Origin of the sequence: Streptomyces sp. NRRL F-525 (assembly GCF_000716605.1) — a bacterium.
Lineage (GTDB): Bacteria > Actinomycetota > Actinomycetes > Streptomycetales > Streptomycetaceae > Streptomyces.
In genome coordinates this window covers 113594-168568 of sequence record NZ_JNXE01000031.1, presented here as the reverse complement: position 1 = coordinate 168568, position 54975 = coordinate 113594, and the positions used below count along the sequence as shown (strand labels likewise).

Genomic DNA, 54975 nt, shown 5'->3' with positions numbered 1-54975 from the left:
GAAACGGCAGCTCCGGCCCCTCGCCGTCGTCGAAGTCGAAGGCGACCTCCTCCCCCTCCACGTCCACCTCGCCCTCCGACAGCGCCAGCCCCTCCCGCTCCGCCACCGCGAAGACCGGCACGTCCGCCACCCCGGGCGGCAAGGCCGACGGCGGCGCGGCCACCGCCGCCGTCCCACTGACGGTCACCTCACGGCCGTACGCCTGGGAGAGTCCCTGCAGTCAGACCTACCTGGTCGACGAGGACGCGGCGAAGGTGCCGCCGCCGCCCACCGAGCAGGACGCCCCGAGCTGGGTGAGCGCGCTGGGGGCGGTCTCCGCCGACAGTCAGTACCTCGAACTGACCGTCCAGGGCACCGGGCAGGAGACCGTCGTACTCCAGTCGCTGAACGTGCGCGTCGTGCAGAGCGGGGCGCCGCTCGCCTGGAACGCGTACACCATGGGGTATGTCGGGGTCGGCTGCGGCGGCGGGGTGCCCACGCACTCCTTCGACGTCGGGCTGGACGCGACGCGGCCGGTGGCCACGCCGAAGTCCGGGCAGACCGGGCTGCCGTACAAGGTGAGCGAGAGTGACCCCGAGGTCCTCTACATCACCGCCGGCGCGGCCTCGCACGATGTGCGCTGGTACATGGAGCTGGCCTGGACGAGCGGGACCCGGCACGGGGTGCTGCGCATCGACGACCAGGGGAAACCGTTCCACACCAGCGGGATGAGCGGGCGGCCGCGCTACGGCTATTCGCTCGACGACAGCGAGTGGGTACCGCATCAGGACGACTGACGCGGGCACAAGGCCGAAATCGGTACCCATGAGACGGAAACGGCTCCCGGCGTGCCCGTCCCCGGCAGTACGCTCGTCGTACGGCAGCCCAGGACCCCGGCCCTCTCCGTGCAGTCTCTTTCCGCGCAACAGAGGCCCTGCGCACGTAGGCGAAAGCCACTCTCTTACAGGGGGAGATGGGGCACATGGGTCCGCATCCTGATCTGTTCGACGCACCGGATGAACCAGATGGGCCGGACGAACCACGAGTGGTCCGCGCGCGCGGTGAGCTCGATCTGACGACCGTGCCCGCCTTCGCACAGGAGCTCAAGGAAGCCCGGCACGGCACGGGGCGGCTCTTCCTCGTCGTCGATCTGCTGGACGTGACCTTCATGGACGGCAGTGTTCTGGACCCGTTGTGCACGGCCTGGGAGGAGTGTCGTGAGCGGCTCGGGTGGCTGCGCGTCGTGCACTCCCGGCCGGGGCCGTTGCTCGTGTTCCGGGCCGCCGGTCTGGTCGAGAGGTTTCCGCGGTACGCGAGTGTGCGGGACGCCTGCGAGGGGGTGCTCGCCGACCGCGCGTTGGAGCGCCGGGCCACGTAGGGTACGGCAGACGTCGGTCGGCGCTTCGTCTCGAAGTGTCCCGGCGGCCGGGGAACGGAGCACGGTGATCAGCGACGGCATGGCCGAAGTCCTGCGGTCGCTGCGCCTCGGTGAGGGCGGCGATCCCGCGCAGGCCTGCGCCCGGGCGCTGGGTGCCGAGGGCGTCGCCCTCTCCCTGCTGGTCGGCGCCGACCGCACGGCCGAACCCCTGTGGTGCCATCCCGAACTGAGCGCCCGTTTCGAGGAGCTCCAGTTCACGCTGGGCGAGGGCCCGGGGCCGGACGCGGTCCGCACCGGTTCGCCCGTGCTGGAGCCGGACCTCGACCGGGTGCGCCCCGAGCGGTGGCCCGTGCTGCTGCCGGCCGCGCGCGACCTGGGCGTCCAGGGCGTGTGCGGGTTCCCGCTGGGCTTCGGCGCGATCCGGGTCGGCGTCCTGACCGTGCTGTGCGCCGGGGACAGACGGATCAGCGAGCAGCAGTACGCCGACGCCACCTCCCTCACGGCCGCGCTGACCGGCGCGTTCCTGAACGGGAACGGGCACGCGAAGGGCATCGCCCCCGGCCCGGACGCCATGCCGGACTGGCCGACCGGGCTCAACCGCCCCGTCGTGCACCAGGCCACCGGGATGATCAGCGTCCAGCTGGGCGTGCCCATGCAGGAGGCCCTGTTGCGCCTGCGGGCCCACGCCTATGGCAATGAACGCCCCCTCGGCGAGGTCGCGGCGGACGTGGTCGCCCGCCGGCTCCGCTTCGGGGGCGAATGGGACGACGATAAGAGCGGGCCGTATTCGCCCGACACTGGAAAGGGATGATCGCCATGGCCCGCGAACGACGTCTGGCCGAGATCTTCGTGGAGGTCGCGGACTCCCTGGTCGAGGACTTCGACGTCATCGACCTGCTGCACCGGCTGTCCTCGCGCTGCGTCGAGCTGCTAGACGTGTCGGCGGCCGGGATCCTGCTCGTGGACGCGCACGGCGAGCTGCAGATCATCGCCGCCTCGGACGAGCACACCCGCCTGCTGGAGCTCCTCGCGCTCCAGCACGACCAGGGCCCGTGCGTCGAGTGCTACCGCACCGGCGCCGCCCGCACCAACATCGACCTGACGCGGACCGAGGTGACCGCGGCCTGGCCGCGCTTCGCGGCGCAGGCCCGCGCCACGGGCTACGTCACCACGCACGCCATACCGCTCCGGCTGCGCAGCCGCGTCGTCGGCGCGCTCAACCTCTTCCAGACCACCCCGCACCGCCTGGGCGACGACGACATCGCCCTCGCCCAGGCCCTCGCCGACGTGGCCACCATCGCCGTACTCCAGCAGCGCACGCTGGAGCAGTCGCACGTCGAGAACAGCCAGCTGCAGACCGCGCTCACCAGCCGCATCCTCGTCGAGCAGGTCAAGGGCGTGCTGGCGGAGCGCTGGAACACGTCCGTCGACGACGCCTTCACCGCCTTCCGGTCCTACGCCCGTGCCCGCCATCTGCGCCTGTCGGACCTCGCGGCGCAGATCATCGGGGGCGACTTCGACACCCGGATCATCCCGCCGCCGCAGCCGTCGTAGCCCGGGTCACGCGCGCCGGGCGGCGACCCGGTCCACGGACGGCCAGCGCACGTCGTGGACCCAACCGGCGCGCTCCATCAGGCGGATGACGGCGGCCGACGGGTCGATCTGGCCGCGGTCGACGCCGTGCCGGGCGCTGGTGGGGTCGGCGTGGTGGAGGTTGTGCCAGCTCTCGCCGAAGGAGAGCAGGGCCAGCGGCCACAGGTTGGTGGCGCGGTCGTGGCGCCGGGTGCGGAACGGCCGCTCACCGATCATGTGGCACAGCGAGTTGACGCTCCAGGTGACGTGGTGGAGCAGCGCGATCCGCACAAGTCCCGCCCACAGCAAGCCGGTTACGCCGTACAGCCAGCTGCCGCCGATCGCCCAGCCGAGCCCGAACGGCAGCGCGAGGGTGAGCAGGCACAGCCACGGGAACGCGCGGGAGACGGCCCGGATGTCGGGGTCGGCGACGAGGTCGGGGGCGTAACGCTCGGGCGGTGTCTGCTCGTTGCGGAACAGCCAGCCGACGTGGGCGTCGAACAGTCCGTGCAACTGGCCGCGCAGATGCGTGCCGTAGCGGTACGGCGAGTGCGGGTCGCCGGGCCGGTCGGTGAAGGCGTGGTGGCGGCGGTGGGTGGCGACCCAGCCGATGACATCGCCCTGGAAGCTCATCGACCCGGCCACCGCGAGCGCGATGCGCACGGGCCGGATCGCGCGGTACGAGCCGTGGGTGAGCCCGCGGTGGAAGCCGACCGTGACGCCGAGACCGGTGATCGTGTAGAGGACGGCCGCGAGCACGATGTCGACGGGGTGGATCAGCCGCCCCCACAGCAGCCAGCCGGCCAGGCCGAGCCCCACGAACGGCAGGACGACGATCGCCGCGGTGACGCCGACGTAGATCCGGTCCCCGCTGTCCCGCACCGGCGCCGGGCCCTCGTCGGGCGGGAAGGGGGAGGTGCCGTCGTAGGGCGGGGGTGGCGGGGAGGTGTCCGAGAAAAGTGTGTCACTTTCCCCGAAAGTGACACACTTTTTCGGGACAGGGGGTGGGGTGGAGACGGTCGACATGCTGGACTCCTCGGCCTCGCTGCGGATGGCGCGGCCGGGGTCACGGGCTGCCGGTGGTCCTTCCACGGTACTCCGGAACGCGGCGGCCCGGAGTGCCCGGCCACCGCGTTGACACGAACCGTCGCCGCACGTTGACTGGCAGCACGGCGCAGGGCAGTGGCCGGTGCACGGACGATCCCAATAACGCCTTCGGGCGGGACGGAAGCGACTCCCGATGATGTACGACCAGACACGCGCCCAACAACCCGCGGGCCAGAACCGGGTCCCCTCCGAACGCCGCACCCCGGGCCCGGAGCCGCTGCTCCCGTCGAGCGAGCGGGACAAGGTCCTCCAGCGGCTGCGGCACGCCCTCAACACCTTCGCCGACACCCCGCGCGACGCCCTGACGGAGGCGGAGAGCGCCTACGACGAGGCCACCGCCCAGCTCGTCGCCGCCCTCGCGGCCCGCCGTGAACTCCTCCGCGCCAGCTGGGCCGACGAGGACCCGGAGTCCCCGTCCGACGAACCCCGCAACGCGCTGCGGCAGTACCGCGAGATCACCCAACGGCTGCTCCAGCTCTAGCAGTTGGGCGCGCGGGGAAGGTCGGTGGCCGTCATCCCCGGCCGCCGCTCGCCCGCGTGATCGCCGACTCCACCGCCCCGATCCGCTCGGCCAGCACCCCGAGAGCCGCCACCGCGTGGCTCAAGGGGTCGCTCTCCTCCATGCCTCGCGTCCGCGCGTACGCCGCCTTCAACTCGCCCCAGCGCAGGGCCTGTTCGCCGCTGAGCGTGCCACGCAACTCCCCCAGCTTCAGCAGGTTCGCCTCGGCACCCGTCCCCAGGGTCTGCGCCTCGGCGGTGTAGTGGTCGTCCAACACGGCAGCCAGCTCACGGGAGTTCATCACCGGCTCGACGCGCTGGGCGATGCGGTTCATGGTGCGGTACGACCCCTGCAGCCGGAACGGCGGTTCCGTGCGGGCCGCGTCCGTCATCGCCGCCGATGCCATGTACGCGGAGTTGACCGCCAGTACGGTGTCGCGGGCGGCGAGCAGATGCCCCAACACGGCGACGACACGGCCGAGTTCGGCGGGTTCGCAGGCGTAGGACAACCGGTCCGCGCGGGCGGTCGCGTCGCCCTCCGCCAGCCTGATCAGCAGGTCCAGGTCGGCACGGTCGCGGCCGGCCAGCGGAGCCAGCACCGGGTTGGAGGTCAGCGCGTTCTCCAGGAAACTCAGCGCAAACACCGCCTCCTTGCCGGTCAGCACATCGCCGAGGTTCCAGACGTCGGCACGGTTGGCCAGCATGTCGGGGACCCGGAAACGCCCGCCCGACTCCGTGTAGGGGTTGCCGGTCATGCAGACGGCGAACCGTTTCCCCCGTAGGTCGTATGTACGCGGTACGCCCTCCCACACGCCCTCCACCCGCCGCGTCGCATCGCACAACGGGATGAATTTCTCCAGGAGTTCGGGCGAGGTGTGCTGGATGTCGTCGAGGTGGAGCAGCACGTTGTTGCCCGCCGCGAGCGCGAAGTTGACCTTCTCCACCTCCTGCCGGGCGGTCGCGTTCGGCGCCTCGGCCGGGTCGAGGGAGGTGACACCACGCCCGAGGGCGGGCCCGCTGACCTTGACCAGCACCAGCCCGAGCCGGTCGGCGACGTACTCCATGAGGGTCGTCTTGCCGTACCCCGGCGGCGAGATGAGCAGCAGCAGGCCGCCCGTGTCGGTCCGCCGCCCCTCCCCCGTCGTACCGATCTGCCGGGCCAGGCTGTCGCCGACCAGCGGGAGATACACCTCGTCGACCAGACGCCCCCGCACGAAGGACGACATCACCCGCGGCCGGTACTCGTCGAGCCGCAACCGGGCCCGCTCCGCCGCGACCAAGGCCGTACGGCGCCGCTGGTACGCACGATGACCGGGTACGTCCAACGCCCTGAACTCCCGTGTCCGGGCGAGGAGTTCGTCGACCCTTAGCACCAACGCCCCTGCCTCGATGCGCGGGTGGGTCCCCATCAGCCCCCCGACCGTCTCCGTCAGCCGGGCGTCCGACTCGTACCGCGGCGCGTCCGGGCAGAGTTCGGCCGCCACCGCTTCCGCGAGGTCCCCCGGGTCGGCCTCGGTGCCGGACGCCGTCGTGTACGCCGTCAGCCAGGCCTCCACCAGCTGGCGGCGGGCGGCCGGTTCACCGACGGCGAGCACATCGTCGTCGTAGGCCGAACTCCCCACCGCGCGGCGGAACTTGTCGAGGAGGGTGCGTGCGGCGGCGCTGATCACGAAACCCTCGGGGCCGGTGGTCAGTTCGTCGAAGAGGTACGCGGCGGCGGACTCGCCGGTCCGCTCGGCCAGTTCAGCGAGGAACTCGGCGACGGCCGGGGTCGGTCCGAAGATGTCGCGGACCCGCGCGAGCGACCGCGCCCGGAGCGTCCAGCTAACGCGCTCCTCCGGGCTCGTGCCGTGCGTCCAGAACAGCAACGCCTGTGCCCGGGCGGCTGGTTCGTGCCGCAACAGACCCGCGCCCTCGTACCGGCGGAGCAGCGCGGACAGGATCGCGGTCGCGTCGTGGTCGTGCACGCCACGTTCGTAGCCTTCGTCGTACGACTCCTGCGCGGCCCGGCGGACCAGGGCGGCGAGGTCGGGCTCCTGGGCGAGGGCCTGGGCGCCGTGTTCGTCGAGGAGGCGGGCGGCGAGGTGTTCGGCACGGTAGACCCGCGGTGATTCGGAGGGCAGCGGGCGGTCCCAGAACGCGCGCGTGGCCGCGAACTCCGGGTCCGTGACCGGGGTTCGGTAGTCCGTGCCGGTGAGGGCGAAGGCGAGGCCGTCGCCGGAGGGGACCAGGGTGAGGTCGAGGGGCTCGGTGTTCACGGCGAAACGGTGGCGGCCCAGGCGCAGGGTCCGGCCGCCGTCCGTGTAGAGGTCGGTGCGGTCGCGCAGGGCGCGGGCCGCCTCCTCGCGGGCCGCCGCCAGCCGGCCGGTCAGCTCCTCCGCCCGCACCTGGTCGCCCAGGTCCCGGAGTTGGCCGACGGTGCGGTGGATCTTCGTCACCATCGGGTCGGAGGCGAAGTACGTACTGACCGCGTCGGCGTCGGCGAGCGTGGCCGCCCGCCGGACCACCGTCTCCAGGACCCGGTCCGCCGAGACCGCCAACTGCTCGGCCCTGCGCGCCCGTTCGTCGGCCAGGGTCTGCTTGCGGGCGGAGAAGGTCTCGTAGATCTCGGCGCGTCTGCCGGTCAGTTCGGCGAGGAAGTCGTCGAAGTCCGTGAAGCGCGCTTCCAGGTTCTCCAACTGGACGAGCAGGCGGGCGAGTTGATCGTCACACGCCTCAGGTGTCGCCGCGTCCGCGAGCGCGCCCGTCACCGCCTGCCCCAGCAGCGCGAACTCGGCCGCGAACTCCGCCCGGCCCTCCCGGTCCTGAAGCTCCCTGCGCCGGGCGTCCAGGGTGGCGCGGGCCCGGTTGACCCCGCCCAGCACCTCGGCGATCCGCTCCAGGATCGACGTACGGACCGTGGCGTCACCGATGTCCAGCCCGGCGATGACCTCGGTCACCGTCCGCAGCCCGTCGGTGAGTTCGTCGAGCCGGGCGGCCACCGGTGCCGACTCGGCGACCGTGGCCAGCTCCCCCGCCGTCGCGATCAACTCGCCGATCAGCTCATGGTGCCCGGCGAACGCGTCCTCGCCCGCCAGGAACCCGACCGCCCGCTGCCCGAACGCCCCGAGCTCCGCCTCCGCCCCGGCCGCCGACTCGTCGATCCGCGCGGTGTCCGCGTACCGCATCTCCTTCAGCGTCAGCAAGTGCCCCTGCGCCCGCCGGAGTTCGGTCAGCCCGGCGACCCACCCCGCCGCGTCCCGGGGCGCCTCGCCCCGCAGTCGCCGTACGAGCCCGGTGAGCCGGCCGGTGGCATCGTCGAGGGCGTCGGCCGCGCGGGCGGTGAGCGTCCGGACGGTCTCGAACTCGGCCAGGACCTGTTCCGCCGTGACCCGCACGTCCTCCAACGGGCCGCCCAGATCCCCGAGTTCGGGATCCCCGAGCCAGTGGTACGAGTCCGCCGCCCGGACACACGCGCCGACCAGCGCCTCGCACACCTCCGCCGTGGGCTCCATCCCGGCGACCGCCCCCGCGAGGGACAGACAGTCGGAGATCCCCCGCACGAGATCGGCGTTCCCCACCCGGAACAGCGGCCCGGATCCGACGAGTTGAGCGGCGGCGTACGTGTCCGAGACATACGGAGTTCGCCACACCCGCAAGGGATGAACACGAGCGGCCTCCCCCTCCACACCCGCGCGCAGCACCATCAGCGTGCCGTCCCCGAAGAGCGCCCAGCCCTGACAGGCCAGCGGGTTGGCGACCTCCTTGCGGATCAAGTTGTACGGCAGCAGCAGGCTCCGCCCGGGCACCCGCGCCCGGTACGCGAACAGCACGTCCTCGCCGTTGGGCGAACGCACCACCCGCTCCAACTCCAGCCCGGAGGTGTCCACTTCGAAGGTCTTGCGAGAACCCGTGGCCAGGCAGTACCCGCCCGGGAACACGATCCCCTGCTCCTCGGGAAGCCGCTGACACGACAGCCCGATCCCGTCGAGCCGTACGACGGACTTCGTGAGCGTGTTGAAAACCAGGTACCGGCGGCTCTCCTCCTTGTACGGCCGCACCCGCAGCAGCACCAGCACACCCACCCGCGCATACGCGATCTCCGCGTCGGCCGCCGACTGCAGCGGCTCGTCCACCGGCTCGGAGTAAATCCCCTCCCCCGTCTCGGTGTTGTCCTCCACCTTGACGGTGAGAGTCCCGCCGACCGTGCCGACGTACAGCCCGTCCTGGATCCGGACGTGCGGGTGCCGGCCGGGGACGTGGTCCGCGCGGGTCGTCTCCGTCCACTCGATGTCGTGGGGCGGCGGGAAGACGTGATCGCGTTCGCCGTGCGCGTCCAGGAAGGTCGCCGACCGGCCGTCGTCCGCGAGCGCCCAGCGCAGGACCCGGATGTCGTCGGCCTTCTCGCCGGTGCGGAAGACGGCGAGCAACTTGCCGTCGAGGCACCGGAGTTGGAGGAGGCGGGCCTGGCGGTAGTACCGGTGCAGGGCGGTGAACTCCCGTACGAAGTCCGGGTCGTCGAGGAGTCCGGGTACGGCGTTCTCGGGCAGTCGGCGCAGGTCGTGGCGGTCGTGCAGGGCGAGGACGTCGGCGACCGTCGTCTCCCGGGTGACACCGAGGGCGACCTGGCGGCCGAAGAGGAGCGTGTCTCCTACGGCGACGAGGTCGCGCGGCGCGGCCGGGTGGTCGGTGTCGAGGCGTTCGGTGCCGGTGAGTTCGAGGCGGGTGGAGCCGAACTCCTCGGTGCGGCGGGCGTTGAGCGCCTCCGCGCGGCGGGCGAGTTCGGCGGCCTGTGCGGCGAGGCGGTCGCGCAGGACCTCGTAGGTGCCGGTGTCCAGGCCGGTGGTCATGGGTCCCTCTCAGGATCTCGGGGGAGGTGGGTCCGGAACTGCCGTCCCCTGTGCGGCAGTTCCGGACCGTATGGGGGGTCAGACCTTCGCCGGGTGCCCGTTGAGCGCGGCCAGCGGGGTGTCCGCCAGGCCCAACTCACCGGCCTTGTCGAGCAGTTGCCGTAGCCGACCGGCGTTCGCCGTGTCCGAGGTCATCAGCTTCATCAGCAGCGCGGACACGGTGAGGTTCTGCACGTCGGCCATGGAGACGGAGCCGAGGACGCGGCCGAGGTCGTCGGCGATGTTCGAGGTGCCGTCCAGCCAGGGACGCGCCAAGGCCTGCGCCGTCTGGGAGTTGGCGACGAAACCGTCGACGCTCCGGCCGAACGAGATCGACGAGATCAGCCGGTCGAAGAAGACCGAGTCGCCGCCGACGATGTCGATGTCGGCGTTCTCCAGACCGGTCGCGAGGACCGCGGCCTGCGCCTCCGCGACCTGCCGCTGCACATCGAACCCGGCCAGCCGGATCTCCTTCTCGGCCTGCAGCCGCAGCCGGTACTCCTCGTGGCCGCGCGAGGCGTCGTCGAGGGCGGCCATCGCGGCGGCCTTCTCGGTGAGGCCCTCCGCCTCGGCCTTGAGCTTCTCGCCGATGCCGGTGGCCTCCGCGAGCGCGTTCGCCCGTACGCCCTCGGCCTGCGCGAGCACCTTCGCCTGCGCGCCCTCGGCCTCCGCGAGCGCCTTGGCGCGAGTGCCCTCGGCCTCCGCCCGCAGCCGGGCCTCGGTGCCTTCCGCCTCCGCCCGCAGCCGCGCCCCCGTGGCCTCGGCCTCGGCACGGCCCGCCTTCACGGTGACCTCGGCCTCCTTGTCGCGGACCTGGACCTCGGCGAGTCCGGCAGCCGCCGCCTCCGCCTGGATGCCTTCCGCAAGGCGCAGCTTGGCGCGGGCATCGAGGTCGGCGGACTTCAACCGGGCCTCGGCGAGGGTGAGTTGCTCACCGGCCCGGTGCTTGGCGGCGGCCTCCGCGGCCTCGGCGCCCTTGATGTCCTTGACCAGCTTCTCCTGCGCCTCCGCCTCGGCTGCGATGATCACGGCCTGGCGGGTGCGCTCGGCCTCCTCGACCACCCGCAGCTTCTTGATGGCCTCCTCCTGCTCGGCGACCGTACGGTCCACGGCGATCCGCTCCCGGACCACGTCCGCGACCTCGCGCCGCTCCGCCTCGACCTCCTTGTCGCGGGCGATCCCGGACAGCGAGGTCTCCCGTTCGCGCGCGATGACTTCGAGGAGCCGGTCCTTCTCGATGCGCTCGTTCTCGACGGCGATGACCCGCTCGCGGTTCTTCTGCGCGACGGCGATCTCGCGGGCCTGGTTCTCGCGCTGGACGCCGAGTTGCTCCTCGGTGCGCAGGAACGCGGCCTGCGCGCCCAGCCGTTCCTCCTCCTGCACCTTCGCGGTGGCGGCCTCCTCGCGCGCCCGCAGCACCTCCACCTCACGCCGCTGCTTGATCTCCGCCTCGGCCTGCCGGCGCTCCAGCTCCAGGATCGTCTCCCGGGCGTCGACGTTCTGCCGGGTGATCTCCTTCTGCTCGGTGCGCTGGAACTCGTTGGTGCGGACGTGCTCGATCGTCGTCAGCTCGGTGATCTTCCGGATGCCCTGCGCGTCCAGGATGTTCTGGTTGTCGAGCTGCGTCATCGGTGTCTGCTCGAGGAAGTCGATGGCCGCGTCGTCGAGGTGGTAGCCGTTGAGGTCGGTGCCGATGACCTGGATGATCCGGTCCCTGAACTCCTCGCGCTTGGTGTAGAGATCGACGAAGTCCAGCTGCTTCCCCACGGTCTTGAGCGCCTCGGAGAACTTCGCCGCGAAGAAGTCCTGGATCGCCGCCGGGTCGCTCGCCGTCTGGGTGCCGATGGCCTGCGCGACCTTGATGACGTCCTCGACGGTCTTGTTGACCCGCACGAAGAAGCTGATGTGGATGTCGGCGCGGATGTTGTCCTGGCAGATCAGGCCCTCGCGCCCGGTGCGCCGGATCTCGATGGTCTTCACCGAGATGTCCATGAACTCGGCCTTGTGCAGCACCGGCAGCACGACCGCCCCGGTGAAGGTGACGTCGACCTTCTTCGTCTTGGAGACGATCAGTGCCCGCCCCTGCTCCACCTTCCGGAAGAGCCGTCCGACCACCAGGAGCAGGGTGAGCGCGATGAGCAGGACAACGGCGACGAACACACCGATGCCGACGGTGATGGCGTTCATGACATGGGTCCTCAAGGGATGAGAGGGGTGACGAAGGGTGGTGAACGGACGGGAGTCGGCCCGGGGATTTCAACGAGCGGACAGGCAGGCCGAGTTGGCGGTCTATCCCGGCCGGCCCGGACCGGTCCCCGGGTCCAGCGCGCTGTCGTAGGGCGCGACCCAGAAGAACTCGCCGGTCTCGTCGTAGGCGTAGAGCAGTCCGGTGCTGCCGCCGGCCAGGGCGTCGTCGCCCGTCTGCCGGACCTGGACCACCGCGGCCGAGCCGTCCGCCGACCTGACCTCCGCCTGGCCGAACCCCGCATCGACCCGCCCGGTGCGGATCGTGCAGGTCAGCCCGACGAAGTCCAGCCGGGACGGCCCGTGTTCGTCGGGGAACAGGCGGTGCAGGGGCCGTACGAACAGCTTGGTCGCCCGCCAGGAGACGTACACCGTGGCGATCAGCACGCCCGCCCCGACCAGGACCCCGACCGGGCCGGAGGGGACGAACAGCACGCTCGCGCAGTAGCTGATCAGCCAGCCGACCGCGGTGAACAGCGAGAAGGCGAGGGTCACCGGAACCCCGCCGAGACCCCAACCGTCGCCGTGTGCACGGGAGTTGAGGTGAACATGGGCGTGTCCGTGGGCGTCCGCCGCGCCCAGCGCGACCAGCAGCCAGAACAGGACGACCACGGTGAGCGCGGCGGTGAAGACGACGGTGGGAAAACCGGTCGCGGCAGCGAAGAACGCCCCCATGATCCCGGCCCCCCGTTCCCTGTCCGCCGTATCCGCATACACAACGCGTCAAGACTTCGGGGATGCGCGGATCGCGGTCCCGGTGCAGGACACCTGCCGGTGTCCGGCACCGGAACCTTCCGCGGTGCTCCCCTGGCGCCATGGTGCACGCGGGGTGCGCGCCCGCGCATTGCCGGAACCCGGCAGTGTTCATTAGGGTCTTGATGCCGGTGCCGCGCTAAGAAAGCGTCACCAGGGCGTCAAGGAAAACGGGGGCGGAGTTGCCGGAGCGCGACATACCTGAGCAGTATCTGGCGGGGTACGCGCGGCTCCTGGCGGAGGTCGCCGGCACCGGACGCCGCCTGACCCGGGCCGAGTTGGCGGCCCGCCGCACCCTGGGCGAGCAGGCGGCCGAGGCCGGTCACGGACTGCGCGCCCTGGTCGACGCCCATCTCACCGCCACCCGCGCCGCCTGGCCGCAGACCCCCGGCGCCGCCGACTGCACCCTCGCCGCGGTGCAGCAGGCGGTCGACGCCTTCGCCGAGGGCTACGAACGCGCCCAGCGTCTGGCTGTACGCCAGGAGGAGGCCGCGCGGCGGGAGTTCATCGACGACCTGCTCTACGGCCGCAGCGATCTGGGCCGGCTCGCGGAACGCTCCGAGCGCTTCGGCCTGCGCCTCTCCCACACGCACGCGGTCGCCGTGGTCCAGGGCCCGACGCCGTACGACGAGAGCGCGCCGGTGCCGCGTCAGGTGGAGCGCGCGATGATCAGCCGTTTCGGTGACCGCAACATCCTGCTCACCACGAAGGCCGGCCGGCTGCTGTGCGTCGCGCCCGGCGACCAGGACGACATCCTCGCCCACTTCGCCAAGCAGTCGTACGCCGCCGCGGAGGGCACCCGCGTGGCGATCGGCCGGCCGCAGCCGGGCGCGGGCGGGATCGTCCAGTCGTACGAGGAGGCCCTGAACACGCTCGAACTGGCCGAGCGGCTCGATCTGGAGGGCCCGCTCCTGCGCGCCGCCGACCTGCTGGTCTACCCGGTGCTCACCCGCGACCGGCAGGCGATGGCGGACCTGGTCCTCGACGCGCTGGGCCCGCTGACCAGGGCGCGCGGCGGTGCGCGCCCGCTGCTGGACACCCTGTCGACGTACTTCGACTCCGGCTGTGTGGCGGCGGAGTCCGCGCGCCGGCTCTCGCTGAGCGTGCGCGCGCTGACGTACCGGCTGGAGCGCATCCACCAGCTGACCGGCGCGGATCCGGCGGACCCCGGCCAGCGGTACACGCTGCAGACGGCGGTCATCGGGGCCCGCCTGCTGGACTGGCCCGACAAGGAGCTGTGAGGAGCCGGTACGCAAAGAGCGACCTCGCGCCCGGATGGATCTTCGGCGGCGTGGTCGCTCGGGGTGTGCGGGGACGTGCGGGCGGAGGCGTCAGCCCAGGGTGGTGCCGATGTACGAGGTCGATTCCGGGCCGGAGTCCGTGGGGTTCTCCGTGGCGGGGGCCGGTGCGGGCGCCGGGGTGGCGGGCGCGGGCGGCGTCTCGTGGCAGGTGAAGCCGAGCCGGGTCAGCGCCCTGGTCACCTCGAAGGCGGTGAAGTCACGGCGGTCCTGCTTGGTGATGACCTCGCCGACCTGCTTGACCGGGTACAGCTTGCGACTGATGACGGCGCACTGGCCGGTGACGGGCTGCTCCGGGCGGATGCCCTTGAGCATCTCCTCCACCTCGCTCTTCGTCAGATCGAAGGGGTAACGGGCGATCACGCAGCGCATGGTGCCTCACCAAGGGGTTTCGAGCGGGAGGAGAGGGGAGGATTTCTCCTCGGGGAAAGCCGGGGTTGCCGGGGAAGCCGAGAACGGCGGGGGAACGGCAGGTAAATGAGCAGATACGAAAAGGGACCCGCACCCAAGGTGCGGGCCCCTGTTTCGCAGCTTCGCGTGCTTAGGCGGGAACGATGTTCTCCGCCTGCGGGCCCTTCTGGCCCTGCGTGATGTCGAAGGTCACCTTCTGACCTTCCTGCAGCTCGCGGAAGCCCTGGGTGGCGATGTTCGAGTAGTGGGCGAAGACGTCAGCGCCGCCGCCGTCCTGCTCGATGAAGCCGAAGCCCTTTTCCGCGTTGAACCACTTCACGGTACCGGTGGCCATGTCTTAACTCCTAGGCAGTGCACGAGATCCGCACTTTACGAATCTCCTCCATCGCCGTGATGATCACCTGTCCGGAGAACCGGTTCAAAATTGGCAACCACAACTGCAACTGAAGTCAGCCTAGCACGGAACCCATTTACGGGGCGGGGGAATTGGCCGGGAAAAGCGCGGCCCGGAAACGGTGAATTTCTGTTTCGGGCACATCAGATTTTCTGTCCGGAAGACGAGCCGTGGGACGACCCATGGGGCGCACCGTGGGACGAACCGCGCGGGTTCTCGTGGGCCCGCAGCTCCTCGTTGACGCGCAGCGCCTCGTCCAGCCGGTCCTCCAGGCTGATGATCCGGCACGCGGCCTCGATGGGCGTCCCCTGGTCGACCAGCTCGCGCGCACGCGAGGCCGTACGGAGCTGACGGCGCGAGTAGCGGCGGTGGCCGCCGTCCGACCGCTTCGGGGTGATCAGCCCGGCCTCACCCAGTGACCGGAGGAATCCGGGGGTGGAGGAGATCAGCTCGGCGGCCCGGCCCATGGTGTAGGCGGGGTAGTCGTCGTCGTCGAGCCGGTCGGCCGCGGGCTGCTGGCTTTCTGCGGGCATGTACACCTTTCCTGCGGCCACCGGGGAGGGACGGCGTGCCGCCGGGGGAGCTGGTTCCCCCGTACGGGAACTCTAGTCGCACCCGGGGAAACTCTGTCGCGGCGAACACAGATGTCCTCACGCCGGTTGACGCCCTCAGGGGGCCAGAACCAGCACCCGACAGGCGCCCGGAACCCGTGGATCAAGGCTGTCGGAGCCCCGCAGGGAGCCCCGTTCGGGTGCTCTCGCGGGGTCCGGCGGGGCTCCCGCGACGTCCTGCCAGCCCCAGGCCCGGTACGCCGTCAGGGTCTCGGTGTCGGTGCGGGGCACCAGGGTGACGCCGAGGGCCGGCGCGTGATCGGCGAGCAGCCGGCGCTGCAGGCGCCGGGCGAGGTTCCAGTCCCGGTCCTGGTAGTGGGTGCGCACGCGGGGCGGGACGACGATCCCGGAGACCGCGAAGAGTCCGCCGGTGACCGCGAGGCCGTGCAGCAGCCGGGGCAGCCGGGTGTCGTGGCCCTGCCACCAGGGGTCGGCGGCGCGCACGGGGAAGCCGTAGGCGCAGGCCGTCAGGGTCGTGTTCTCGGCGATCAGCAGGGTGAAACCGGGGCGCCGGACGTCACCGGCCAGCCGGCGCAGGAAGGCGGTGCGGGAACGGTTGCCCCTGCGGGTCCCGCCGCAGGTCTCCTCGTACAGGACGCCCAGGTCCTGGAAGCGGTCCTCGATCTGGCGGCGGCTGAGCGGGCGGACGCGGTCGCCTTCCCAGGGGGACGGGCCACGCTCGCGGTTGGACGTGTGGGGTTCGTCTCCGCTCGTGGACCATGTCCTCTCCCAGCCCGCCGTACCGGCACCGCCGTGTCCGGCAGGGGCAGCGGGCGCGTCCGCGGTCACCGGCCGACCGGGCACATTCACGGTCATGGGCTGAGCCCTGCCCCGGGCGCGGAACGGGTCCGCCCCGGCGTCGTGGTTCGCCGAGAACGGCACCGGTGCGATCCGGTGCACGAGAAATCCTCGGTCCTTTCACGGTACGCCCGCGGGGCGCGGAGGGGCTCGGAGCGCCTCCGGCGCGGACCGGCCCGCGCGGGGCGGGAGTACGGTGAGCGGTACCGGGAGTTCTCCGCACCTCGGCTCTGGCGCCGTCGTCGTTCCCAGTGCACCACGGCACCGGACCTCCGCACGACGGACGGCCGGGGACAGGGACCGCGACATGAACGCGCCCACGGACACCCACAGTTCGCCCGCCTCGGACACCATCGCCTCGTCGCCCGACGTGGAGCAGACCGCCCCGCCCCTGCTCCGGCTGCGCCTCGCCGCGCACACCTCCGTACCGCGCCGCCTCGACGGAGCCTGGTGGCCGCACTCCTACGACGTGCTCACCGAAGTGCCGCGCCTGCTCGCCGGGCTGCCCCGGACCTGGGGACACATCGTCAGCGTGATGGTGAACGGCCGGGTCTGGTCGACCGCCCCCGGCCGGATGCTCGTCGCCAACCAGGTCGTACGGCTGCACCGGACCACCGCCGTGCACGCCCCGAACACCGTCGTCCTGCTCGCGCCGGGCCGCGGCCGCTGGGACCTGCTGGTCGTACCGCCGGAGCTGACCGAGGAGGCGGCCGAGCCGATCATGGCCGCCGCCATCGCCAACCTCGTCTGAAACCAGGTCAGTTACTGGTTCCAGCTCTCGTCGTACGGGTCCTTCGGCGTCGGCACCGGTTTGGCCTGCGTGACCTGGAAATAGGGGATCGGGCGGTTGTTGATGGGGTCCTTGGTCTGCTTGGGGCTGTACGTGCCGGTGATCTCCAGCCAGGTGTCGGGCTGAAGTACCGGCGGGATCTTGCCGGTCAGCGCGATCTTGACCGGCTGGGCGTCCGCGGCACAGCAGTTGAGGGCCATGCGGACCAGGAACGGCGACCCCGACTTGTCCAGCGCGACGAACCCGGTGACCTTCAACTGCCGGGTGCCCAGGGACCGTCCGTGGTCGTAGACCGCGCGGCTCGCGTAGTCGACCAGGCCGATGGTGAGCGGGTTGCTGTCGGGGAGCTTGAGGAGACCGTACGGCTGCTGGATGGCCGTGCCGGTGCGGACCGCGCTGTAGGAGCCGAGGGCCGGCGGGGCGACCAGGATCAGGGCGAAGAGGGGGAGGACCAGGAGCCAGGAGATACGGGGTTCGCGGTGGACGTGGCCCTGGTGAGCGTCGTCTTCGTGGCTCGCGGTCTCGGTGTGGGCCTGGGTCTCGGTGTGCGCCTTCTCCCTCCGCGTCCGGCGCCACTCGTACCAGGCCGTCGCCAGTGCGGTCACGATGAGGACCACGCCCGAGAGCAGCAGGAGCGGTTGGAGGCCCGCCTTGACGTAGCGCAGGTAGAGGTTGGTGAAGCCCGCGTGCAGGAGGGCCGCGCCGACGAGGAACAGGACCGCCGCCTGTGCCTGCCGGTTCACAGGAGCACCGCCCCGGTGACGACCGCGCCCGCGATGGCCAGGACGAAGGTGGCCGGCGCGAAGCGCAGCGCGAAGCCGCGGCCGAACGTGCCCGCCTGCATGGCGAACAGCTTCAGGTCGATCATGGGTCCCACCACCAGGAACGCGAGTTTGGCCGTCAGCGAGAACTGGGTGAGCGACGCGGCGACGAACGCGTCCGCCTCCGAGCAGATCGAGAGGAGTACGGCGAGGATCGAGAGGGCGAGGATCGCGACCACCGGGTTGTCGGCGGCCGTGCGCAGCCAACTCGCCGGTGCGACCGCCTTGAGCGTGGCCGCGGACATCGCGCCCAGGACGAGGAATCCGCCGGCCTGCATCACGTCGTGCCGGACCGAGCCCCAGAACGCGGCCCCCTTGGTCTCCCCCGCGTGCGGCTCGTGGGCGGGCAGGCGCAGCCAGTCGGTGCGGCCGAGCCGCGTCCACAGCCAGCCCATCACGCAGGCCACGAGCAGACTGCCCGCGAACCGGGCGAGCACCATCTCCGGGTTGCGCGGGAAGGCAACCGCCGTCGCCGTCAGCACGATCGGGTTGATCGCCGGGGCGGAGAGCAGGAACGCGATCGCCGCCGCCGGGGTGACACCCCGGCGCACCAGCGCCCCGGCCACCGGCACCGACGCGCACTCGCAGCCGGGCAGGATCGCGCCTGCCATGCCCGCGATCGGTACGGCCAGCACGGGGTTCTTCGGCAGCGCGCGGGTGAAGAACGTCGCCGGTACGAACACCGCTATCCCGGCCGACAGCAGCACGCCCAGCACCAGGAAGGGCAGCGCCTGCACGACCACGGCCACGAAGACCGTCATCCAGCTCTGCATCACGGGCGCGGACAGGGCCTGACGGATCGGGCTCTGCGCCAGCACCACCACGAGCAGCACCATGGTCAGCACGAGCGGCGAGTTGAACTGCCAGCCGTCCTTCGCCCCTTTCGCCCCTTTCGCCTCTTCGGCGGGCGCGGCCGGTGACTCCTTGGCGGGCGCCTCCGGTTTCACGTCCGGTTTCGCGTCCGATTTCGCTTGCGGTTCCGGCGGCGTCTCCGTGGTCGGCGCGGCTGGTTCGGTGGTGATGGCCACGGGTGAGATACCTCCGGCAGACGCCTGGTTTCGCGAGTTTTGCTCCCTGTCTCTGCATACGGCAGCAGGGGCACGGGTGTTCAGCGCAATACTGGAACCACCCGCCTCCTTGGGGCAGTCTTTCCCCTCGTGGCGAGCAGCGTTCCGAATCAGACCCCTCCGGGCAGTGCCCGTGCGCACATGGTGGTGTGCGGCGACGACGCGCTCGCGCACCGGCTCGCCGTCGAACTCCGCAGTGTCTACGGCGAGCAGATCACCCTCGTCGTCCCGCTCTCCGAGGCCACCGCCCGGCCGCCCGTCGTCGGCCGCGCGCGTGCCGCCTCGGCCGCGCTGCTCGACCGGGTCAACGCGGCGGTGGGCCGGGCCAACGGCAATGGCGGCGCCGGCGGCACCGCACCCGTCGCTCCCGAACCCCCGCGCGGGGAGCGGGTGTTGGAGGTCGCCGAGCTGACCGAGGCCGTGTTCGCCGAGGCGGGTGTGGACCGGGCGACCGCGCTGGCCCTCGTCTATGACGACGACGAGACGAACATCCGCGCCGCCCTCACCGCCCGGCGCCTCAACCCCCGTATCCGGCTGGTGATCCGCCTCTACAACCGGCGGCTGGGCCAGCACATCGAGGAACTCCTCGACCAGGCCGCCGCGTTGGCGACCGGTGACGGAGCGGGCGGCGGGTCCGGTACCGGGTTCGACGCGTCCACCACCGTCCTCTCCGACGCCGACACGGCCGCACCCGCGCTGGCCGCGACCGCCCTCGCCGGTACCAGCAAGGTCGTCCAGACCGACGGGCTGCTGCTGCGCGCGGTGGAACGGCCGCCACCGGCACCCGGGGAGGTGGCCGACCCGGGCCTTGCCACGCTGGCCCTGCTCTCGGCGACCAGCAGCGACCCGGCCGGTGCGGACGGCTCCGAGGGCATGGGCGAACAGGGCCCGCGCCTGCTGCCCGACGCGGCGGCCGTCGCCTCCGCCACCGGGCGCGGAACCGTCGTCCTGGAGCAAGTGTCGTACGCCGGGCCGCAGTTGCCGGTCGGGCGCGGGGGCGGGGTCGTCCCGGCGTGGTCCTCGCTCTTCTCGCGGCGGCTGCGGTGGTCGCTGGCGGGCATGGTGGCGTGCGTGATCGCGCTCGCCGTGTCGCTGTGGCTGGTGACGCAGATCCATCCGCTGACCGCCTTCTATCTCACCCTGCTCGATCTCTTCGCGATCGACGACCCCGCGATCGGGGCGCCGTTGGGGCGGCAGATCCTTCAACTCCTGTCCGGGCTCGTCGGGTTGCTGATGCTGCCGGTGCTGCTGGCCGCCGTGCTGGAGGCGCTGGGCACCTTCCGTACGGCGTCCGCGTTGCGCAAGCCGCCTCGCGGACTCGGCGGGCATGTCGTGCTGCTCGGGCTCGGCAAGATCGGCACCCGGGTGCTGACCCGGCTGCGCGAACTCAACATCCCCGTGGTGTGCGTCGAGGCCGACCCCGAGGCGCGTGGCCTCGCGGTCGCGCGCCGACTGCGGGTGCCGGTGATCCTCGGTGACGTCACCCAGGAGGGCGTCCTGGAATCCGCCAAGGTCAACCGCGCCCACGCCCTCCTCGCGGTCACCAGCTCCGACACGACGAACCTCGAAGCGGTGCTGTACGCCCGTTCCGTGCGGCCGGATCTACGGGTCGTGCTCCGGCTGTACGACGACGACTTCGCGACCGCCGTGTACCGGACCCTGCGGGCCGCCCACCCCGGTGCCCTGACCCGCAGCCGGAGTGTGTCCCACCTGGCCGCGCCCGCGTTCGCCGGGGCGATGATGGGGCGGCAGATCCTGGGAGCGATCCCTGTCGAGCGGCGGGTGCTGCTGTTCGCGGCGATGACCGTGGGCGGGCATCCCCAGCTGGAGGGGAAGACGATCGCCGAGGCGTTCCGGGCGGGGTCGTGGCGGGTGCTCGCGCTGGACACGGCTACCCGGGACGCCTCCGAGGACGTACGGCGGTCGGGGCTGGTGTGGGACCTGCCCGACTCGTATGTCCTGGCCGGCTCGGACAGGGTTGTGCTGGCGGCGACCCGGCGGGGGCTGGCGGAGTTGCTGGGGCGGCGGCCTCGGGATCGTGCGGGGACGTAGGGAGCGGGGACTTCGGATCCCCGCTCCTCACGCGACTCCCGAGGAGACCAACCTTTTCGGAAACCCTGCCTACTTCCCCAAGTGCCGCTCCGCGAAGTCCAGTTCCAGCTTCACCTGCTTGATCCGCTCGTCCACCACCAACGACCCGTGCCCCGCGTCGTACCGGTACACCTCGTGCACCGCGCCCCGCGACTCGAGCCGCTTCACGTAGTTGTCGATCTGGCGGATCGGGCAGCGCGGGTCGTTGACGCCCGCCGAGATGTAGACCGGGGCCGTGACCTTGTCGACGTACGTCAGCGGGGAGGACGCCTCGAAGCGGGCCGGGACCTCCTCCGGGGTGCCGCCCAGCAGCGTGCGGTCCATGGCCTTCAGGGCTTCCATCTCGTCGTGGTACGCCGTGACGTAGTCGGCGACCGGCACCGCCGCGATGCCCAGGGTCCACGCGTCGGGCTGGGTGCCGATGCCGAGGAGGGTGAGGTAGCCGCCCCAGGAGCCGCCGGTGAGGATCAGCCGGGCGGGATCGGCGAGGCCGGAGGTGATCGCCCACTCCCGGACCGCCGCGATGTCCTCCAGCTCGATGAGACCGACCCGGTACTTCAGGGCGTCGGTCCACGCGCGGCCGTAGCCGGTCGAGCCGCGGTAGTTGACCCGGACGACCGCGTACCCGTGGTCCACCCAGGCCGCCGGGCCCGCCGAGAAGGAGTCGGAGTCGTGCCAGGTCGGGCCGCCGTGGATGTCGAAGACCGTGGGGAGGGGGCCGGTCGCGCCCGCCGGCTTCTGGACCAGGGCGTGGATGCGGCCGCCGGGGCCCTCCACCCAGACGTCCTCCACCGGGACCGAACCCGGTGACTTCAGGCCGGGCGGGTCCAGGACGACCTCGCCCGACGTCGAGCGCACGGCCGACGGCTCGGCGGCCGACGACCAGAGGTACTCGACGCTGCCGTCGGGGCGGGCCGTGGCACCGGAGACCGAACCGGGCGGTGTCGGCACCTTCTCCAGTCCGCCCGAGGCGAGGTCGTAGCGGAAGACCTCGCTGCGGGCCTCGAAGCTGTGCGCGATGAGGAGGGCCGAGCCGTCCGGGTACCACTCGGCGCTCACATCGCCGGGCAGGTCCAGGGACAGGTCCGTCTCGCCGCCCTTCACCACGTCCCACACCAACGGCTCCCAACGACCCCGCCGTTGGTGACCGATGAGGAGACGGGTGTCGCCGTCGACCGGTGCGAAACCCAGCACCTCCAGGCCCAGCTCCTCGGTGCCGCCCTTGGTGTCGTCCAGGTCGGCGACCGCCGTGCCGTCCGGGCGCAGGACGCGCAGCGCGGAGTGCATCGCGTCGCCGTGCTCCGTGTGCTCGATCGCGATCAGCGAACCGTCGTGCGAGAGGTCGCCGACGCCCGCCGACTCGCGGTGGCGGTAGATCAGCGTGGTCTCGTCACCGGTGCGGGCGAGGTGGATCGTCGTACCGTCCTCGTCCGTCGAGCGGCCGACCACGGCGGTCCTGCCGTCTCGCGCGAGGGCGACCCCGGCCGGATAGGACGGTTCAAGGCCGGGTACCGCCGGTTCGTCCGGTCCGCCCTTGAAGGGCTGGCGGCGCCAGACGCCGAACTCGTCGCCGTCCTTGTCGTCGAACCACCAGATCCACTCCCCGTCCGGGGAGAGCACACCGTCCGTCGTGCCGTTCGGCCGGTCCGTGACCTGGCGTTGCTCGCCCGTCGCCCGGTCCCAGGCGTACAGCTCATACGTCCCCGTCGCGTTCGACACGAACAGGGAACGGTCGGGTGCGTCCTCCGCCCAGTCGGGCAGGGACACGCGGGGCGCCCGGAAGCGCTTCTCCCAGTCCGGTGTGTTCTCGGACCCGTTGCTCTCAGTCATGGCCCCATACTGCCCGCCCACACAGACATTGCACTGGTCGGATCCTCAGCCTGTGGATAACTTCGACCAAGTCCCGGTCGGAGCATTGCCGACGCCCGGTGAACCTCCGGGCCGACCCCCGGGCCAAGGGCGCCGCGACAGCCCCGTACCGTGGAAGGCGTGTACCGGTTTCTGCTGACATCGCGCTGGTGGGGCATCAACGTCTTCGTACTGCTCGCCATCCCCTTCTGCGTCTTCATGGGGTCGTGGCAGCTGAGCCGGTTCCAGGCGCGCGTGGACAGCAGCCACCAGGCCACCAAGCAGGTCGAGACGGACCGCACGGAAGCCGCGCGCCCCCTCGCCTCACTGCTGCCCGTCGACCAGAGCACGTCAGGCCGGCAGACCACCGCGACCGGCCACTACGGCAAGCAACTCCTCGTCCCGGACCGCCAGTTGGACGGGAAGAACGGCTTCTACGTCCTGACCCTGCTGCGCACCGACGACGGCAAGGCCCTTCCCGTCGTCCGCGGCTGGATCCCCGGCAGGCCCGACGCCGCGAAGGCACCGGCCGCACCGACCGGTGAGGTCACCGTCACCGGCTCCCTCCAGGCGTCCGAGACCCCCGGCGACAACGGAGTGAGCGCCCAGGGCGGCCTCCCGTCCGGCCAGACCGCCGCGATCAGCGCGGCCTCCCTGGTGAACCTGGTGCCGTATCACCTGTACGACGCGTGGATCACCCTCGACAAGGGCGACTCGGGGATGAAGGCCGTACCGGCGACCGCGCCCGCGAACACCGGCCTCGACCTGAAGGCGTTCCAGAACCTCGGCTACACCGGCGAGTGGTTCGTCTTCGCGGGCTTCGTCGTCTTCATGTGGTTCCGGCTGCTGCGCCGCGAGGTGGAGTTCGCGCGCGATGCGGAGCTGGGCATCGTCCCTGAGGACGAGCAGGAACAGGCGCCCGTCACCGTCGTATGACAACCCTCGTCTGACACCCAGCGGATGACGCCGGTCCCCCGACCGGCGACCTTCCTACGACCCCGCCAGCAGGCCCGTCCGGTAGACCGTGCCCGCGCACGCGTTCGGCACCGTGGCCGTGACCGTCGGGGAGCCCGCCTCCGCCGTGTGGGAGACCTGGACGCTGCCGTCGAGCGTGCCGTCCGTGCGGAGCAGCTGGGTGGACGTGCCCGTGTCGCCGGTCGTGGAGCCGCTGCTGGTGCCGGCGTCCTCGGTGGGCGTCGGGGTGGGTGTCGAACCGCCGGTGGTGGTGCCGCCGGTGCTGGTACCCGTGGTGGGGCAGGTCTCGGAGGGCACCCAGGCGAACTTGACCACGTAGGAGGCGCCCGCCTGGAGCACCAGCTGGGAGACCTCCGTCGACGGGTCGGGCAGTCCGGCCGCCGCGTCCCCGGAGCTGTGCTGCGCCACGCTGATCTTGGTGGAGTCGGCGGCACCCACCGCGGAGGTGCCCACGGTGCCGGGGCCGCTGACGGTACAGCTCGTGCCGGAGGTGTTGGTGACGGTGAACGCGCCGTAGACGACACCCGCCGCGTCGGCCGCGTCCACCGTCGAGTTGGACGAGCCGAGCTGCTCGGCCGTGCAGACGGACGCGGCCGTCCCGGCGCTGGCCGAGGGGTTCGCGCTCACGGTGCCGGGGCCGGGGGTCTTGCCCGTGCCGTCGTTCTTGTGGCCGCCCGGGTTCTGCGAGGCCCGCCCGGAGGTACCGCCGGAGGTGCTGGAACCGCCGTCCGGGCCCTTGCCCTGGCTGGTGCCGCCCTGCGCCTGTGAGCTGTTGCCCATGATGGACGGGTCGGCGTCGGAACCGGTGGAGTTCGAGACGTGCACGAGGGCCGGAATGGCGGTGCCGAAGAAGAGCACGGTGGCGGCCATGCCGACGAGGGCCTGGCGCTTGCGGGCCCGGCGGGCCGGTACCGCCTTGCGCAGGTGGTCCAGCGTGCCGTCGCGCGGCTCCACCTCCTGGACCGCCTGGTGCAGCAGCCGCCGTAGCGCCAGCTCGTCGGAGTCGAAGCCTTCAGGGTTGTCCCTGTCAGGGGTGTCCCCGGGGTTCTCGGGGTTGTCCCCTCCGGGGTGTTGCCCGTCGAGGCTCGGCCCGGTGGGGCTCTGTTCGTCGGGGCCGTGGTTCACAGTTCCGTTCCCAGCATGTGTTTCGTTCGGCGGTTCCTTGCGGGCCCAGGTCGGGCCGCGCCGGATGTCCGGCTCGCGCCGTTCACGCGAGCCGTTTCCCTCGGCCGTGCCGTTTCCGTCGGCCTTGTCGCTCATGCCGTGGCCTCCATGGCGATCCGGAGGGCGGCGATCCCGCGCGAGCCGTACGCCTTCACCGAGCCCAGCGATATGCCGAGCGACTCGGCGACCTGCGCCTCGGTCATGTCCGCGAAGTAGCGCAGGACCAGGACCTCGCGCTGGCGGCGCTGCAATCCCTTCATGGCCTTGATGAGGGAGTCGCGCTCCAGCAGGTCGTAGGCACCCTCCTCCGCGCTGGCCATGTCCGGCATCGGCTTCGAGAGGAGCTTGAGGCCGAGGATGCGGCGGCGCAGGGCCGAGCGGGAGAGGTTGACGACCGTCTGGCGCAGATAGGCCAGGGTCTTCTCGGGGTCACGGACACGTTTGCGCGCCGAGTGGACCCGGATGAACGCCTCCTGGACGACGTCCTCGCAGGAGGCGGTGTCGTCGAGGAGGAGTGCGGCCAGGCCGAGCAGCGAGCGGTAGTGCGCCCGGTAGGTCTCGGTGAGATGGTCGACCGTCGTTCCGGCCGCGACGGCGTCGTCGACACCGTCGCGCTGGTTCGGGATGCGGGCGGGCCGCGCTGCGGGCATCGGCGCGATCACCGGCATGCCGCCGGGCGCACGGGATCCACGCGGAGGCCGTAGGGCCGTGCCGCGTGCCGCAGTGAAGTCGAGTACCTGAGCCACGCAAGTTGGACACACTTCCCCCCTTGGGGGTTGTACGCGTCGGCCGTCACATTTACGTCAGACGAAACAGACAGTCCACACACCTGTCCTCTGCGACCGCCCACCTGTCTCGCGTCCTCACCCACCCGTCTGGTGTCAGGCAGCACAACCGGCAGTGCGTCGAACACCCTCATGCCTACCCGCTCTTCCCCTGTGTCATGAAAAGTCCGGGACGTCCCCACGTCCCTTACCGCATCACCACGCGCCCACCTGAAGGGCGTTCGCAAAGACGCTCCCCGCTCGCCGCGCGGTTGCGGGAAGCGGGGAGTGAAATCTTCGGATGCGAAGGTGGCTGGATTCAAGGGTTCCCAACCATTAATCCGGCCACATCGCGCACACTGATCCTACAAACCCGGGCGCCACTGGCCAGCGGATTTACGGCGGGGCAGGGGGAGTTGGGCCCGGGCTCAGGCCAGTTCGCGCGCCACCAGCTCGGCGATCTGCGCGGTATTGAGGGCCGCACCCTTGCGCAGATTGTCGCCGCAGACGAAGAGTTCGAGCGCGGTCGGATCGTCCAGCGCCCGCCGCAGCCGCCCCACCCAGGTCGGGTCGGTGCCCACCACGTCGGCGGGCGTGGGGAACTCCCCGGCGGCCGGATTGTCGAAGAGGACGACCCCCGGGGCCGTGGCGAGGATCTCGCGCGCCCCGTCGACCGTGACCTCGCCCTGGAACCGGGCATGGACGGTGAGCGAATGCGTGGTGACCACCGGGACACGCACGCACGTCACGGCGACCGGCAGCGCGGGCAGCCCGAGGATCTTGCGGGACTCGTCCCGCACCTTCATCTCCTCCGAGGACCAGCCGTCCTCGCGCAGAGAACCGGCCCACGGTACGACGTTCAGCGCGACCGGCTCCGGGAACGGCCCGGTGTTGTCGCCCACGGCCCGCCGCACGTCACCGGGCTTGGTGCCCAGGTCCGTACCGGCCACGAGGGACAGCTGCTGGCGCAGGGTGTCGACCCCGGCCCGCCCGGCCCCGCTCACCGCCTGGTACGACGACACCACCAGCTCGCGCAGCCCGAACTCGGCGTGCAGCGCGCCCACGGCGACGATCATCGACAGGGTCGTGCAGTTCGGGTTGGCGATGATCCCGCGCGGCCGGTGCCGCACCTTGTGCGGGTTGACCTCGGGGACCACCAGGGGCACCTCCGGGTCCATCCGGAAGGCGCCCGAGTTGTCGACGACGACCACGCCCTTGGCGGCGGCGATCGGCGCCCACTGCGCGGAGACCTCGTCCGGGACGTCGAACATCGCGACGTCGACCCCGTCGAAGGCCTCCTCCGTCAGGGCCACCACCTCGACCTGCTCCCCGCGCACGGCCAGCTTGCGGCCGGCCGAGCGCGGAGAGGCGATCAGGCGGATCTCGCCCCAGATGTCCGCGTGCTGGGACAGGATCTGGAGCATGACCGTGCCGACGGCCCCGGTCGCTCCGACCACGGCGAGCGTCGGACGCACGGTCGCTCCGATGGTGGCCATCAGCGGCCGGTGCCTCCGTAGACGACGGCTTCGTCGCTGTCGGAGTCGAGGCCGAACGCCGTGTGCACGGCGCGGACGGCCTCGTTGACGTCGTCGGCGCGGGTGACCACCGAGATGCGGATCTCGGAGGTCGAGATCAGCTCGATGTTGACGCCCGCGTCGGACAGGGCGGTGAAGAAGTCGGCGGTGACGCCCGGGTTCGTCTTCATCCCGGCGCCCACCAGCGAGATCTTCCCGATCTGGTCGTCGTAGCGCAGCGACTCGAAGCCGATGCCGTCCTTGTTCTTCTCCAGGGCGTCGATGGCCTTGCGGCCCTCGGCCTTGGGGAGGGTGAAGGAGATGTCCGTGAGGCCCGTCGAGGCGGCCGACACGTTCTGCACGATCATGTCGATGTTGACCTGCGCGTCGGAGATCGTCCGGAAGATCACCGCGGCCTCGCCCGGCTTGTCGGGCACGCCGACGACCGTGATCTTGGCCTCGGAGGTGTCGTGCGCGACACCGGAGATGATGGCCTGCTCCACCTTCTGGTCCCCAATCGGCTCACTGCTGACCCACGTGCCCTGAAGTCCGCTGAAGCTGGACCGCACATGGATCGGGATGTTGTATCGGCGGGCGTACTCCACACAGCGGTGGAGCAGCACCTTGGAGCCGGAGGCGGCGAGCTCCAGCATGTCCTCGAAGACGATCCAGTCGATCTTCTTCGCCTTCGACACCACCCGCGGGTCGGCGGTGAACACACCGTCGACGTCCGTGTAGATCTCGCACACCTCGGCGTCGAGCGCGGCGGCGAGAGCGACGGCGGTCGTGTCGGACCCACCCCGCCCCAGCGTGGTGATGTCCTTCTTGTCCTGGCTCACACCCTGGAACCCGGCGACGATGGCGATGTTGCCCTCGTCCAACGCCGTACGGATCCGACCCGGCGTGACGTCGATGATCCGCGCTTTGTTGTGGACCGAGTCGGTGATGACGCCTGCCTGGCTCCCGGTGAACGACTGGGCCTCGTGGCCCAGGTTTTTGATCGCCATGGCCAGCAGCGCCATGGAGATCCGCTCCCCGGCGGTCAGCAGCATGTCGAACTCACGCCCGGCGGGCATCGGAGATACCTGCTCGGCGAGATCGATCAGCTCGTCCGTCGTGTCGCCCATCGCGGAAACGACGACGACCACTTGGTGGCCGTTCTTCTTCGCTTCGACGATTCGCTTGGCGACGCGCTTGATGCCCTCGGCATCGGCTACGGAGGAGCCTCCGTACTTCTGCACGACAAGGCCCACGTGCGCTCCTCGCTCAGTCCTGGTGTGTCGGCTCAGTTTAACGAGCGCCCGAAATTCCCTTCCCAGGTATCGCATGGTGAGATTCGGACCGCCCAGGTCAGCGCATGCCCACTTAAGGGGTGCCGGAAAAGTGCCAAGGGTCACAGGTCACACCTGTGAATTAAGTTTCAAGCATTAAGGTGCGCCGTGTGCGCGTACTTCTGGTGGAAGACGATGAGCCGGTCGCCGAGTCCCTGCGACGCGGACTGATCCGCTACGGCTTCACGGTCGACTGGGTCACCACGGGCGCCGCCGCCCTGGCCCACTCCGCCCCCTACGACGTCGTCCTCCTCGACCTCGGCCTGCCCGACACCGACGGCCTCGACGTGTGCAAGGCGCTGCGTGCCCGCGGCGACATCCCGATCATCGTGATCAGCGCGCGCAGCGACGAGACGGACCGGGTGGTCGGCCTGGAACTGGGCGCGGACGACTACGTCTCGAAGCCGTTCGGGGTACGGGAGGTCATCGCGCGCATAAGGGCGGTGATGCGCCGCGCCCAGCCGAGGGCGGTCGCGGAGGCCGCCGGCCCCGACGCCTACGGCATCCGCCTCACCATCGACCGCAAGGCGGCCCGCGTCCGCCTGGACGGCGAGGAGATCCCGCTCGCCCCCAAGGAGTACGACCTGCTGTCGTTCCTCACCGAGGAGCCCGGCGCGCTGATGTCGCGCGAACAGATCATGGAAGCGGTCTGGGACGCGAACTGGTTCGGCCCGACGAAGACGCTCGACGTCCATGTGGCGGCGCTGCGGCGGAAGTTGGCGGGCGCGGTCACGATCGAGGCGGTACGGGGCGTGGGCTTCCGCCTGGAGATCACCTCCCCCGGCGACGGATCGCCGACGTCATGATCCGGCAACTGATCGTCAGCTACGTCCTGTTGGTGGCCGTAGCCCTGACGGCCTTCACCGTGCCCGTCGCCTTCACGCTGACCGCCCAACTCCGGGGCGACACCGAGCAGTCGGTGGAGCGCGAGGCGAAGACGATGGCCCTCCTGCTGAGCGGCGACGCCGCCTCGCGCGCCGCGCTGGACCGCATGATCGTGGCGTACGCGCAGGAGACCCCCGGCACGGCGGAGGTGCTGCCCGCCGCGCGCGCGAAGACCGCGACGCACTGGGGCGAGGGGGAGTTGGAGGTGACCGAACCGGCGAAGCGCGACGGCCGGACGGTCGGCGCGGTCCGCATCACGTACCCCACCTCCGACCTGACCCACCGCCTGATCCAGATCTGGGGTTTCCGCGCGATTCTCGCCCTCGCGGTCCTGGCGGTGGCGGCGGGCCTGGGCGCGATCGTGGCCCGCCGCCTCACCCGCCCCCTGCGCCAACTCAACGACATGGCGAGCAAGTTCAGCGACGGCGACCTGACGGCCCGCTCCCCCGTTACAGGCCCGCACGAGACACAGACGCTGGCCAAAACCTTGAACCAGGGCGCCGAACGCCTCGACACCCTCATCGCCTCGCAGCGCATCTTCGTGGCCGACGCCTCCCACCAACTCCGCACCCCGCTCACGGCGTTGAGGCTGTCGCTGGACAACATCGCGGACGGCGTGGACGACGAGTTCGTACGGGAGGACGTGGAACAGGCGACGGCGGAGGTGGTCCGGATGAGCCGCCTGGTGAATGGCCTGCTGGTGCTGGCGAGGGCGGAGGCGAAGGTGACGGCGGCGGAACCCCTCCCCCTCCGGGAGATCGTCGCCGAACGCCTCTCGGTGTGGAGACCGGCCGCCGACGAGCGCGGAGTGGACATCGCGCTCAGGGGGAGTGTTGCCGACGGCCGGCCGCTTGTGCTGGCCAGTCCCGGTCATCTCGAACAGGTCCTGGACAACGTGCTGTCGAACGCCCTGGAGGTGTCACCGGACGGCGCGACGATCACCGTACGGTCGGAACTGCGGGGCGACGAGGTCGAGTTGACGGTGACGGACGAGGGCCCCGGGATGTCCGACCCGGACAAGTCCCGCGCCTTCGACCGCTTCTGGCGCGGTCAGGGCCTCACCGGGCGGACGGGTTCAGGCCTGGGCCTCGCCGTCGTACGCCAGTTGGTGACGGACGACGGCGGAACGGTGACCCTCAGGGACGCCCCGGGAGGAGGGCTGCTGGTCGCCATCACCCTTCGGGCATCACCGAGGAGTGGTGGTTGACGATCAGCCACTTGCCGCCGCGCTTCTCGTACTCGTAGGTGTAACGGGCCTCCACCACACGCTTCTTGCCGGTCTTCGGGTCGGTGAGCGTGATGTCGTAGGCGCCGGCGTCGATGGCCGAGTTGCTGTCAAGGACGTTGATGTACGTCTCGACCTTCTTCGCGACCGGCTTGTTCGGCAGGAAGTGCTCGAAGTAGTCGACGATCTCGGCGCGGTCGGTGCGGATCTCGTTGGAGACGGTGGGCAGCAGCACGGCGTCCGGCGCGTACCGGTCCGCGACCTTCTTCGGGTCGCCGGTCTGCAGGGCGGCGTTCCAGCCGTCGAAGAGGGCGGCTATCTGCTTCTTGCTGGGCTTGGTGGAGTTGGTGTGCTTGGTGGGCTTGGTCTCGTGCTGGGGCCCGGCGGTCGCGGCGACGGTACCGAGGGTGCCGAGGGCCAGGACGGTGGTGACGGTGACGACTGCTGCACGCTTGCTGATGGATCTGCGGGTCATCTCAACTCCAGCTGTACTGGTGCTCTTTGGGATGACTCCAGACTCGCTTTCGGCTGGTTAGCGCCCGTGCAGCGGACGTACAAGGGGCGGCCAGGACCGACCCAATTAACGCGCTGTGGCCGCCCGACCACGGTCCCGGACGAGGCTGACCCCGGCTCCCAGCGATACGACGCCCATGCCGACTGCGGTCATCACGCCCTGCGTTCCTTCGACCACGAAGGGTGCGACGGCGGCGACGGCCAGGTTGAAGAGGAAGAGGAACCAGAGGACGGGCTTGGAGGAGAGGAGGTTCTTCATGACGGGCATCCTTGGGATCTCGGAGCCGGTGGCTCGTTCACCGGCTGACGTGTTCAACGATCCCGTTTCCGCAGGTCCGCGACGAGGGAGTGCGGTCCCGAAGTGGGGGTGTAGCGGGCTACACCCCCGGCAGGAATGATGTTGCCCCATGACGGGGGACATACTGCTGGCCGCGATCGTTCTGCTCGGCTCCTCCGTGCAGTGGCTCACCGGCATGGGCTTCGCCCTGGTCGCCGTCCCGGCCCTCGTCCTCCTCCTCGGTCCGTCCCAGGGAGTCGTCCTCGCCAACTGCGCCGCCGGCGCGATCAGCGTCGTGGGCCTGGCAGGCGGCTGGCGCCAGGTACGGGCCCGCGCGATGGTCCCCCTGTGCGCGGCGGCGGTCTGCACGGTACCGGCGGGCGCGTGGCTGACCCGCCAACTCCCGCCACCAGTCCTGTTATTGGTGATGGGCGGCTTGGTGACGATCGCCGTCCTCCTGGTGATGCGCGGCGCCCGGGTCGCGGCCCTGCGCGGCACGAAGGGCGCGGTGGCGGCGGGCGCGGCGGGCGGTTTCATGAACGCGGCGGCGGGGGTGGGCGGGCCGCCGATCTCCCTGTACGCGGTCAACGCGGGGTGGACGGTACGGGAGTTCGTCCCCAACGCGCAGTTCTACGGCGTCGTCGTCAACGCGTTCTCGGTCGCGGCGAACGGGGTGCCGTCGTTGAGTGGGGCGCGGTGGGTCGCCGTCGTCGCCGCGATGGTGGTGGGCGGGGTGATCGGGCGGGGGCTGGCCGGGCGGATAGCTGAACCCCGGGCGCGGGTGCTGGTGTTGTCGTTGGCGTTGGCGGGTGGGGTTACGGCGGTGGGGAAGGGGCTGTGGTCCTGGGGGTCATGACGCCGCCGCCCTCTCCTCCGTGCCGCTTCTCGGCCGTCACGGCTTCCACCGCCTCGGCGGGAGGCCGTTCGCGATGCGGTCGCGGTTGTCGCGGTAGTGGTAGTGGACGCGGTCCTCGATCGGCACGGGGCGGAACGTGTCGGGTACGGGACCGCCCGTACGGCGTTCCAGCTTCTGCTTCAGGAGGCGGGCCGTCGTGGTTCCCAGGTAGGCGATCTCCTCGAAGCCCTTCTTGACCTCCTCCTCGCTCAGGTCCGGCTCCGCCCGGCATTCCTCGCAGATGCCGTTGATGATCTTCGCCGTCCGCTCGTCGGCGTCGCAGGTGGCGCAGGCCATGAGCACGCGGGTCACACGGGCGCGGAGGGGGCGGGTCTCGGCGGCGTCGTTCTTCTTCGGGGGCATCTTCGTCTCCAATCGGGTGCGGGCGAGTCCGCCCGGGTTCGTGACGGTGGGTGGCAGTCCGTCGGTCAGCGCGCGGGCCATGTCGGCCGGGGTGGCGCCTCGTGCCAGCCACTCGGCGGCGAGGGGTTCGAGGGCTCGGCACTCGGCTTCCGAGAGCGACATGCGGGGGGCTGTGGCGCGGAGTTGGGCGAGTGCGCGGTACGCGGCGCTGGGCTCGGGGGTCGGGTCCGTCGCCGGTGTCCCGTCGGTCTCGGTCTCGGTCTCGGTCTGGCTCTGGCTCTCCGGCGCAGGGGCCCGGGTCGGCGTCGGGTCTTCCGTCCGTGCCAGGCCCGGCTGGTAGTCACGCGTGACATCCCTGCCGTGGCGTTCGCGTGCGAACTCCGCCCACCACTGCGCCGACCTGGGCGTACGCGACCAGTACGTCCGCGTCACCCACCGCATCGAGTTGTCCTCGACGGTGATGTGTTCCTTGATCCAGCGCAGGTGGCCGGCCTCGGTGAGGCTCTTGAGAGACGTACGGCAGGCCTGCTGGCCGTAACGGGGGTGCTCGGCCGCGATCACCTTGTGGCCCATGGCGTGACCGTTGTCGAGGTGGTCGATGAAGACGGCGATCTCGGCGTCTCGCGGGAGCAGATGTGCGAAGTCCGGGTCGGCGTACGGTTCTTCGTCACCCGTGGCGCGTTTTCCGTAGCCCGTATTGGCCATGGGGTGCGACGGGGACGGCAGGGCAGGGCTAGGCTGGGCGTAAGCCACGATCGACTCTCTTCGATTCGTAGGTCTAGGCCCCGGAGCCGGTGCTACCAACACCGACCGGGGCCGAACTATTTGCTTGTTTGCCGTGAACCTAGAGTGGCTTTACGTTCCAGCGCAAGCTGATCATCGAACGTCACCCGTTCGGGTTAAACCCCCCTCAACTCACTTACAGGCCTGGTTGGTTGGGTTGTTTTCAACCAGCCCAGAACCCAAGAAAAGAGCTCGGATCCCGGGGCTCAAGCTCCGGGGTGAGCTGCGGAAACGAAGGCTGCCCAGGAGGCGGCGGTGACGGTGAGTTGAGGGCCTGAGGGGTTCTTCGAGTCGCGGATGTGGATGGTGGTTCGGGGGGCGGGGATGGCTGCTTCTACGCACTCGCCACCCTCGTCATCGCTGTAACTCGACTTGAACCACTTCAACTGGTCATTCATCGCTGCTCCACCATCCGCTCGACGAAACGGGCCGACTCTGCGGGGCTGAGAGCCTCCGCGCGGATCATGCTAAGCCGCTCGGCCGTGCGGCTGACGAGGTCCGGGTCGGCCGACAGCAGGCCGCCCAACTGCCCCTCCGCGTAGGCAAACCGCTCGTGGTCGCGGGTCTCCAGCAGCACCATGGGGCCCAACAACGCCGCAGGGATGGCCTTTACGAAGGGGAGCACCTGGATCACGACATTCCGCAGCCGGGAAACCTCCAGCAAGCGGCTCAACTGTTCGGTATCGACCAGGGGACTCCGCAGCGCCGCCTCATAGATGACGAACCTGAGGGCCACGGGCGGCTTCCGCTCGGTGAGGATCGCCTGCCGCTCCAAACGGCCGATGATCCGCTCCTCGACCGTCTCCTCGTCCAAGGGCGGGTAACGGTTCTCGATCAGCGTCCGCGTGTAGTTCTTCGTCTGCAATAGCCCGGGGATGTAGGTGGCGTCGTACGACCAACGGCTGGTCGCCTCTTTCTCCCTCTCCACGTACTCGTGCAACCGTGCTGGGAACTTCTCCCTCTTCAGATAGTCCTTGGCCGCGCTCAACATCCCGTCGGCCCGGCACAGGTCATCGGCCACATCGAGCACGCGCGGCGTCGGCATCCGTACGCCCTGCTCCATGGCTTTGATGGTGTCCGGCGCGTAGTTGGAGGCGGCGGCCAGCTGCTCCCGGCTCACATTGGCCTTCGTGCGCCACCGCTTCAGCTGGTTCCCGCTGTACCGCCAGGCCGCAGGCGGCGGCAGGGAGTTGGCGTTGGACTGGCCCGACACAGCACCCACCTCCGACCGATACACCCCGGCGTGTATCACCTCAGTCACTACCGAGCGTAGCTTCGCAAACGCCACCGTGTGACCATGACCGAATCAATTCACCTACCGGACTGGATTCCCGCGTCCGGCCACCAACTCCGGCTCACCGGCGTCCACTTCGACGCCGTACGCATCGAAGGCGTACGGGGAGAACAGGTCGCCACGCGTCTCATCGAGGCCGCCGACGGGGATGCGGGGCCTGTTGTCTGTGAGGCGGCGGGGTTCCGGTGGATGTACTTCCTGCTGGCGCCGGGGGAAGTGCGCCGGCACAACTGGCCTTTGGGTGTGCAGCAGTTCGGCGGCCGGGGCACTCGTACCGTCACGTACATCGGGATTCCGGCGCTCTACGGGAACACGTGGCCGTTGCGGTGGTACAGCGAGCCTACGGCTACGGCGCCGTACGTCGACCAGAAGTTGCTGCTCACCGCCGTCGGAGCGGTCAGCTGATGCCTGTTGACCAGTCAGCGGGCACGAAGCGTTCGTCCAGGCGGCCGAGTTCGTCGAGGAGTCGGCCGCCGTAATGGGCGGGATGGGTCATTCAGGGAAGCGATGGGGTGCACGGAGCGTCCACGGGAGGCTGCGGTTCCCGGGGAAAATGGGTACGCCCACTTGGCTCCGGACAAGACTGACCGACGCAACGTTCAGGCGGCCCCGGCCGTCCGGTCCCCGTACTCGATCGTCACAGTGATCCGAGCGCCGAGCGCCTCCGCATACGTACGCATCGTCTCCAGGTTGTGAATCTCCCCCCGCTCGATCTGGGAGACCCTGGCCTGAGAAATCCCCACCGCCTCCGCCACCTGAGCCTGCGTCAGCCCCTGTTCCTCGCGGATCTCACGCAGATGGTGGCCCACGACGTACGCCTCGGTCGCCGTACGAGCCGACTGCTTACGGGATGCCCACTCGGCGTCGGACACCCCGGCCTGGTTCTCCCTCATCCGGCGCTTGGTCTCTGTCCAACTGCTGTACTGGCTCATCGGACCTTCCTGTCCTTTCCTGCCTCGTCAGCGGCGGCCAGGTACTCGTCATAGCGGGCCTCGGCGAGGGGGATCGACTCGTGATACCAGTCCCTCCAGCGGCCGGACTTGTCCCCCGCCACCAGCAGAATCGCCTCTCTCCTGGAGTCGAAAACGAAGAGGATCCGAACCTCTGTACGTCTTGAGCTGCCAGGTCGCAACTCCTTGAGGTTGTGCGTCCAGGAGCCGGTAAGCCGGTCCACCAGCGGACGCCCCAACGCGGGGCCGCTCTCGGCGAGCATGTCGATCGCAGCTTCAACGAGGTCCGCGGACATCGGGTCCTCCTCTGCCAGCTTGAGCAGCCACGACTCCACCGAGGGATGGAGGTTGATCTCCCAGTTCATGCTCCACATCCGAGCGTACGATGTGGAGCAGAAGAAGGAAATCCTTATATGTTCAGCTCAACGAGTGAACAAAGGCGCGAACGACTCGGGCCTACTTGACCGGCCTGATCCCCAACGGCCCCGCGATCTCCTCCGCCATCACCGCGCCCGCCTCGAACTCCAGCGTCTCGTCGCCCATGCTCACGTCCGTGTCCAGGCCGTCCAGTTCCGGGAGGGGCTGGTTGAGGCGGACGTGGGCTACCAGGGACTGGAGGGCGCGAAGGGTGGCCGAGGCGGTGGAGCCCCAGTTGGAGAAGTAGGAGAACTGCCACCACCACAGGGCCTCCGTGGTGCGGCCGGCGCGGTAGTGGGCCATGCCGTGGCGGAGGTCGGTGATGACGTCGGCGAGGTCGTCGGAGATGCGGGCCGGAACCGGGGCCTTGCGCGGCTCGTAGGGGTCGAAGACCTCCGAGTACACGTCGATCGGCTCCAGCATCACCGCGAAGCGCTCGCGGATCTCGTCCACGTCCGGCTCCGGGCCCAGGTCGGGCTCGTAGCGCTCGTCCGGGAGGATGTCCTCGTGCGCGCCCAACCGGCCGCCCGCCAGGAGGAGTTGGGACACCTCCAGGAGGAGGAAGGGGACCGCGGAGTCCGGGTCCTCGCCCTTCGCGACCTCGAACACGGCCACCAGGAAGCTCTCGACCTGGTCCGCGATCTGGACCGCGAAGTCGTCCGGGTCCGGATCGGTGGCATGCAGCGTGGCGTCAGACATCTAGGAGTCGTCTCCCCTCGAAGGCGCGGCCGAGGGTCACCTCGTCCGCGTATTCCAGGTCGCCGCCCACCGGGAGGCCGCTGGCCAGGCGGGTGACCTTGAGGCCCATGGGCTTGATCATGCGGGCGAGGTACGTGGCCGTGGCCTCGCCTTCCAGATTGGGGTCCGTGGCAAGGATCAGTTCCGTGACCGTACCGTCGGCCAACCGCGCGAGAAGTTCTCGTATACGCAGGTCGTCGGGTCCGACACCTTCGATCGGGCTGATCGCTCCGCCGAGGACGTGGTACTTGCCTCGGAACTCGCGCGTGCGCTCGACCGCCACTACGTCCTTCGGCTCCTCGACCACGCAGATCACCGAGAGGTCGCGGCGCGGGTCGCGGCAGATCCCGCACAGTTCTTCCTGCGCAACGTTTCCGCAGGTCGCGCAGAAGCGGACCTTCGCCTTGACCTCCATCAGGCACTGCGCGAGCCGCCGTACGTCCGTCGGCTCCGCCTGCAGGATGTGGAAGGCGATCCGCTGCGCGCTCTTGGGACCGACGCCGGGGAGTCGCCCCAATTCGTCGATGAGGTCCTGGACCACGCCTTCGTACAACGGACTGCCTGCCCTTCCGTGGAGTCATGCGGTACGCGTGACACGTACGTACCGTAGTTGGCCGCGGCCTGTCTTAGAAAGGCAGACCCGGGATACCGCTGCCGCCGCCGAGGCCTTGCGCGAGCGGGCCGAGCTTCTGCTGCTGGAGGGTCTGCGCGTTCTCGTTGGCCGCCTGGACCGCCGCGACGATGAGGTCCGCGAGGGTCTCGGTGTCCTCCGGGTCGACCGCCTTCGGGTCGATCTTCAGCGCGCGGAGCTCGCCGGCGCCGGTGACGGTGGCCTTGACCAGCCCGCCGCCCGCCTGTCCGTCGACCTCGGTCCGCGCCAGTTCCTCCTGCGCGGCCGCCAGGTCCTGCTGCATCTTCTGGGCCTGCTGCAACAACTGCTGCATATTGGGCTGGCCACCACCGGGAATCACGATCAGCTCCTGGTTTCGTACGGCTGTCAGTCTTGGATACGGCTGTATGGGCGCGGTTCCGCCCGCTCGGCACGAGCCTACGTGCTCCGGGCAGTCATCGCTTCGGCACTCTTTCGAGTGAGTCTTCACCGTGTCCTATACCTGATCAAGACCCACTTCCGGGCGGAAAAGAGGTGAAACCAGATCCTTCGCCACCCATTGGGCGGTAGGAAGGGTCCGGCACATCAGCATCAGGTGTCACACGACGTAAGGGAGTGCCGGGTGGGTCAGCCGGAGATTCAGCCCGAAGGCGGCGATCTGGCCGGGCGGACGTTTCCGCTCGGGGACTGGGGCGAGCCGACGGCCCGGCTGGACGAGCTGTACCGGTGGGTCGAGCGCGGGGCGCTGGAGACGGCGGCCGGCTATCTCACCGGCCGGGTGTGGAAGCGGCGCGGGGCGCGGATGCTGCGCGCGGGCGCGGCGCTGGGCGCGCTGGCGGGCGCGGCGCTGCCCCTGCTGGACCTGACCGGGGTGGTGGACGGGCTGGCCGCCTGGGGCTATCTGGCGCTGCTGCTGGGGGCCGCGTGCGTGGCCGGGGACCGGTTCTTCGGGATGACCTCCGGCTGGATGAGGGACGTCGCTACGGCGCAGGCCGTGCAGCGGCGTCTCCAGGTGCTCCAGTTCGACTGGGCGTCGGAGGGCGTCCGGGAGTTCCTGGGACCGGCGGAAGGCACGGCGAGCGAGGCCGCGGACCGGTGTCTGGCCGTGCTGCGGCGCTTCTCCGAGGACGTGACGGAACTGGTCCGGGTGGAGACCGCCGACTGGATGGTGGAGTTCCGGACCGGGGCGGGGCCACTGGGCATCCAGTCCGCGGTGGTCCCCGGGAGCCGGCAGGAGGGGACCGTCGTCCAGGGCCGGTTCCCGCAGCCGCCGGGACCGGGCGGCCCCGGGGGCGGCAGCCGCCCGAACATGCCGAGGCAGCGGCCGCCCGAGCCCCGATGAACTGAGCACCGGGCTAGGCGCAGAGCTTGAGGCCCTCCGGCGTCCAGCACGGGATGTGGCCGTGGGTGCGGATCACGTCCTGGCCGTTGCCCCGCGAGAGATACGTCAGGAAGCTCGACGCGAGGGAGTCGGCCGGGGGCTGGCCGTAGGTGTAGGCGTACTCGATCTCGCGGTACGGATAGGCGCTCGTCCCGTGTTCGATGGCGTCCACGGAGGGCGGATGGCCGTCCAGCCGGAGGGTGTGCAGACCCTTGGCGCCGGACGCGAGGGTGAGTTCGCTGTAGCCGATCGCGCCGGAGAGTTCGGCGACCTGGCTCAACACCTGGTCCGTGGAGTCGAGTTCACACCTGATGACGGGCGCGGTCGGGTCGTCCTTGTGCACGCAGTCGACAGAGGAGTTGGCGATCTCGCCGCGCTGCAGCACCCGGCGCTGGAACACCTGCCGCGTACCGGAGTTGGCGTCCCGGCTGACCAGATGCACCGCGAGATTCGGCCCGCCGAGCTGCCGCCAGTTCTTGATCTCGCCCCGGTACAGGCGTCGTACGTCCGCGGTCGACAGGTTCTTCAGCGGGATGCCGTCGTTGACGACGATCGCGAAGACCGACATCGCGACGCGGTTCTCACGCAGTCGCGGCATGTCGCTCGGCTTGGGTCCGTCCGAGAGGGCTACGACGGCCGGGGAGCCCTTCGTCGACGCGAGCCCGGTGGCCTCCAACTCCCTTACGCCCGCCGTCGATCCGTGCGGGTCGACCACGACCTTCGCGCCCTCGCAGTCCCGTTCGTACTTCTTCGCGACCTCCTCCACGACCGGGGCGAAGGTGGTCGAACCGGTGACGGTCAGGGTGCCGTGGGCGCAGCCGATCGGGGGCGGGCTGTCGTCACGGACCACGACGATCGCCGCCAGCGTCACCACGCACACCGTGAGCATGATGGTGATCAGCCGGGAGGCGCGGCTGAACAGGGGCGCCTTGTCGTCCGGGGTGGCGCTGCGGTTGGGGTGCACCTCGCCGTCGCGGATGCCGCCGATGAGCCGGATCGGGCAGCCGACGTCACCGCCGGACAGCAGCACCAGGAGCTTGAAGTGGTCGCGGGGGTTGAGCGGGACGCGCGGGATGCGCAGGGTGTTGGTGTCGTAGCCGAGGCCGGCCGCCGGGGTGAAGTGGTCCATCAGATGGTCGGTGCCGACGGGCTGGGTGACCGAGACACCGCGGATCGTGCGGTCGGTGAACACCGCGGTGAGGCCGTGGAGTTCACGCCCGGTGTAGTCGTTGTCGGCGATGCTCTGCGAGCCGTCGTTCTCGATACGCAGCAGGACGAGGGTGGCGTCGGACATGCCGGGGGCCTCGTCGAAGAGGCCGAGGCGTCTGTTCGCACGGCCCGAACGGACGTCGTCGCCAATGGGGTTGTCCATCTGGACGCGATAGCCGATCCGTTTCCGGCGCGGCACCCGGCGTTCGTACCAGACCATCACGCCGGACGCGACGATGCCGAGCACCGCCGTGCCGACGGCGACGACGTTCTCCGCGCTCAGCCACTCCACTGCGGGCCCCCGCTCCCCAGCCGGATCGTGGGGTCACGGTACGAGCGGCACCGGACAACACACAGGGGGTTCCGAACGAAGTTCGCGTGACGTTCAACTGACCCTGACGTGAAGGGAGTTCAGCTCACCGTCCGCGAGAGGCTCAGCCCGCCTTCGTGTACGTCAGCTTCTCCCCGTTGCTGGTGTTCACCCGCTCCAGCGTGGTGTCCGACAGCAGAGTGATCTCGGTGGCGGAACCCGGGTTGCAGGACGACAGCGGCTTCCCGGAGGTGACGGTGGACGCGCCGATCGCCAACGGGCTGTCGCCGCCCGGTTCTTGGGCGAGGTCGGCGGTGAACTCGCAGTGGTAGCCGGGTCCGTCCGCGACCAGTGTCAGCACCGGGGAGCCCACCTTCCCCTGCCGGATGGTGAGTTGGCGGGTGTTGTGGCCCGTGGCGTTGTCGATGGACGCGTTCCAGGTGCCGAGGTATCCGCCGGGTACGGCGCCGTCGCTGGTCGGTGTGGCGGACGGCGACGGTTTCCCGGTGGTCGCGGTCGGCCCCGGGGTCGAGGGCGCGGCACTCGTGGCCTGACTGCCCGAACCGGCCTTCGTACGGCCGCTGTTGCTCCCGTCCTTCATCAACGCGTACACCGAACCGCCGGCGCCCAGCGCGACGACCAGCGCGACCACGACGAGGAACGCGGTCGACCTGCCGTTCCTGCGCGGCGGCTGGGGTTCCCCGTACGCCGGGGCCATCCCGGCCGGTCCCGGGCCGTAGGGCGGGGTGGCGCCGAGGCCGCCGTTGTGCGGGTAGGGGTTGTACGGCACCTGGCCGCCCCAGCCGAGGAGTTGGCGGGGCGGGGGCTGGGGGTACGCCTGCTGCGGGTCGGCGTAGGCGGCGGAGGGCTGGGGGTGCTGTTGCGGGTAGCCGTAGGCCGGGTGCGGGGGTTGTGGGGGCGGCGGTGTCCGGGTGGCTCCGGCCTGCTCCGCGACCACCGTCGGAGAGTGGTCGCCCTGCGGCGCGCCGGGAGCCGGTGCCGGTACGGGTGGGGTCGGGGAGGAGTCGTCGGAGGCGGGGGCGTGCTCGGGGGAGGCCTCGGAAGTGGTGGGTGTTTTTCGGAGGAGGTCCGGCTTCTCCACGGGGACGGCGACGGGGGCTGGGGCGGAAGTGGGAACGGCGGGAACGGCGGCGGAAACAGGGGCGGCGCCCTGAACCGCCTCCGGGTCCCCGCTCTCCGGGGCCGGATCCGCTCGCTCCACCTCCACCCGTTCCAGTTCCGTCGTCTCCGGGTCCTCCGTGTCCAGCAACTGCACCGCATGGCGGCCGAGTTGGGCCACCAGCGGGCCCGGCAGCCACGGGTCGCGGGAGCGGCCGCCGGAGACGGTGTCCTCCGCGCCCGTGCGGTCGAGGATGCGGTTGAGGGTGGGGCGGGTGGCCGGGTCCTTGCGGAGGCAGTCGCGGACGAGGTCGGCGATGCCCTCGGGGACGCCCGACAGGTCGGGTTCCTCCTGGGCGATGCGGAACATCAGGGCGTGCACACCGCTGTTGGCGGCGCCGAAGGGAAGGGTGCCGGTCGCGGCGTAGGCGAGGACGGAACCGAGGCAGAAGACGTCGCACGCCGGGGTGATGCGGTCGCCCCGCACCTGTTCCGGTGCCATGAAACCGGGCGAGCCGACCAGCGAACCGGTGCGGGTGAGTCCGTCGCCGGCCTGGGTCTCCAGGGCCCGCGCTATGCCGAAGTCGATGACGCGGGGGCCGTCGATGGTCACCAGCACGTTGGACGGCTTGAGGTCGCGGTGGACGATGCCGGCGGCGTGGATGTCCTGGAGCGCGTGCGCGAGCCCGGCCGCGAGGATCCGTACCGAGCGCTCGGGCAGTGCGCCGTGGTCCCGCCCGACGACCTGTTGCAGGCTGGGCCCGGCGACGTACCCGGTGGCCACCCACGGCACCTCGGCCTCGGTGTCCGCGTCCAGCACGGGTGCCGTCCAGTGGCCGCCGACCCGCCGCGCGGCCCGCACCTCCTGCCGGAACCGCGCTCGGAACTCCTCCTGCGCGGCGAGGTCCTCCCGCACCAGCTTCACGGCGACCGTGCGTCCCCGGTCCGACCGGGCCAGATACACGTGCCCCATGCCACCGGCGCCCAGCCGGGCAAGCAGCCGGTACGCCCCGATCCGCTGCGGATCGCCCGCCCCCAGTTTCTCCACGACGGCGCCGCCTCCCCTGAATTCCCCGGTCACGCCCCGGTCGCGCCCCTGTGCTCCGCGACAGACCGGGAACAGCCCGAGAATAGTGCGGGGAATCGACGGGACGGATGGTGAGGTGTCTACGGTTCCGTAACGGCCGAGCCGTCCTGGTCACCGGGCGGACCGAGTTCGTCCAGCACCGCCGACAACCCCTCCAGCACCTCCACCGCCTCCGCGAGCCGTGCCTCGCCGAGCACCTCCGCCAGGCGGTCCGCGTACGCCGTATGCCCCGGGCTCACCCGCGCGATCGCCGCCCGCCCCTCCCCCGTGGGTGCCAGCAGCTTGGCGCGCCGGTGGGCGGGGTTGGCCCGGTACTCGGCCAGCCCCCGTTCCACCAGCAGGTCGGCGATGCGCTGGACGCTCTGCCGGGTGATGCCCATCGCCCGGGCGATCCCGGAGACCGGCAGCGGCTCGCCGAGGACCGCGCCCAGGACCTGCCACCAGGCGGCGGTGAGACCGGCGGGACGCGCCAACTCCTCGGCCACGGCGAGGAATTGGCCGTTCAGCCGGAACACCCCGAGGGCGCTGCGGCTGAGCAGTTCCTGACGCTCACGGCTCACAGCACGCCGGCCTTCTGGAGGACGCCGTACGCCTCCGCGTCCGAGTCGTGGAACAGGCGGTACCACGCGTCGAGCACCTCGCCCTCGTACACCCCGAGCAGCCGGAAGACCTCCCGTGCGAAGGCGACGGGCTCGGTGGGACCGGCGGTGACCAGGTTGCCGTCGGTCACCGCGTCCGCGTCGACGTACCGTTCGCCGCCGCCGTACCCGGTGGCCGCCAGATAGAAGGAGACCGCGCCGGTGTGGTCCCGGTCGTCCAGCAGCCCCTCGCGCGCGAGCCCGGCGGTCGCCCCGCAGATCGCGGCGACGGGGACACCGGCGTCGAGGAACTCCCGTGCCGTACGGGCGAAGGGGGCGAGGTCGTCCCCCGTGTCCCACAGATCGGCGCCCGGGAGGATCAGGAGCGAACTGTCCTCCGGCCGTACGTCGGCCAGCGCCAGGTCCGGTTCGACGCGCAGGCCGCCGATGCTGACCACCGGCCCGCGGGTCGGCCCGACCGTCCGGATCCCGTACCCGGCGCGGGCGAGGTGGGCGGTCGTATGCCCCGTCTCCCAGTCGGCGAGGGTGTCGTACACGGCGAGGTGCACGGGCTTGCGGGTGCCGCTGCTGCTCATGACTCCTCCAGCCACTATGACAGGATGCTGCTTTATTGACAGCATACTGTCGTTAGGGTCGCTCGGCAACGCCTACCGCGCACCCCACAACCGGGTGGACAACCTGTCGCGGAAACCTCCCGACCACAGACAGGACGCCGATACCGCTTCCGCATCGCGGACATTTACGCTCACCCGCATGACCCCTCAGCCCAACCCCCAGGCCGGCGCCGCCGTGAAGGCCGCGGACCGTGCGCACGTGTTCCACTCCTGGTCCGCGCAGGAGCTCATCGACCCGCTCGCCGTGGCCGGCGCGGAGGGGTCGTACTTCTGGGACTACGACGGCAAGCGCTACCTGGACTTCACCAGCGGGCTCGTCTACACGAACATCGGGTACCAGCACCCGAAGGTCGTCGCCGCGATCCAGGAGCAGGCCGCGACCCTCACCACCTTCGCGCCCGCGTTCGCGATCGAGGCCCGGTCCGAGGCGGCCCGGCTCATCGCCGAGCGGACCCCCGGCGACCTGGACAAGATCTTCTTCACCAACGGTGGCGCCGATGCCGTAGAGCACGCGACCCGTATGGCCCGGCTGCACACCGGGCGGCCGAAGGTGATGTCGGCGTACCGCTCGTACCACGGCGGTACGCAGCAGGCGATCAACCTCACCGGCGATCCCCGCCGTTGGGCCAGCGACAGCGCCACCGCCGGGGTCGTGCACTTCTGGGCGCCCTTCCTGTACCGGTCCCGTTTCTACGCCGAGACCGAGGCGCAGGAGTGCGAGCGCGCGCTGGAGCACCTGGAGACGACGATCGCCTTCGAGGGGCCCGCGACGATCGCCGCGATCGTCCTGGAGACCGTTCCCGGGACCGCCGGGATCATGGTGCCGCCGCCCGGTTATCTCGCCGGGGTCCGTGAGATCTGCGACAAGTACGGGATCGTCTTCATCCTGGACGAGGTGATGGCCGGGTTCGGGCGGACCGGTGAATGGTTCGCGGCCGATCTGTTCGACGTCGTACCGGACCTGATGACCTTCGCGAAGGGCGTGAACTCCGGCTATGTGCCGCTCGGCGGTGTCGCCATCTCCGGCGCGATCGCGGACACCTTCGGCAAGCGGCCCTACCCGGGCGGGCTGACGTACTCCGGGCACCCGTTGGCCTGTGCGGCGGCCGTCGCGACGATCAACGTCATGGCCGAGGAGGGCGTCGTGGAGAACGCGAAGTCCCTCGGTACGACCGTCGTCGAGCCCGCGCTGCGCGCGCTGGCCGAGCGGCACCCGAGCATCGGCGAGGTGCGGGGCGTCGGGATGTTCTGGGCGCTGGAGCTGGTGAAGGACCGGGAGACGCGCGAGCCGCTGGTGCCGTACAACGCGGCCGGTGAGGCGAACGCGGCGATGGCCGCATTCGGGGGCGCCGCGAAGCAGCAGGGGCTGTGGCCCTTCATCAACATGAACCGGACGCATGTCGTCCCGCCGCTCAATGTGAGTGAGGCCGAGCTGAAGGAAGGGCTCGCGGCTCTCGACGCGGCGCTCTCCGTCGCGGACGAATTCACCGCGTAAAACAGCGGGTAATTCGGCGCCGAATACACCTCTTAGCACCCGGAATGGGCGGGTCCGTTCAACTGGTGCCCGCATCCGGGCAAGAGGGGAACCCGAACGCGTAAGGTGGCGTGCTCGTAGACATATACGAGTACGCCATCGAACGCGACGAGGGAGACGCCCCGACGATGCCCGGAGGAAGCAGCGGCAGCGGCGCCGTGACCCGCAGCACCCTGCGGCAGCAGATCGCCGACGCGTTGCGCGACGAGGTCCTGGCGGGCCGGCTCCAGCCCGGTCAGGAGTTCACGGTGAAGGAGATCGCCGAGCAGTACGGCGTCTCCGCGACTCCGGTCCGGGAAGCGCTCGTCGATCTCTCCGCGCAGGGACTCCTGGAAGCCGACCAGCACCGCGGCTTCCGCGTCCACGAGTACTCGGTGGCCGACCACCGCGGGATGATCGAGGCCCGCGCCCTGGTCACCGAGGGCATGTTCCTGGCCCTGGCCGGCGGCCACCCCGTCTTCGACCGCACCGAGGACCCCCGTACGGTCGCCGCGCTCGCCGGGGTCCGCCGCCGCGGCGAGGAGGCGCAGCGCGCCGCCGACGCCGGTGACCTCACCGTGCTGATCGGCTACGACCTGCGCTTCTGGCGCGAGTTGAGCGCCATGTTCGGCAACCCCTACCTCGGCGACTTCCTGCACCGGCTGCGCGTCCAGTCCTGGGTGTGCACCGTGCAGCATCTGCGCCGGCTGAGCGATCTGCGCGGCCGCCTGTGGTCCGAGCACACCGAACTGGTCGATGCCCTGGCGCGCCGCGACACCCCGGCCGCGCGCTCGATCGTCCTCGCGTACAACACGCACTCCCTCGACCTCATCGAGCGGCTGGCCGCCCGGTGACCGGACCGGAAAGGGCCGCTCCGGCCGTGGACAGTGCCTCCGTGGACCCCACCAGTTCCTCCGTGGACCCCAGTGTCGGCGTCGTGGACCTCAGTGTCGTCGTGCCCGCCTACAACGAGGAACGACGGCTCGGGCCGACCCTCGACGCGATCACCACGTACCTCGGCGACAACGAGGGCCGCTTCGGCGACTGGGAGATCATCGTCGCCGACGACGGCTCCGACGACGGGACCCGGGAGGTCGTCACCTCCCGCGCCGATCCGCGGGTGCAGGTGGTCACCAGCCCCCGCAACCGCGGCAAGGGCCACGCCCTGCGCCTCGGGGTCGCCGCCTCGCGCGGGCGCCGGGTGCTGGTCACGGATGCCGATCTGGCCGCGCCTATCGAGGAGTTGGAGAAGCTCGACAAGGAGCTGAGCGAGGGCCGCGCGGCCGCGATCGGCTCCCGGGCCGCGCCGGGCGCGACGATAGAGAGCCACCAGCACCCGATACGCGAACTCCTGGGCCGCGCGGGCAACTTCCTCATACGCCAGGCCGCGGTGCCCGGCATACGCGACACCCAGTGCGGCTTCAAGCTGTTCGAGGGCGACCGCGCCCGCGAGGCCTTCGCCGCCTCCCGGATCAACGGCTGGGGCATCGACGTGGAGGTCCTCCAGCACTTCCGCCGCGCGGACTGGGAGGTCGCCGAGGTCCCGGTGCGCTGGTCCCACCAGTCCGGCTCGAAGGTACGGCCCCTCGACTACGCCAAGGTCCTCACCGAACTCGGCCGCCTCCGCGCCCGCTCCCTGCGCCCGGTCGACCTCCTGGTCGTCGTCCTCTTCCTCCTCATGTCGGTCGCCCTCTACTCGGGCCGCTTCTTCGACCCGAACCACCGCTACCTGGAGGACTCGCTCCAGGACCAGAACCAGTGGGAGTGGTTCTTCGCGGTCACGGCCGACAACGTGGCCCACCTCCACAACCCGTTCTTCTCGAACCTCCAGGGCTTCCCCGACGGCGTGAACCTCATGGCCAACACGGTCATGCTGGGCCTGTCGGTCCCCTTCGCGCCCCTCACCCTGCTGGCCGGCCCGGCGGTCTCGCTCAGCGTCTGCATGGCGCTCGGCCTCGCGGCCACGGCCGCCGCCTGGTACTGGCTGATCGTGAAGCGCGTCGTACGGCAACGGGCCGCGGCCTTCGTCGGCGCCTCGCTGGCGGCCTTCGCCCCGCCGATGGTCAGCCACGCCAACGCGCACCCGAACTTCGTCATCCTCTTCATGATCCCGCTGATCATCGACCGCGCCCTGCGCCTGTGCGCGGGCACCCGGGTCGTCCGCGACGGCGTCGTGCTCGGCGTGATGGCGGCCTACCAGATCTTCCTCGGCGAGGAACCGCTCCTCCTCGCGTCGATCGGCATGGTCCTGTTCGCCGCGTCCTACGGCGTCCTCAACAGGGAGGTCGTCCGGGCGTCCTGCCGCCCCCTGCTGAAGGGCCTGGGCATCGCGGCCGGGGTCTGCGCGCCGATCATCCTGATCCCGCTCTACTACCAGTTCATGGGCCCGCAGAGCTACAAGAGCGTCCTGCACGGCGACAACGCCGGCAACAGCCCGCTCGCCCTGCTCTCCTTCGCCGAACGCTCCCTGATCGCGGGCAACGAGGTCCGCGCGAACTCCCTCTCCCTCAACCCCACCGAGCAGAACGCCTTCTACGGCTGGCCGCTCGTCGCCCTCGCCTTCGCCGTCGTCGTACGGCTGTGGGAGCACGCCCTCGTCAAGGCGCTGGCGTTCACCGCGATCGCGGCCGCGATCCTCTCCATGGGCCCCAAGATCCGCATCCCGCTCACGGACACGATCTACCCGGGCCCCTGGGCCCTGCTCGCCCACAAGCCGCTCTTCGAGTCGGTGATCGAGGGCCGGGTCGCGATGATCTGCGCACCGGCGCTGGGCATGCTGCTGGCGATCGCGGTCGACAAGCTGGCGGCGACGCGCCGGCTCGGCACGCAGTACGTGGGTCTCCTGGCCGTGTGCATGGCCCTGATCCCGATCATCCCGGCGCCCCTGAAGGCCGTGGACCGGGCCGCCGTACCGGCCTTCTTCACGGACGGCACCTACAAGTCGTACGTCCGCGCCGGTGAATCCATCGTCCCGGTCCCGCTGGCCGACCCCGGCTCGGCGGAGCCCCTGCACTGGCAGACGGCGTCCGGCCTCGGCTTCAAGATGCCGGGCGGCTACTTCAACGGTCCCTACGGCGACGACCGCATCGGCATCTACGGCGCCTCGCCCCGCTACACCTCCAACATGCTGCGTGACGTCCGCTACACCGGCGTCATCCCCACCATCGGCAAGAACTGGCGGGCGCAGGCCAAGGCCGACTTCGCGTTCTGGCGCGCGGGGGCGCTGGTGGTCGCGCCACAGCCCAACGACGACAAGCTCCGCACCGCTGTGGAAAAGCTGGTCGGCAAACCCGGTAAGTGGGTGGACGGCGTGTGGGTATGGGACCTGCACGAGGGGAGCTGACCCGGGCCGCACCGACTACTCTTCCCCCTACTCTTGCCTGACCACCATGCGAGATCCACGATGCGCAGCGAGTAACCGAGGAGCCCCCTTTTGGCCTGTGACCTGTGGCTGGTCCCGCTCGTCGACGTGTTGTGCCACACCCCCGACAATCCGTTCGCCGAGGAACTCGCGCTCTACAACTCCCTGTTGGCCGAGGCCGGGCTCCCCCCGGTGCCGGTGTACCAGTACATGCCGGGCCTGTCCGGCGAGGTCGCCCCGGTCGCGGGCTTCGACTACGACGCGCTGCACTTCCTGCGCCGGGCCTACCTCCTCCAGGTCTGCGGTCTCCCGGTGACGCCGGTCGACGACTTGGGCGGCGACTACGAACAGCTCCTGGAGATGTTCGAGACCACGGCCCAGCAGTCCCACCTGGTCTGGCACTACGACCACGCGGGCGCCTACGTCCCCGTCGACTTCCCGCACCCGCTCTCGAACGACGAACTCCTCGCCGGCGGCGGCCCGTTGGGCTCGTCCCAGACCCTGCTGCGCGAGCTGGAGTTCGTGGCCCCGACGATCGGCATCGACCCGGCGAACCCGCCCGCGACGCCCGAACCCCCCGCCGCGCCCACGGAGTTGGAGGAACCGGCCGTGGCCGCACCGTACGACCCCAGCCCGTTCGCGCGTGAGCGGCACGTGTGGCTGGGCCTGCACGCGGCGGCGACCCGCAGCCTGGCGCAGGGCTCGATGATCGTGTTCAGCTAACGCCGCGTGCGGGACGACGCGTTCTCGTCCGCCCCCATGTCCTGCGTACCGATGACGCCGAGCAGTTCGAGCTGCGCGGCGCCCTCGGTGCCGGGCGGGGCGGTGAACCACAACAGGCGCTGCCGACCGTCCTCGCTGAACAGGCTGTGGCAGTCCAGCTCGATGACACCCAGCGTGTGGTGCACGATCCGCTTGTGATCGGTACGGCGCAGCCCCACGTCATGGGTGTCCCACAGCGCGGCGAACTCCTCACTGCGCCGCCGCAGCGCGGCCGTCATCCCGGCGACCTCGCTGTCGCGGCTCCGCCGGGCGGCGACGGCCTGGAGGTCGGCCACGAAGACCCGTGAGTGGTGCGCGTGATCCTCGGCCGGGTAAACCGCGCGGGACGCCGGATCGGTGAACCACCGGTACGCGAACCCAGTGGCAGGCCCACGCGGCTCCGGCGCCCGCCCGAGCAGCGCCACGGCCAGCTCATTCTGTACGAGGGTCTCGTGCAGGTCGGTGATGACCTGGGCCGGGGTGGTGGCCAGCCGGTCCAGCAGCCCGAGCAGGGCGGGCTGGACGTGCCGCGCGCCCACGCCGTGCGCCGACTCGGGCAACGGCCGGTCGGCGAGGTGGAACAGATGGTCGCGCTGATCACCGCCCAGCCGCAGCGCGCGGGCGAGCGCGGACAGGGTCTGAGCGGAGGGCTGGGCGCCACGCCCCCGCTCCAGCTCGGTGTAGTAGTCGGCGGACAGCCCCGCCAGCTGCGCGACCTCCTCGCGCCGCAGCCCGGGCACCCGGCGCCGGGGCCCGACGGGCAGCCCGACATCGGCCGGCCGGACCCGGTCACGCCGGGACTTCAGGAACGCCGCGAGCTCGGGAAGGTTCACCGTCTCATCGTCGCCTCTCTACGGCGTCCGAGCCAGGGGCTGCCAACCCCTGGGTGGGCTCAGCCCTGGCCGGGGGGCCGCCGCGGACGCAGGCTTGCCCCATACCCACACGGCACTACGAAAGAGAACACCATGCCTTTCGCGAACTTCAAGGTCCCCGCCGGCGCCCTCACCGCGGAGCAGAAGGAGCAGATCATCACGCGCACCACCGACCTGTACGCCGAGATCTTCGGCGACGGCGCCCGCGCCACCACCCTCGTCCTGGTGGAAGAGGTCGCCGACGCGGGTTGGGGTATCGGCGGCGGCGTCCTGACCCTGGCCAAGATCCAGGGAACACCGCAGGAATGAGCGCCTAACGAATCTTGCCGAGACCGGCCTCGACCTCCTCCGGGTTCATCACCGGGGTGTAGGTCAACTCGGCACCCAGGTTGAGGAAGAGCGGCTCACTGATCGACGGGATGTCGGAGGGGTCCTTCAGATCGAAGAACAGGAACGCGGTCCGCTTGCCGTCCTCGGCGGTGAAGTAGGCCGCCTCGGGCTTGATCTGCTCCAGGGTCTCCTGCATCAGCTTCCCGAGAGTCCCGTTCCGGATGGCGTCGTTCCCCTTCTCCGTGTCCATGGACGCTTTCAGCATCATGCGCATCGCAGTCACCTTCTCTGGGTTGGCGTGCGCGGGTGGACGAATTCAGCATATGCCCGCACAAAGGGGGCGTCCCGATGAGGACGCCCCCTTGTCTGTCCGCACGAGACGCGGTCGGGATGCGCGCTAGAGTCCAGACCAGCGACGCCACGAGGGGAACAGCGGCATGAGCGTGCAACACGCCGAACATGACGACGTCCCCGCGATCCCCCGCCCGGACCGCACCCCGCGTGGGCTGCGCGCGGCCTGCGCCATCGTGGCCCCGCACCTGCTCCCCTCTTACGACCAGGCCAAGGACCAGGCCCTCACCGAGGCGTTGCAGCACAACTCGGTCAGACCTGTCCACGCCTATCTCGCGCACTGGGCCGCGCTGATCGAGATCGAGCGACACCCCGGGACAGCGAGGGCCCACCACCGCGCCGAGTACCTTGCGCGGATCGCGACCACGCCGGACGAGGCGCGCGTACACCTGACCACCGCGAGCGCCATCTACCGCGAGGCGGCCGAGGCAGTACGCGACGCGTGAGCTGGACTTGGGAGTACGTCCCCGACCAGAAGACAGGGGCGCCCTGAGCGCCACCCGCGTTCCCGGCCGCGGTCGAGAAGATGGCCGACGAGGGAGCGAAGCACACGTCCGTGGACGGTGACTCCTTCGTGTACACGGTCACGCTCCACGCGGAACTGGTCACCCTCCGGCAGATCACACCTGATCCGGGCCTGGACGCCTGACCTCTCCCCACCCTTCCACCGCGGCGCGCAGCAGCAGCGCGTGGACGAAGTGGTCCGGTGCGGTCGGGCGGTAGCGCCAAGTCAGGGGCCAGGTCTGGCCATTGAGGGCCGGGACCGGGATGTACGACATGTGGTTCGGGCCGGCGGTGAGGCGGGTTGCTCCGGGTGGCCAGGGGCGGTGGGACGTGCTGCCGACCGGGACCAGGAAGTAGACCGCCCTGTTGCCCGTCGCCTCCTCTACGACCGGCCCCGGCGCCCCTCCTGTCATGCGCGCGAGCCTGTCCGCGAGGTCTCTGCCCTCGTCGCCGTCCACCCGTACCGCGTCGAACTGGACCCCCGCCTTGCGGAGTTGGATGCCGGTTGTGGGGATCCATTTCAGGTCACTTTGCGTATCCATGAGGACAGTCTCGGGAGTCACAGCTACCGTCTTCCATAACTCTGCGTCGACCGTCCGCAACGGTTGGATACGGGTGCGGGGTTCTGTTGACCGGTTGAGTTCGGTTGAGTTCGGGGGTGACCGCGATGGCTCGGGCGGAGAACAAGGCGGAGGCGAGCGGTGTGGCACATCTCGTTGCCCTTCTCGCGAAGGCACTGCGTGAGCAACAAGGGCTCACGCAAGTGGAGTTGGGCAAGATGACGGGTTACACCGGGTCCGCCATCAGCGCGATGGAGACGTGCGCGCAGCCCGCGAGCGACAAGATGCTCGCCAAGTTGGAGGAGAAGGTCGGGGGTGGGCTCGGGGTCTTCGAAGAGGCGCGCAAGTGGATGCTGCTGGAGAAGTACCCGGTCCGCTTCCGTGGGTTCGCGGAGATCGAGGCCGGGGCCATCACGATCTCGTCGTACGAGACGCTGGTCGTCGACGGCCTGTTCCAGACCGAGGCCTACGCGCGGGCGTTGATCGGGGGCGGCTATCCGCCGGTGTCCGAGCAGAAGCGGGAGGAACTCGTCGAGGCGCGGCTGGCCCGCAGGAAGCTCTTCGACCGCGACCCGGCCCCGATGATCGAGCTGATCCTCGAAGAGGGCGTGCTGCGGCGGCGACTGCGTCGAGATAGCCACCTGCCCCCACACCATCCACATCCGTGACTCTAAGAATCCGGGGGGCGGGATCGTCACCGTCTCGGACGCGGCCTGGCGCACCTTCCTCCCCACCCCCCACCCCTCCCCCGAAAAAGTGTGACACTTTCGAGGAAATCGACACACTTTTCCAAGACACCTACCTCCCCCCGCGCCAAACTGCTCACATGAGCAACTCGCAGCGGGTGCAGGCACCGCCCGGAATGGCCACCGTGTACCGCGCGACTCTGGACGCGCTGGCCGCGCGGGGGCCCCGGCGCACGGGCATCACCCACATCGCACAGCTGGCAGGCACCAACCGCCCGTTCTTCTACCGGAATTGGGCCTCTCCCGACGCGCTCCTGCGCGATGCCACGATGCAGGAACTGAAATGTCTACTGCACCTGGCCCGGGAAGTACCCGGCCCGTTGCCGCCACCTCGGTGCCTCGGGGTGCGCAGGGTGGTAAAGGCGGCCCGGCTGCTGCGGGAGCATCCGGTCGTCGCGGCCATGGCGCGGACCGAACCGGAGTTGACGTACGCCGCCGTTCTCCGTCCGGACACCCTGTGGCACCGGACGGCCCAGCACTGGCTGACCGAGTATGTGACCGCGCATCTGCCCAGCGGCACCGAGCAGGACACGGCCACGCTCGCCGTGCTCACCACGGCACTGCCGTACGCGCTGATCCCGGCGGCGGAGTCGCCCGATGCCGCCGATGAACGTGCGGCTGTCGACGGGCGGTTGAGCCAAGCCCTACACGCCTGCCTCGGCCTGCCGCTCGCCTGTCCAGACTGACCTGCGGGTCACAGATCTACAGGTCCTGGAAGAGCCAGAGGGACAACGTCAGCACCGCGATGCCGCGTACCGCGACCAGTGCCAGGTTCGCACCGCGCAGTCGGACCGCTCGAAGCCACAGAGTCCATGTCACCGGCAGCGACAGCACGACCGTGAGGATCAGTGCCACGGGGTCTGGGTCGGCGTACAAAGCGTTGCGGTGGGCCCACACCAGGTAGGTCCACCACGCGACGGACGTCGCGGTGAGGAGTGACTCGGCCCAGAGTCCGACGAGTTCCTCACGCGGTGGCTTCAGCACAGGCTCGTCCCCCCGGCGATCAGCATCAGCGTCCCGGCCGCGGCGCAGAAGAACAGCCGTAGGACCACGGCCGTCCAACTGACGCACCGCAGCCAGATGTTGCTCAGATACAGCAGCGCCCAGGTCACGGGCAGCGAGGCCCCGAGCGCGTAGGCAATGTGCCGGTGGAGGTCCTGGGTGGAGAAGTCGCACGTGCCATTCGACCCGTCGCCGTAGAGGCCCACGGCGATGAACGCGGCGAGCGCGCCCTCCAGGAACAGGACCGGTACCCGCCAGGTCAGCCCGGCGGCCGTGTCTCGTACGGCCGCCGGGGAAAACTGTCTTCGGTATGACATGGACGGAACTTAGTGAATGTCCGGTGTGAGGAGGCCGTGAAGTTGATCATTCACAGCAACTCACAGGAATCAGCGGGCGGTTGTCAGGAAGCGGACCCTTAGAAGACCGCCGTCCCCGCCTGCGTCAGCTTCCAGTTGACTGTCGCGAAGTCCGCCGGGTCCAGGCTGCCCTTGGCCGTGACGTAGGCGATCATCAGGTCGCGGACCTGGTCGGGGGCGCTGTGGACGGTCTCCGCAGAGGCGATGTGCGGGTAGCCGGAGCCGCCGTTCGCGCGGTAGTTGTTGACCGCGACGACGAAGACCTGGTCGTCGGTGACCGAAGTGCCGTTGTACGTGAGGTTCTTGATGCGCGAACCCTCGGCCTGGGCGATGTCGATGTCGTAGGAGACGCCCGCGGCCACGTCGTACATGTAGTCCCAGAAGCTGTTGGCGTTCGTCAGGGTCGTGGTGTCTACCTTCGTGCCCGCCGGGACCTGGTGGTAGTACTTCGCCGCGTACTCCAGATAGTCCTTGAGCTGGGCGCCCGTGAGCTTCTTGCCGTAGAGGGTGTTGTCGTAGATGTAGAGACCTGCGATGTCCTTGATGGTGACGGAGCCCTTGGGGATGTCGGCCGTGCGGCTGAAGGGGGCCGCGACCGAGATCAGCGGGAGGGCCGCGTCGGCCGTCGACAGGCCCGCCTTCACCGAGTCCATCTGCACCTGCTGGATGAAGTCCATGATCGGCACGTCCTTCCAGCAGGACTCCGCCGCCGAGAGGTCCTCGGTGCAGGTGCCGACCGCCGTGTTGACGTACTTCACGACCAACTCGTGGTCGGCTTCGAGGAGTTTCTTGATCTCCGGGTCCTCGTCCACCGTGTTCGGGTTGAGGGTCTGCGCCGTCTTGCTGGTGATCTTCCACTGGCCGCGGACGAGTTCGAGCTCGAAGTCGAAGACGCTCAGGCGGTAGCCCCAGCAGTACGGCTCGGAGAGGAGGACGTCGTCGCCGGTCTCCTCGTTCTTCACCGTGTAGGAGGAGACCTCCACGTGGGTGTGGCCGACGAGGATCGCGTCGATGCCGGGGACCTGCTCGGCGACGAGGTTGGAGGCGTTCTCGACGTACGGGAGCTCGTCGCC

59 protein-coding genes (2 of these 59 only partly in view) are annotated in these 54975 nt (G+C 70.3%); 24 read left to right on the top strand and 35 right to left on the bottom strand.

From position 1 onward, the window contains the following. From OO69_RS34835 to OO69_RS34820, 4 genes are all read left to right on the top strand, one after another. Positions 1 to 776: the 3' portion of a helix-turn-helix domain-containing protein gene (locus OO69_RS34835; RefSeq protein ID WP_033284872.1), read on the top strand. The gene continues 556 nt to the left of window position 1, outside the view; 776 of the gene's 1332 nt are visible here — the last part of the coding sequence; the start codon falls outside the window, past its left edge; it ends in the stop codon at positions 774 to 776. Positions 777 to 961: 185 nt separating this feature from the next. Further along, positions 962 to 1357: an STAS domain-containing protein gene (locus tag OO69_RS34830; RefSeq protein WP_033284871.1), complete on the top strand. Its 396-nt coding sequence runs from the start codon at positions 962 to 964 to the stop codon at positions 1355 to 1357. A 64-nt stretch (positions 1358 to 1421) separates the two neighbouring features. Beyond that, positions 1422 to 2168 carry an ANTAR domain-containing protein gene (locus tag OO69_RS34825; RefSeq protein ID WP_033284870.1) on the top strand — a complete coding sequence of 249 codons (747 nt, stop codon included), beginning with the start codon at positions 1422 to 1424 and terminating at the stop codon, positions 2166 to 2168. Further along, positions 2165 to 2911, top strand: a complete 747-nt coding sequence (locus OO69_RS34820; protein WP_033284869.1) for a GAF and ANTAR domain-containing protein — start codon at positions 2165 to 2167, stop codon at positions 2909 to 2911. The genes OO69_RS34825 and OO69_RS34820 overlap by 4 nt, the downstream gene beginning before the upstream one ends. Before the next feature lie 6 nt (positions 2912 to 2917). Here the strand turns inward: OO69_RS34820 and OO69_RS34815 are convergent, their stop codons facing one another. Further along, a complete protein-coding gene (locus OO69_RS34815; RefSeq protein ID WP_033284868.1) occupies positions 2918 to 3955 on the bottom strand; it encodes an acyl-CoA desaturase in 1038 nt (345 codons plus the stop codon). A gap of 214 nt (positions 3956 to 4169) precedes the next feature. Between OO69_RS34815 and OO69_RS34810 the strand changes: the two genes are divergently transcribed. After that, a complete protein-coding gene (locus OO69_RS34810) occupies positions 4170 to 4517 on the top strand; it encodes a hypothetical protein (RefSeq protein ID WP_033284867.1) in 348 nt (115 codons plus the stop codon). A 31-nt stretch (positions 4518 to 4548) separates the two neighbouring features. Here OO69_RS34810 and OO69_RS34805 read toward each other — a convergent pair whose 3' ends face one another. The 3 genes from OO69_RS34805 to OO69_RS34795 form a co-directional block, all read right to left on the bottom strand. After that, the gene (locus tag OO69_RS34805) at positions 4549 to 9363 is read right to left on the bottom strand and encodes a DNA repair ATPase (RefSeq protein WP_033284866.1); all 4815 of its coding nucleotides are present in this window, start codon (positions 9361 to 9363) and stop codon (positions 4549 to 4551) included. 78 nt (positions 9364 to 9441) lie between these two features. After that, the gene (locus OO69_RS34800; RefSeq protein ID WP_033284865.1) at positions 9442 to 11589 is read right to left on the bottom strand and encodes a hypothetical protein; all 2148 of its coding nucleotides are present in this window, start codon (positions 11587 to 11589) and stop codon (positions 9442 to 9444) included. 102 nt (positions 11590 to 11691) lie between these two features. Beyond that, entirely contained in the window at positions 11692 to 12321 is a 630-nt protein-coding gene (locus tag OO69_RS34795; RefSeq protein ID WP_033284864.1) for a hypothetical protein, read from the bottom strand. 260 nt (positions 12322 to 12581) lie between these two features. Here OO69_RS34795 and OO69_RS34790 point away from each other — a divergent pair, with 260 nt between their 5' ends. Beyond that, positions 12582 to 13640, top strand: a complete 1059-nt coding sequence (locus OO69_RS34790; protein ID WP_033284863.1) for a PucR family transcriptional regulator — start codon at positions 12582 to 12584, stop codon at positions 13638 to 13640. A gap of 90 nt (positions 13641 to 13730) precedes the next feature. Here the strand turns inward: OO69_RS34790 and OO69_RS34785 are convergent, their stop codons facing one another. The 4 genes from OO69_RS34785 to OO69_RS34770 form a co-directional block, all read right to left on the bottom strand. Beyond that, on the bottom strand, positions 13731 to 14069 hold the full coding sequence (locus OO69_RS34785) for an SCO5918 family protein (protein ID WP_033284862.1): 339 nt from the start codon (positions 14067 to 14069) through the stop codon (positions 13731 to 13733). Positions 14070 to 14238: 169 nt separating this feature from the next. Continuing rightward, entirely contained in the window at positions 14239 to 14442 is a 204-nt protein-coding gene (locus OO69_RS34780; RefSeq protein ID WP_019063123.1) for a cold-shock protein, read from the bottom strand. A 203-nt stretch (positions 14443 to 14645) separates the two neighbouring features. Beyond that, on the bottom strand, positions 14646 to 15035 hold the full coding sequence (locus tag OO69_RS34775; protein WP_033284861.1) for a MerR family transcriptional regulator: 390 nt from the start codon (positions 15033 to 15035) through the stop codon (positions 14646 to 14648). A 135-nt stretch (positions 15036 to 15170) separates the two neighbouring features. Next, positions 15171 to 16013 (bottom strand): hypothetical protein, encoded by an 843-nt coding sequence (locus tag OO69_RS34770; protein WP_051801398.1) that lies wholly within the window; start codon positions 16011 to 16013, stop codon positions 15171 to 15173. A gap of 205 nt (positions 16014 to 16218) precedes the next feature. Between OO69_RS34770 and OO69_RS34765 the strand changes: the two genes are divergently transcribed. Continuing rightward, the gene (locus tag OO69_RS34765; RefSeq protein ID WP_324604575.1) at positions 16219 to 16662 is read left to right on the top strand and encodes a DUF5994 family protein; all 444 of its coding nucleotides are present in this window, start codon (positions 16219 to 16221) and stop codon (positions 16660 to 16662) included. 11 nt (positions 16663 to 16673) lie between these two features. Here OO69_RS34765 and OO69_RS34760 read toward each other — a convergent pair whose 3' ends face one another. Both OO69_RS34760 and OO69_RS34755 read right to left on the bottom strand, forming a co-directional pair. Beyond that, positions 16674 to 17444, bottom strand: coding sequence for a TIGR03943 family putative permease subunit (locus OO69_RS34760; RefSeq protein ID WP_033284860.1), 771 nt, complete (start codon positions 17442 to 17444; stop codon positions 16674 to 16676). Further along, positions 17441 to 18550: a permease gene (locus tag OO69_RS34755; protein WP_033284859.1), complete on the bottom strand. Its 1110-nt coding sequence runs from the start codon at positions 18548 to 18550 to the stop codon at positions 17441 to 17443. Before OO69_RS34755 ends, OO69_RS34760 begins: the two co-directional genes overlap by 4 nt. 180 nt (positions 18551 to 18730) lie before the next feature. On the opposite strand from OO69_RS34755, the gene OO69_RS34750 reads away from it, so the two are divergent. Continuing rightward, complete coding sequence (locus OO69_RS34750; protein WP_106971156.1) at positions 18731 to 20641, top strand: potassium channel family protein; 1911 nt, start codon at positions 18731 to 18733, stop codon at positions 20639 to 20641. Between the two features lie 69 nt (positions 20642 to 20710). Here OO69_RS34750 and OO69_RS34745 read toward each other — a convergent pair whose 3' ends face one another. Further along, entirely contained in the window at positions 20711 to 22510 is a 1800-nt protein-coding gene (locus OO69_RS34745) for a prolyl oligopeptidase family serine peptidase (protein WP_033284857.1), read from the bottom strand. Positions 22511 to 22669: 159 nt separating this feature from the next. On the opposite strand from OO69_RS34745, the gene OO69_RS34740 reads away from it, so the two are divergent. Beyond that, on the top strand, positions 22670 to 23464 hold the full coding sequence (locus OO69_RS34740; protein ID WP_234444604.1) for an SURF1 family protein: 795 nt from the start codon (positions 22670 to 22672) through the stop codon (positions 23462 to 23464). Positions 23465 to 23518: 54 nt separating this feature from the next. Here the strand turns inward: OO69_RS34740 and OO69_RS34735 are convergent, their stop codons facing one another. The 4 genes from OO69_RS34735 to OO69_RS34720 form a co-directional block, all read right to left on the bottom strand. After that, positions 23519 to 24763, bottom strand: coding sequence for a hypothetical protein (locus OO69_RS34735; RefSeq protein WP_033284855.1), 1245 nt, complete (start codon positions 24761 to 24763; stop codon positions 23519 to 23521). After that, positions 24760 to 25335, bottom strand: a complete 576-nt coding sequence (locus OO69_RS34730) for a SigE family RNA polymerase sigma factor (RefSeq protein ID WP_019063113.1) — start codon at positions 25333 to 25335, stop codon at positions 24760 to 24762. The genes OO69_RS34735 and OO69_RS34730 overlap by 4 nt, the downstream gene beginning before the upstream one ends. Before the next feature lie 524 nt (positions 25336 to 25859). Then, positions 25860 to 26927, bottom strand: coding sequence for an aspartate-semialdehyde dehydrogenase (locus OO69_RS34725; RefSeq protein ID WP_033284854.1), 1068 nt, complete (start codon positions 26925 to 26927; stop codon positions 25860 to 25862). Beyond that, positions 26927 to 28198: an aspartate kinase gene (locus OO69_RS34720; RefSeq protein WP_033284853.1), complete on the bottom strand. Its 1272-nt coding sequence runs from the start codon at positions 28196 to 28198 to the stop codon at positions 26927 to 26929. Before OO69_RS34720 ends, OO69_RS34725 begins: the two co-directional genes overlap by 1 nt. A gap of 188 nt (positions 28199 to 28386) precedes the next feature. On the opposite strand from OO69_RS34720, the gene OO69_RS34715 reads away from it, so the two are divergent. Together OO69_RS34715 and OO69_RS34710 are read left to right on the top strand one after the other, a co-directional pair. After that, the gene (locus OO69_RS34715) at positions 28387 to 29082 is read left to right on the top strand and encodes a response regulator transcription factor (protein ID WP_033284852.1); all 696 of its coding nucleotides are present in this window, start codon (positions 28387 to 28389) and stop codon (positions 29080 to 29082) included. Further along, positions 29079 to 30368 (top strand): HAMP domain-containing sensor histidine kinase, encoded by a 1290-nt coding sequence (locus OO69_RS34710; RefSeq protein WP_033284851.1) that lies wholly within the window; start codon positions 29079 to 29081, stop codon positions 30366 to 30368. The genes OO69_RS34715 and OO69_RS34710 overlap by 4 nt, the downstream gene beginning before the upstream one ends. On the opposite strand, the gene OO69_RS34705 is transcribed toward OO69_RS34710, so the two are convergent. Both OO69_RS34705 and OO69_RS34700 read right to left on the bottom strand, forming a co-directional pair. Then, positions 30334 to 30861, bottom strand: coding sequence for an SgcJ/EcaC family oxidoreductase (locus OO69_RS34705; RefSeq protein ID WP_033284850.1), 528 nt, complete (start codon positions 30859 to 30861; stop codon positions 30334 to 30336). The genes OO69_RS34710 and OO69_RS34705 overlap by 35 nt on opposite strands. Positions 30862 to 30966: 105 nt before the next feature. Continuing rightward, the gene (locus tag OO69_RS34700; RefSeq protein WP_033284849.1) at positions 30967 to 31158 is read right to left on the bottom strand and encodes a hypothetical protein; all 192 of its coding nucleotides are present in this window, start codon (positions 31156 to 31158) and stop codon (positions 30967 to 30969) included. A gap of 148 nt (positions 31159 to 31306) precedes the next feature. Here OO69_RS34700 and OO69_RS34695 point away from each other — a divergent pair, with 148 nt between their 5' ends. Beyond that, positions 31307 to 32032 carry a sulfite exporter TauE/SafE family protein gene (locus OO69_RS34695; RefSeq protein WP_106971155.1) on the top strand — a complete coding sequence of 242 codons (726 nt, stop codon included), beginning with the start codon at positions 31307 to 31309 and terminating at the stop codon, positions 32030 to 32032. Between the two features lie 36 nt (positions 32033 to 32068). Here the strand turns inward: OO69_RS34695 and OO69_RS34690 are convergent, their stop codons facing one another. The 3 genes from OO69_RS34690 to OO69_RS34685 form a co-directional block, all read right to left on the bottom strand. Beyond that, positions 32069 to 33139, bottom strand: coding sequence for a hypothetical protein (locus tag OO69_RS34690; protein ID WP_051801396.1), 1071 nt, complete (start codon positions 33137 to 33139; stop codon positions 32069 to 32071). 284 nt (positions 33140 to 33423) lie between these two features. Continuing rightward, the gene (locus tag OO69_RS50665) at positions 33424 to 33615 is read right to left on the bottom strand and encodes a DUF397 domain-containing protein (RefSeq protein WP_078652699.1); all 192 of its coding nucleotides are present in this window, start codon (positions 33613 to 33615) and stop codon (positions 33424 to 33426) included. Then, complete coding sequence (locus tag OO69_RS34685; RefSeq protein ID WP_051801409.1) at positions 33612 to 34430, bottom strand: helix-turn-helix domain-containing protein; 819 nt, start codon at positions 34428 to 34430, stop codon at positions 33612 to 33614. The genes OO69_RS50665 and OO69_RS34685 overlap by 4 nt, the downstream gene beginning before the upstream one ends. A 78-nt stretch (positions 34431 to 34508) precedes the next feature. Between OO69_RS34685 and OO69_RS34680 the strand changes: the two genes are divergently transcribed. After that, positions 34509 to 34916, top strand: a complete 408-nt coding sequence (locus OO69_RS34680; protein WP_033284847.1) for a hypothetical protein — start codon at positions 34509 to 34511, stop codon at positions 34914 to 34916. 194 nt (positions 34917 to 35110) lie between these two features. On the opposite strand, the gene OO69_RS34675 is transcribed toward OO69_RS34680, so the two are convergent. The 5 genes from OO69_RS34675 to OO69_RS34655 form a co-directional block, all read right to left on the bottom strand. Beyond that, positions 35111 to 35443, bottom strand: coding sequence for a helix-turn-helix domain-containing protein (locus OO69_RS34675; RefSeq protein WP_033284846.1), 333 nt, complete (start codon positions 35441 to 35443; stop codon positions 35111 to 35113). Continuing rightward, positions 35440 to 35826, bottom strand: a complete 387-nt coding sequence (locus OO69_RS34670) for a type II toxin-antitoxin system RelE/ParE family toxin (protein ID WP_033284899.1) — start codon at positions 35824 to 35826, stop codon at positions 35440 to 35442. The genes OO69_RS34675 and OO69_RS34670 overlap by 4 nt, the downstream gene beginning before the upstream one ends. Before the next feature lie 91 nt (positions 35827 to 35917). Beyond that, positions 35918 to 36577 (bottom strand): DUF5063 domain-containing protein, encoded by a 660-nt coding sequence (locus OO69_RS34665; protein WP_033284845.1) that lies wholly within the window; start codon positions 36575 to 36577, stop codon positions 35918 to 35920. Continuing rightward, on the bottom strand, positions 36570 to 37169 hold the full coding sequence (recR, locus tag OO69_RS34660) for a recombination mediator RecR (protein WP_019070339.1): 600 nt from the start codon (positions 37167 to 37169) through the stop codon (positions 36570 to 36572). Before recR ends, OO69_RS34665 begins: the two co-directional genes overlap by 8 nt. 73 nt (positions 37170 to 37242) lie before the next feature. Continuing rightward, complete coding sequence (locus OO69_RS34655) at positions 37243 to 37587, bottom strand: YbaB/EbfC family nucleoid-associated protein (RefSeq protein ID WP_078652697.1); 345 nt, start codon at positions 37585 to 37587, stop codon at positions 37243 to 37245. Positions 37588 to 37848: 261 nt separating this feature from the next. Between OO69_RS34655 and OO69_RS34650 the strand changes: the two genes are divergently transcribed. Next, positions 37849 to 38568, top strand: a complete 720-nt coding sequence (locus tag OO69_RS34650) for an SLATT domain-containing protein (RefSeq protein WP_033284843.1) — start codon at positions 37849 to 37851, stop codon at positions 38566 to 38568. Between the two features lie 13 nt (positions 38569 to 38581). On the opposite strand, the gene OO69_RS34645 is transcribed toward OO69_RS34650, so the two are convergent. The 4 genes from OO69_RS34645 to OO69_RS34630 form a co-directional block, all read right to left on the bottom strand. Beyond that, positions 38582 to 40108, bottom strand: a complete 1527-nt coding sequence (locus tag OO69_RS34645) for a substrate-binding domain-containing protein (protein ID WP_033284842.1) — start codon at positions 40106 to 40108, stop codon at positions 38582 to 38584. Between the two features lie 142 nt (positions 40109 to 40250). Next, the gene (locus tag OO69_RS34640; protein ID WP_033284841.1) at positions 40251 to 42293 is read right to left on the bottom strand and encodes a serine/threonine-protein kinase; all 2043 of its coding nucleotides are present in this window, start codon (positions 42291 to 42293) and stop codon (positions 40251 to 40253) included. 119 nt (positions 42294 to 42412) lie between these two features. Next, positions 42413 to 42892, bottom strand: coding sequence for a MarR family winged helix-turn-helix transcriptional regulator (locus OO69_RS34635; RefSeq protein WP_033284840.1), 480 nt, complete (start codon positions 42890 to 42892; stop codon positions 42413 to 42415). Next, positions 42889 to 43506, bottom strand: a complete 618-nt coding sequence (locus OO69_RS34630) for a type 1 glutamine amidotransferase family protein (RefSeq protein WP_033284839.1) — start codon at positions 43504 to 43506, stop codon at positions 42889 to 42891. Before OO69_RS34630 ends, OO69_RS34635 begins: the two co-directional genes overlap by 4 nt. A gap of 178 nt (positions 43507 to 43684) precedes the next feature. On the opposite strand from OO69_RS34630, the gene OO69_RS34625 reads away from it, so the two are divergent. The 4 genes from OO69_RS34625 to OO69_RS34610 all read left to right on the top strand — a co-directional run bounded on the left by OO69_RS34625 (position 43685) and on the right by OO69_RS34610 (position 49142). After that, positions 43685 to 45040 (top strand): aspartate aminotransferase family protein, encoded by a 1356-nt coding sequence (locus OO69_RS34625; protein ID WP_033284838.1) that lies wholly within the window; start codon positions 43685 to 43687, stop codon positions 45038 to 45040. 167 nt (positions 45041 to 45207) lie between these two features. Continuing rightward, positions 45208 to 45912: a GntR family transcriptional regulator gene (locus OO69_RS34620; protein WP_033284898.1), complete on the top strand. Its 705-nt coding sequence runs from the start codon at positions 45208 to 45210 to the stop codon at positions 45910 to 45912. A gap of 41 nt (positions 45913 to 45953) precedes the next feature. Further along, on the top strand, positions 45954 to 48401 hold the full coding sequence (locus OO69_RS34615) for a dolichyl-phosphate beta-glucosyltransferase (protein WP_234444603.1): 2448 nt from the start codon (positions 45954 to 45956) through the stop codon (positions 48399 to 48401). A 90-nt stretch (positions 48402 to 48491) separates the two neighbouring features. Continuing rightward, positions 48492 to 49142, top strand: coding sequence for a hypothetical protein (locus OO69_RS34610; protein ID WP_033284837.1), 651 nt, complete (start codon positions 48492 to 48494; stop codon positions 49140 to 49142). Here the strand turns inward: OO69_RS34610 and OO69_RS34605 are convergent. Then, entirely contained in the window at positions 49139 to 50014 is an 876-nt protein-coding gene (locus OO69_RS34605; RefSeq protein WP_033284836.1) for a helix-turn-helix transcriptional regulator, read from the bottom strand. The two genes, OO69_RS34610 and OO69_RS34605, sit on opposite strands and share 4 nt — an antisense overlap. Before the next feature lie 132 nt (positions 50015 to 50146). On the opposite strand from OO69_RS34605, the gene OO69_RS34600 reads away from it, so the two are divergent. Beyond that, positions 50147 to 50362, top strand: a complete 216-nt coding sequence (locus tag OO69_RS34600) for a tautomerase family protein (protein ID WP_019070350.1) — start codon at positions 50147 to 50149, stop codon at positions 50360 to 50362. 4 nt (positions 50363 to 50366) lie between these two features. Here OO69_RS34600 and OO69_RS34595 read toward each other — a convergent pair whose 3' ends face one another. Continuing rightward, positions 50367 to 50657 carry a hypothetical protein gene (locus OO69_RS34595; RefSeq protein WP_033284835.1) on the bottom strand — a complete coding sequence of 97 codons (291 nt, stop codon included), beginning with the start codon at positions 50655 to 50657 and terminating at the stop codon, positions 50367 to 50369. Between the two features lie 163 nt (positions 50658 to 50820). Between OO69_RS34595 and OO69_RS34590 the strand changes: the two genes are divergently transcribed. Continuing rightward, complete coding sequence (locus tag OO69_RS34590) at positions 50821 to 51180, top strand: DUF6247 family protein (RefSeq protein ID WP_033284834.1); 360 nt, start codon at positions 50821 to 50823, stop codon at positions 51178 to 51180. 80 nt (positions 51181 to 51260) lie between these two features. After that, complete coding sequence (locus tag OO69_RS53630; RefSeq protein ID WP_267885231.1) at positions 51261 to 51383, top strand: hypothetical protein; 123 nt, start codon at positions 51261 to 51263, stop codon at positions 51381 to 51383. On the opposite strand, the gene OO69_RS34585 is transcribed toward OO69_RS53630, so the two are convergent. Beyond that, a complete protein-coding gene (locus tag OO69_RS34585; RefSeq protein WP_051801408.1) occupies positions 51355 to 51780 on the bottom strand; it encodes a hypothetical protein in 426 nt (141 codons plus the stop codon). The two genes, OO69_RS53630 and OO69_RS34585, sit on opposite strands and share 29 nt — an antisense overlap. Positions 51781 to 51905: 125 nt before the next feature. Here OO69_RS34585 and OO69_RS34580 point away from each other — a divergent pair, with 125 nt between their 5' ends. The 3 genes from OO69_RS34580 to OO69_RS34575 all read left to right on the top strand — a co-directional run bounded on the left by OO69_RS34580 (position 51906) and on the right by OO69_RS34575 (position 53230). Further along, the gene (locus tag OO69_RS34580) at positions 51906 to 52466 is read left to right on the top strand and encodes a Scr1 family TA system antitoxin-like transcriptional regulator (protein ID WP_267885234.1); all 561 of its coding nucleotides are present in this window, start codon (positions 51906 to 51908) and stop codon (positions 52464 to 52466) included. After that, positions 52432 to 52560 (top strand): DUF397 domain-containing protein, encoded by a 129-nt coding sequence (locus OO69_RS50660; protein ID WP_078652702.1) that lies wholly within the window; start codon positions 52432 to 52434, stop codon positions 52558 to 52560. The genes OO69_RS34580 and OO69_RS50660 overlap by 35 nt, the downstream gene beginning before the upstream one ends. A gap of 64 nt (positions 52561 to 52624) precedes the next feature. Next, positions 52625 to 53230 (top strand): TetR/AcrR family transcriptional regulator, encoded by a 606-nt coding sequence (locus OO69_RS34575; RefSeq protein WP_078652696.1) that lies wholly within the window; start codon positions 52625 to 52627, stop codon positions 53228 to 53230. Between the two features lie 16 nt (positions 53231 to 53246). On the opposite strand, the gene OO69_RS34570 is transcribed toward OO69_RS34575, so the two are convergent. From OO69_RS34570 to OO69_RS34560, 3 genes are all read right to left on the bottom strand, one after another. After that, on the bottom strand, positions 53247 to 53528 hold the full coding sequence (locus OO69_RS34570) for a hypothetical protein (RefSeq protein WP_033284832.1): 282 nt from the start codon (positions 53526 to 53528) through the stop codon (positions 53247 to 53249). Then, positions 53522 to 53863, bottom strand: coding sequence for a hypothetical protein (locus OO69_RS34565; protein WP_033284831.1), 342 nt, complete (start codon positions 53861 to 53863; stop codon positions 53522 to 53524). The genes OO69_RS34570 and OO69_RS34565 overlap by 7 nt, the downstream gene beginning before the upstream one ends. Positions 53864 to 53961: 98 nt before the next feature. Beyond that, on the bottom strand, positions 53962 to 54975 hold the 3' portion of the coding sequence (locus OO69_RS34560; RefSeq protein WP_033284830.1) for a bifunctional metallophosphatase/5'-nucleotidase. Its footprint extends 804 nt past the window's final position; the window shows 1014 of its 1818 coding nt (coding positions 805-1818); its start codon lies off the right edge, out of view; it ends in the stop codon at positions 53962 to 53964.

Coding starts and splice junctions, on each gene's coding strand:
- OO69_RS34830 (WP_033284871.1), top strand. CDS start 962: ATGGGTCCGCATCCTGATCTGTTCGACGCACCGGATGAACCAGATGGG.
- OO69_RS34820 (WP_033284869.1), top strand. CDS start 2,165: ATGATCGCCATGGCCCGCGAACGACGTCTGGCCGAGATCTTCGTGGAG.
- OO69_RS34815 (WP_033284868.1), bottom strand. CDS start 3,955: ATGTCGACCGTCTCCACCCCACCCCCTGTCCCGAAAAAGTGTGTCACT.
- OO69_RS34810 (WP_033284867.1), top strand. CDS start 4,170: ATGATGTACGACCAGACACGCGCCCAACAACCCGCGGGCCAGAACCGG.
- OO69_RS34805 (WP_033284866.1), bottom strand. CDS start 9,363: ATGACCACCGGCCTGGACACCGGCACCTACGAGGTCCTGCGCGACCGC.
- OO69_RS34800 (WP_033284865.1), bottom strand. CDS start 11,589: ATGAACGCCATCACCGTCGGCATCGGTGTGTTCGTCGCCGTTGTCCTG.
- OO69_RS34795 (WP_033284864.1), bottom strand. CDS start 12,321: ATGGGGGCGTTCTTCGCTGCCGCGACCGGTTTTCCCACCGTCGTCTTC.
- OO69_RS34785 (WP_033284862.1), bottom strand. CDS start 14,069: ATGCGCTGCGTGATCGCCCGTTACCCCTTCGATCTGACGAAGAGCGAG.
- OO69_RS34780 (WP_019063123.1), bottom strand. CDS start 14,442: ATGGCCACCGGTACCGTGAAGTGGTTCAACGCGGAAAAGGGCTTCGGC.
- OO69_RS34775 (WP_033284861.1), bottom strand. CDS start 15,035: ATGCCCGCAGAAAGCCAGCAGCCCGCGGCCGACCGGCTCGACGACGAC.
- OO69_RS34765 (WP_324604575.1), top strand. CDS start 16,219: ATGAACGCGCCCACGGACACCCACAGTTCGCCCGCCTCGGACACCATC.
- OO69_RS34750 (WP_106971156.1), top strand. CDS start 18,731: ATGGTGGTGTGCGGCGACGACGCGCTCGCGCACCGGCTCGCCGTCGAA.
- OO69_RS34745 (WP_033284857.1), bottom strand. CDS start 22,510: ATGACTGAGAGCAACGGGTCCGAGAACACACCGGACTGGGAGAAGCGC.
- OO69_RS34735 (WP_033284855.1), bottom strand. CDS start 24,763: ATGAGCGACAAGGCCGACGGAAACGGCACGGCCGAGGGAAACGGCTCG.
- OO69_RS34730 (WP_019063113.1), bottom strand. CDS start 25,335: ATGCCGGTGATCGCGCCGATGCCCGCAGCGCGGCCCGCCCGCATCCCG.
- OO69_RS34725 (WP_033284854.1), bottom strand. CDS start 26,927: ATGGCCACCATCGGAGCGACCGTGCGTCCGACGCTCGCCGTGGTCGGA.
- OO69_RS34710 (WP_033284851.1), top strand. CDS start 29,079: ATGATCCGGCAACTGATCGTCAGCTACGTCCTGTTGGTGGCCGTAGCC.
- OO69_RS34705 (WP_033284850.1), bottom strand. CDS start 30,861: ATGACCCGCAGATCCATCAGCAAGCGTGCAGCAGTCGTCACCGTCACC.
- OO69_RS34700 (WP_033284849.1), bottom strand. CDS start 31,158: ATGAAGAACCTCCTCTCCTCCAAGCCCGTCCTCTGGTTCCTCTTCCTC.
- OO69_RS34695 (WP_106971155.1), top strand. CDS start 31,307: ATGACGGGGGACATACTGCTGGCCGCGATCGTTCTGCTCGGCTCCTCC.
- OO69_RS34690 (WP_051801396.1), bottom strand. CDS start 33,139: ATGGCCAATACGGGCTACGGAAAACGCGCCACGGGTGACGAAGAACCG.
- OO69_RS50665 (WP_078652699.1), bottom strand. CDS start 33,615: ATGAATGACCAGTTGAAGTGGTTCAAGTCGAGTTACAGCGATGACGAG.
- OO69_RS34675 (WP_033284846.1), bottom strand. CDS start 35,443: ATGAGCCAGTACAGCAGTTGGACAGAGACCAAGCGCCGGATGAGGGAG.
- OO69_RS34670 (WP_033284899.1), bottom strand. CDS start 35,826: ATGAACTGGGAGATCAACCTCCATCCCTCGGTGGAGTCGTGGCTGCTC.
- OO69_RS34665 (WP_033284845.1), bottom strand. CDS start 36,577: ATGTCTGACGCCACGCTGCATGCCACCGATCCGGACCCGGACGACTTC.
- OO69_RS34630 (WP_033284839.1), bottom strand. CDS start 43,506: ATGAGCAGCAGCGGCACCCGCAAGCCCGTGCACCTCGCCGTGTACGAC.
- OO69_RS34625 (WP_033284838.1), top strand. CDS start 43,685: ATGACCCCTCAGCCCAACCCCCAGGCCGGCGCCGCCGTGAAGGCCGCG.
- OO69_RS34620 (WP_033284898.1), top strand. CDS start 45,208: ATGCCCGGAGGAAGCAGCGGCAGCGGCGCCGTGACCCGCAGCACCCTG.
- OO69_RS34600 (WP_019070350.1), top strand. CDS start 50,147: ATGCCTTTCGCGAACTTCAAGGTCCCCGCCGGCGCCCTCACCGCGGAG.
- OO69_RS34595 (WP_033284835.1), bottom strand. CDS start 50,657: ATGCGCATGATGCTGAAAGCGTCCATGGACACGGAGAAGGGGAACGAC.
- OO69_RS34590 (WP_033284834.1), top strand. CDS start 50,821: ATGAGCGTGCAACACGCCGAACATGACGACGTCCCCGCGATCCCCCGC.
- OO69_RS53630 (WP_267885231.1), top strand. CDS start 51,261: ATGGCCGACGAGGGAGCGAAGCACACGTCCGTGGACGGTGACTCCTTC.
- OO69_RS34585 (WP_051801408.1), bottom strand. CDS start 51,780: ATGGATACGCAAAGTGACCTGAAATGGATCCCCACAACCGGCATCCAA.
- OO69_RS34580 (WP_267885234.1), top strand. CDS start 51,906: ATGGCTCGGGCGGAGAACAAGGCGGAGGCGAGCGGTGTGGCACATCTC.
- OO69_RS34575 (WP_078652696.1), top strand. CDS start 52,625: ATGAGCAACTCGCAGCGGGTGCAGGCACCGCCCGGAATGGCCACCGTG.
- OO69_RS34565 (WP_033284831.1), bottom strand. CDS start 53,863: ATGTCATACCGAAGACAGTTTTCCCCGGCGGCCGTACGAGACACGGCC.